The following is a 57,671-nucleotide window of genomic DNA, read 5'->3' as shown; positions in this document are numbered from 1 at the left end:
CTGCGCCGGGCTGCGGACCTTCCGCAAGGCACTGGTCCGCTATCCCTTCCTCACTCCGGTCGGGCTCATGGGCCGCCTGGAGCGCTGGCGGATGCTGGCGTCCCTGGCCCCCTACTTCAACGTGATCCGGCGCTCCATCGGCACGCTGATGCGGGACTACTCGCAGCGCTTCCGGGACCCGCTGCTGCGCGAGGCGTTCAACTTCATCCTGTACGAGAAGCATCCCAACTTCCCCGTGCTGCCGTTCTACTTCCAGCTCGCGGCGCACGCCGACGCCTCGGCCGGTGTCCCCGAGGGCGGCTCGCTGGGCCTGGCCCGCTCGGTCGAGGAGCGCTACCGGGGGCTCGGCGGCGAGGTCACGTACAACGCCAGGGTCGTGGAGATCCTGGTGGAGAACGACCGGGCGGCCGGGGTCCGGCTGAGCGACGGCACGGAGCTGCGGTCGGACATCGTGGTCTCCGCCTGCGACGGGCGCACCACGCTCCTCGACCTGCTGAAGGGCCGCTACCTCACCGACACGTACCGGGAGCTGTACACCCGGACCATCACGGAACCCGACATGGTCTTCCCCGGCTACCTCACGGTCTTCCTGGGGCTGCGCCGGCCCTTCCCGGACGGCGAGCCCTGCACCACGTACCTCCTGGAGGACGCGGTCGCGGAACGGCTCACCGGCATCCGGCATCCCAGCGTCAACGTGCAGTTCCGCAGCCGTCACTACCCGGAGCTGTCGCCGCCGGGCACCTCCGTGGTGTACGCCACGTACTTCTGCGACATCGCGCCGTGGCGGGAGCTGAGCACGGGTCCCGAGCAGTTCACCCGGATTCGCCGCGGCGAGGAGCTGCACACGCTGCCGGTCGGGCGCGGGCGCGACTACCAGCGCGCCAAGCGGCGGGTGCGGGACACGATCGTGGACTTCCTCGACGAGCGGCACCCCGGGCTGCGGGACGCCGTCGTGGTGCGGGACGTGTCCACCCCGCTCACCCAGGTCCGCTACACCGGCAACTACGACGGCACGGTGCTCGGCTGGCAGCCGTTCGTGGACAGCGGCGAGACCGTGGAGCAGGAGGTCAAGCGACACGGTCCGGGACTGCCGGGGCTCGCGGACTTCTATCTGTCCGGCGTCTGGGCCACCACCGGCGGCCTGATCCGGGCCGCGGCCTCGGGACGGCACGTCATGCATTTCGTCTGCCGCGACGACGGGCGGCCGTTCACCGCCTCCGTCGACGACAGCGCCCCTCTCCCCGTACAACTCATCGAACCCGCAGGAGCGGCCCCGTGAAGACCGAGAAGTGGATCGTCAGCGAGCACAACGACGGCGTGCCGGACGTCGACCGGATGTACGTGAAGGTGGTGGAGGAGCTCGACACCGACCTGGCCGAGGACGAGATGCTGCTGCGCACGCGGTACGTCTCCGTCGACCCGTACCTCCACGGGATCGCCCTGGACACCCCGGTGGGCGACCACATGGGCGCCGACTCGGTCATGGAGGTGCTGGCGGCCGGACCGCGGGCGATGTTCGGCGTCGGGGACCTCGTGCAGGGCTTCGGCGGCTGGCGCACCCACCTGGTGAGCAACGGCGCCGATGCGCTGTGGCAGACCGGCACGTTCCCGATGGTCTTCCCCGCGTACCGCAAGCTGGACCCGGCCCACTACGACGAGGCGCTGCCGCTGAGCACCGCGCTCGGCATCCTCGGCGGCGCCGGGATGACCGCGTGGGCCACCCTCACCACGTTCCTGGCCGTACGGCCCGGCGACACGGTCCTGATCAGCGGCGCGTCCGGCGCGATCGGCACGCTGGCCGGGCAGCTGGCGAAGCGGGCGGGTGCGCGGGTGGTGGGCACGACCGGTTCGCCGGAGAAGGCGGCGAGGCTGACGGCGCTCGGCTTCGACGCCGTCGTCGTCTTCCGGCACGGCGGGGACCCGGAGCAGCTCCGCGAGGACCTGGCGAAGGCGGCTCCTGACGGCGTCGACCGGTACTTCGACAACCTCGGCGGGGTCATCACCGACACGGTCTTCACGATGCTCACCGTGGACAGCCGGGTCGCGGTGTGCTGGCAGTGGGCGAGCCAGGTCGGCGGCGAGTGGACCGGGCCGCGGCTGCTGCCGTACATCATGTTCCCGCGCACGACGATCCGCGGGATCTTCGCGCTGGAGTGGTTCACCGAGGACAACTGGGCGGCGCTGCACGCCGAGCTGGGGCCGCTGGTGCGCGCAGGCGAGATCCGCTACCAGCAGACCGTGCACCACGGCTTCGACTCCATTCCCGCTGCCTACCGCAGCCTGTACACCGACCGCGCGGCGTCCTTCGGCAAGGTGCTGGTCGAGCTGTGAGGCGCGGACACACCCGGGCGCTCACGGAGGGCCCGAGCCCGGCCGACGCGCACGAGCCGGTCCTGCCGTATCCCGACGGCTGGTTCTCGGTGGCGTTCTCCTCGGAGGTGGTGCGGGGGGCGCTGCTGACCCGGCCGCTCCAGGGCGAGGACGTGGTGCTCTACCGGCTCCGCGACGGCGAGGTGCGGGCGGTCCGCCCGTACTGCCCGCACCTGGGGGCGCACCTCGGGCTCGGCGCGCTGAAGGGCGACGAACTCCTGTGTCCTTTCCACCGCTTCGCCTTCGGCCCGGACGGCGCCTGCACGCGGACGGGGTACGGCACGCCCCCGCCGCCGAACTCGGGCCTGACCCTGCTGCCGGTGCGCGAGGTCGACGGCGCCGTCTTCGTGTGGCGGCACCACGACGGACGGGCACCGGACTGGGAGCTCACGCCCTGGCACACGCTCGGGACGCGGGCCCCGCGGTCGGCCGCGTGGGAGATGGCGGGGCACAGCCAGGACGTGGTCGAGAACACGGTGGACATCGGACACTTCACGCCGCTGCACGGCTGGGGCGCGTCGGAGGTGGCCGAGCCGGCGGTCTTCGAGGGGCGATCCTTTCGGATCTCGGTGCGCTCCGAGGAGCGGGTCCCGCTGCTGGGCGCGAGTCCGCTGGAGGTGACGCTGGAGGGCAACGGGATCAGCCGGGTGCACGTGTGCACGGCGCTCCCTCGGTTCGGGGTGCGCACCTGTGCCGTATACACGACTACCATGATCGCGCCCGCGGCTTTCCAGCTGCGCCAGACGAGCCGCTTCGAGGTGGCCGAGCCGGCGGCCCTGCCGGCCCCGCTGGCCCGCTGGGTGAGCGGCTCGGTGCACCGCCTGCTGGCGGGTGTGATGTTCCGGGGCAACTGCGCTTTCGTGTCCCAGGACTTCCCTGTCTGGGCGACGAAGCGGTACGTGTCTCCGCCCCGGCTGGCCCGCGGCGACGGCCCGATCGGCCCGTTCCGCCACTGGGCCCGGCAGTTCTACCCGCCGGACCGGCTGCGGGCGCGGGTGCCGTCGTCGGTGGTGCGGGGAGCGGCGGGGCAAGCGGAGAGCGGGGTGACGTAGCCCGGCCGGCCACGCTCGGTATCTGCGGCGCGGTCGCCCGCAAAGCCGGCTGAGCGGCGGGGCGCGGTCAGACCGAGCAGCGCGTCGGGTCGATGACCCCGTCGGTGCCGGTCACCGTGACCGCCTCGGTGCGGTCCGCGGTAACGGCCGTGGCCGCGGTGCAGATGAGCTGCTGGCGGGCCACCTGGGAGAGCTTGGTGACCGGGATGCTCACGGTGGCCCGCACGCCTTCCTCCCTCAGCTCGACGGCCGCCCTCACATTGGCGCTGGGCAGCTCGGAGCGCAGTCCGGCGTCGCGCTCCGACCTGGTGGGCCCTTCGAAGAGCAGGTACAGCGCGGCCGACGCCCCGGTGGGCCGGTCGTCCTCCCAGAGCCCGTCGCCGCCGTCCTCCGGAGGGCTGACGGTGCGGACGACCGGTAGCAGCCGGGACGCCGACGAGGAGGACACGAAGTACAGCAGGGCGCCGCGCTGGCCGGCCGGGGCCACCTCCACGGTCGCCGGTTCGCCCGCCTCCACGACGTCCGTCGCGCGGATGCCGCACCCGGGGGCGAGCAGCAGTACGGGCAGCAGCGCGCCGAGCAGGCGCCCGCCCCTCACCGCTCCTCCAGCGGCAGGTCCACGGTGAACACCGCGCCGCCCCCGGGGCGGTTCGCCGCACGGACCGTCCCCCCGTGCAGCCGTACGTTCTCGTGCGCGATGGCGAGGCCGAGCCCGCTGCCCGCCGACCGGGTCCGCGCCGCGTCGGCCTTGTAGAACCGGTCGAAGATGTGCGGGAGCACCGCCGCGTCGATGCCCGGCCCGCTGTCCTCCACCTCCACGACGAGCCGGGCGCCTCCCCGTACCCGTACGGTGACGGGCTCCGCGCCGTGCCGCAGGGCGTTGCCGACCAGGTTGGCGACGACCACGTCGAAGCGGCGCGGGTCGAGCACCGCGCGCACACCGTCGGCGAGTTCGGTGGTGACGCGGTCCTCCCAGCGGCGGCCCTGGAGGGTCTTGCGGACGGTCTCGGCGACGTCGACCTCGTCCAGGTGCAGGTCGGCCGCGCCGGCGTCGAAGCGGGACATCTCCATCAGGTCCTCGACCAGGGTGGCCAGTTTGCCGGTCTCCGCGCTGATCAGGCGGACGGCGGCGGCGGTGTCGGGCCGCAGTTCACCGGCGTCCTCGTCCAGCACCTCGGTGACGGCGAGCATACCGGCGAGCGGGGTGCGCAGTTCGTGGGAGACGTCGGAGGCGAAGCGCCTGGCCCGCTCCTCGGCCCGGCGCAACTCCTCGACGGACTCCTGGAGCTTGGTGGACGACTCGTTGAACGTCCAGGCGAGGTCGGCGAGTTCGTCGGAGCCGCGCACCGTGATCCGGGTGTCGAGTTCACCTCTGCCGATGCCCGCCGCCGCCCGGCGCAGCTCGCGGACCGGGCGCAGGACGCTGCGGGCGGCGAGCAGCGCGGGCACCAGGGCGACGAGGAGGGCGGGCAGGGCGCCGTCGCGGGCGGCGGTGACCATGGCGGCCACATTGGCGTCCTCGGTGGACAGCGGCATCACGGCGTAGAGGAGGAGGCCGGTGGGCTGCCGGCCGTCACCCCGGTCGAAGAGGGCGGGCATGCCGACGGTGAGCCAGGGTTCGCCGTCCTTGACGACGCGCTGGAACGAGCCGTGGGTGCCGGCCCGGGTGGCCGTGCGCAGCCCGGCGGTGATCACCCCGGAGGAGGACCGGTCCGAGGAGGACGCCCGCAGCTCCCCGTACTCGGCGAACACGGTCCAGCCGCGCGCGCTGCCCGCGCGGGCCAGCGCGAGGCAGACCTGGCGCAGCTGATCGCTGTCCACGGGGAGGCTGACGGCCTGGGAGTTGATCCGGTCGCGGAACTGCGCGACGGCGGAGTCCTGCGCCTGCTGGAGGATCGCGGAGCGGGCCTCGCGGTAGGTGAGCGTGGCGGTGGTGGCGGCGCTGACGGCCGCGACGAACAGGAACGCCGCGACCAGCCGGGTGCGGAGGCCGAGCCGGGTCGCGAAGAGTTTCACGCGAGGGGTCCGAAGCGGTAGCCGAAGCCCCGGACCGTCTGGATGTAGCGAGGGCTGCCCGGGACGTCCTCGATCTTCTGGCGGAGGCGGCGGACGCAGGCGTCGACCAGCCGGGCGTCGCCGTGGTAGCTGTGCTCCCACACGTGCTCCAGGAGCTGCTGGCGGCTGAAGACCTGTTCGGGCGAGGCCGAGAGGTGGAGCAGCAGCTTCAGTTCCGAGGGGGCGAGGAGCAGCCGTTCGCCGGCCTTGGTGACGGCGAGGCCGGCGCGGTCGACGGTCAGTTCGCCGTGTGCCTCGGTGCCGCCGCGCCCGGCGGGGACGGCGAGGCGGCGGAGCACGGCCCGGATGCGGGCCTCGATGACCTCGGTACGGGCGGGTTTGACGATGTAGTCGTCGGCGCCGGCCTCCAGGCCCACGACGACGTCGAAGTCGTCACCGCGCGCGGTCAGCATGATCACGGGGAGCTGGCTGGTCTCCCGGATGCGGCGGCAGACCTGGACGCCGTTCATCCCGGGCAGCATCAGGTCGAGGAGGACCAGGTCCGGCCGGAACTCCCCTAGCGCGTCGAGCCCGGCCTCGCCCGTACCGACGGCCCGCAGTTCGTGGCCGCGCCTGCGCAGGCCCAGCTCGACCCCTTCGCGCACGGAGGGGTCGTCTTCTATGAGGAGCACGCGAGGCATGGCGTCAGTATCCCAGCGATCAGGACATGGATTCGAACGGGTGGGCGGGGCGAGGGCGGGCCGCTTCAGCCGCGCCGCAGCCGGCCCCGGGCGGCGTTCAGCGCGGCGCTCACCTCGGTGAGCCGCAGCGGCCGGGCCAGCCCCGCCACGACCAGCGCGAGGACGGCCGTCCCGGCCCCCAGCGCGGCGAAGTCCCCGAGGCCCGCGCCCTCCGTGTCGACGGCGCGTGCCGCCGCGTACGCCAGCGCACCCGCCGGCACGCACGCGGCGGCCAGCCGCACATGCGCCCACATCCCGGGCGAGCGGCCGAGCGAGGGGCGCGGCGCACCGCGCGGGGAGAGCCTGCGGTGCAGCACGTACGCGGTGACGGCGAAGCCGGTGAGCAGGGCCACGGAGTAGGCGCCCGCCATTCCGGTCACCGCCCAGCGCGCGGGCAGCGTCAGATAGGCGACGACCGAGAGTCCGGCGTTGAGGGCCGCGATGACCAGGTTCAGCAGGAACGGGGTGCGGGTGTCGCTCATCGCGTAGAACCCGCGCGAGAGCACGTACTGCCCGGAGAAGGCGATGAGCCCGGGGGCGAACGCGGCCATCATGCCCGCCATCACCGTGATGTCCGCCGGGTCCGTGCGCCCGTAGCCGAAGACCGCGCCCATCACCCAGGGCGCGAGCGCCAGCAGCAGCGCGGCGGCCGGGACCACCGCGGCGGCCGAGGTGCGCAGCGCGTACGAGAGGTCCCGGCGCACCCCGGCGAGGTCGCCGCCGGCCGCCGCCCGGCTCATGCGCGGCATCAGCGCGGTGACGAGGCTGACGGTCACGATGCCCTGCGGCACGACCCAGAGCTGGTAGGCGTAGCTGTACGCGGTGTAGCCGGCGCCGCCCGCGAGGTGCTGGTCCGCGGCGTGCTGGCCGCTCGCGGTGGAGAGGCGGGTGATCACCCAGTAGGCGGCCTGGTTGGTGAGGACGAGCAGGACCAGCCAGCCGGCGGCCCGCAGCGGCCGGGTCAGTCCGCTGCCGCGCCAGTCGAACCGGGGCCGCCAGCGGAACTTCGCGGCGCGCAGCGAGGGCACCAGGGCGAGGCTCTGCACGGCGATGCCGGCCGTGGTGCCCCAGCCGAGCCACTGCGCCTGCGCGGAGGTGAGGGTGCCGTCGGAGCTCGCCGCCGTCCAGAGGTAGAGCCCGAACACGGCGATGATCACGAGGTTGTTGAGGACCGGCGTCCACATCATCGCGCCGAACCGGTCGCGGGCGTTGAGGACCTGGCCGAGGAGCGTGAACAGGCCGTAGAAGAGGATCTGCGGCAGGCAGTACCGGGCCAGGGCGATGGTGAGTTCGGCCTGGTCGCCGTCGTAGGTGGGGGCGTACACCTGGATGATCAGCGGTGCGCCGAGGACGGCGAGCGCGGTGAGGGCGAGCAGGCCCGCCGTGCACAGGGTGAGCAGGCGGTCGGTGTACGCGGCCCCGCCATCGCTGTGCTCCTTGGCGGCCCGGACGAGTTCGGGGACGAACACCGCGTTGAGGGCGCCGCCGATGAGCAGCATGTAGAGGATGTTGGGCACGGTGTTGGCGACGGCGTACCCGTCGGCCCGCAGTCCGGTGCCGAGCGCGGCGACGACGACCGCCGAGCGTATGAACCCGGTGGCCCGCGAGACGATGGACCCGGCGGCCATCAGGGCGCCGCTGCGCAGCACGGAGCCGGAGCCGCGTGCGCCGCTCTCCTCGGGGGCCGCCGCCTCCGGGGCGGCTTCGGCGGCCGTCACCGGCGCGCCAGGTACGCCTGGAACGCCCGGTACAACGTGTTGTTGGCGGCTCCGCCCACCGATGTCTCCCACTCTCCGAGGGTCTCCACGACCTCCCCGCCGGTGCCCAGCTTCCAGCGCAGCAGCCCGAAGGGCCGGTCGCCGGGATCGAGGGTGGAGGATACCCCGCGCATGTCGTAGACATCGGCGCCGCCTTCGAGGGCGTCGCACATCATCCGCCACTGCAGGGCGTTGCTGGGGCGGACCTCGCGGCGGTGGTCGGCGGACGCGCCCGTCTGGTACCAGACCCGCCGGCCGGTGCTGATCAGGGTGTGGGCGGCCAGGATCTCACCGTCGTGCACGGCGAGGCAGAGCTTCATCCGGCCGGGCTCCTCGGCGTTGAGCGCGGCGTACTGGCGCTGGTAGTAGCCGAGCGAGCGGCCGAGCCGGAAGCCGTCGCGCTCCTCGGTGATCCTCAGCAGCCGGTGGAACTCGGGCAGTTCGGCTGCGCTCCCGGTCACGATCCGCACCCCGGCCTTGTGCGCGCGGCGGACGTTGCGGCGCCACTCCTGGTTGAGCCCGGACCACAGGTCGTCGGTGGTGCGCCCGGCGAGCGGCACCCGGAACACGTACCGGGGCTGGGCGTCCGCGTCCTCGCCGTCCCCGCCGCAGCGCCGCCAGCCGCGCGCCCGCAGCCGGTCGGCCACGGCGGCCCCGAGCGGGTCGACCTCGCTCGCCAGGACGTCGCCGACGGTGCGGCCGGGGCCGGTGGCGGCTTTGAGCCGGGCGCCGGTCCAGCGGCGGTAGGCGGGGCTGGGTCCGATGCGTACGGCGAACGCCCCGGCCGCGCGCAGGTGCGCGAGCAGGGGGCGCAGCCAGCGGTCCATTCCGGGGTCCGCCCAGTCGGCGGCCGGGCCCTCGGGAAGATAGGCGAAGTATTTCCGGGTGCCCGGGAATTGCCGGTAGAGGACGAGGGCACTGCCGTTCAGGGTGCCGTCCTCGTCGTGCCAGCCGAGCCTTTCCGAGGACCAGCCCTCTTTCACCCCGGCCCAGGACGGGTGCTGCAGAAAGCTGGCGTCGGCCCGCGTGGCCAGATGGGCTCGGTGCTCCGCCGCCGTGAGGCCGTGGATGCGCAGGTCCTGTTCCCTGCCGCGGTCTCCGGTCGCGAGCAGCGCTGACATGTCGGTGGCCCTCCCTCGTGGGCCCCGCGGTCTGCTCTGCGGGGCTGCACAGGATGCTCACAGCGGTCCGTGACGGGTCCGCGCGCCGAATGTGACCGGACGATGACCGTTGTGCCGCGCTTCCCGTCACACAGGGAATTCCTGGTTTTCCGAGGATTTACGGAACTTAGGCTCCGATGCGTTCCTCTTCACCGATGACCGGATACGACCCTGGAGGTTTTACGTTGATGCCCGCTTTCCTGACACCGGTGCGCCCGCGGCGCCCCGCACGGCTCGCGCTCATCGCCGGCTGCGCGGTGCTCGGCGTCACCCTCACGGCCTGTTCCGGGGGCGCCGCCGCTCCGGGCAAGGGCGGTGACTCCGCCCCCGAGAAGGCGGCGCCGGCCTCCATCTCGGTGAACCCGCACGGCGCCTCGGCCGTCGCGGGCCGGCCGGTGACGGTGACCCTCGCGGCCGGGAAGCTGCGCGAGGTGTCCGTCACGGCCGGCGAGGGCGGCGCGCTCACCGGCCGGATATCCGCCGATGGGCGGACCTGGACGTCCGACCGGGTGGCGGCGCCCGGCACCGCGTACCGCGTGGAGGCGCGCGACACCTCGGGCGGCAGCGACACGGCCTCGTTCACGACGAGGGCGGCGGACAAGGTGAACAAGCTGACGCTGGCGCCCGGCAAGAACACCACCGTGGGCATCGCCCAGCCGCTGTCGATCGTGTTCGACAACCCGGTCGAGGACAAGGCGGCCGTGGAGAAGGCCCTCAAGGTGTCCACCTCGAACCACACCGAGGGCTCCTGGGGCTGGCTGCGCGACTACTCGGGCCGCGACCGCGTCGACTGGCGTCCGAAGGAGTACTGGAAGTCCGGGACGCGCATCACGCTCGACGCCGAGCTGAACGGCGTCGACTCGGGCCCGGAGGGCGGCTTCTTCGTACGGGACTACGCGACGACGTTCACGGTGGGCGCGCGCCAGGTGGTGAAGGTGGACCTGGACCGGCACCGGCTGGCGCTGGAGCGGGACGGCCGCACGGTCATGGACGTGCCCGTGTCCGGCGGCACCCCGGGCGGCGACAAGCGGTCGTGGCGGGGGACGGCCGTGCTGATGGCGAAGGAGGGCACGATCAACATGCGCTCGGAGACGGTGGGCCTCGGGCACACGTACGACAAGATGGTCGACTACTCGATGCGGCTGACCTGGTCGGGCATGTACGCCCACGCCGCGCCGTGGAACGCGGCGTACTTCGGGCGGGCCAACCACAGCTCGGGATGTGTCGGGATGAGCGACGCGGACGCCGCCGCCCTCTACCGGCAGGCCCGCGTCGGTGACCCGTTCGAGATCACGGGCGCGGAGACCAAGGGCACGGTCGCGGAGGGCAACGGCTACGGGGCGTGGAACGTCTCGTGGGACGCGTGGCGGACGAGGAGCGCCCTCGGCTGACCGGTCCGCCGGCGCGCAGCTGACCTTCTTCCCGTGTGCGAGAAGTGATCACCGGCTGCTGCCGGGCGGACCTTGCTCCCGTCCTTCTACCGCCCTCCCGGCACGAGCGTGCCGGGCTGCGCCGGTCCGACGCCCACCGCCTCCGTCTTCGGATTGCGCCGTTGCCGCCTCGCCACCCAGGTGGCGAACCAGGAGAGCAGCATGCACATCCCGATGTAGATCGGTGAGATCACCATCACCACGGGGATGAAAGGCAGATCGTAGTCCAGATTGGAGGCGATGAGCTTGCCCGCGTGGAGGAATTCCTCGTACGTGATGAGGTAGCCGAGCGAGGTGTCCTTCAGGGCCACCACCAGCTGGCTGATGATGGTGGGCAGCATCGCACGGATCGCCTGCGGCGCCAGGACGAAGGTGGTGACCTGGGTCTTGCGCATGCCCAGCGCGTACGCCGCCTCGCGCTGGCCGCGCTCCACGGAGTTGATGCCGGTGCGGAACACCTCGGCGAGCACCGAGCCGTTGTAGAGCGTCAGTCCGGCGACCAGCGCGGGCAGCGGCTGCACCTTCAGCGCCACGAAGATGAAGAAGATCATCACCAGTACGGGCATGGCGCGGAAGAACTCGACGAGGACCGTCGCCACCCAGCGCACCGGGCGGTGTGCGGACAGCCGCCCGACCGCGAGGACGGCGCCGAGGACCAGGGACAGGACGGCGGCGTACGCGAACGCCTTGAGGGTGTTGGCGAGTCCGCGCAGCAGCAGTTCCTGGATGCCCTCGTACTCGAAGGGCGTCCACTTGGCCGCGGTGAACTGGTCGGTGTCGAAGAGGAGGTAGATCACCCAGCCGATCAGGGCGAGGATGAGGGCCGTCGCCACGATTCCGTAGAGGCGGTGCCGTTTACGGGTGTGCGGCCCGGGGATGTCGTACAAGGCGCTGGCGGTGGGGGCGGAACGGGCGGTCATCGGGCGACTCCCCAGCGCTTTTCCATGACGTGGAAGAGCGCGCTGATGGCGAGGGTGATGATCAGGTATCCCACGGCGATCCACACGAAGGTCCAGATGATGCTGTACCCCAGCTCGTTGAGGGTCTTGTAGGTGCCGAGGAGTTCGGTGACGCTGAACGCGCCGGCGATCGCCGAGTTCTTGGCGAGTGCGATGAGCGTGGAGCCGATCGGCGGGATCACCGAGCGGAAGGCCTGGGGCAGCACGATGGCGCCGAGGCTCTGCCCGAAGGTCATCCCGAGACTGCGGGCCGCCTCGCCCTGCCCGGTGGGCACGGTGTTGATGCCGGAGCGCAGCACCTCGCAGATGAACGCGGAGGTGTAGCAGCCGAGCGCGAGGATCGCGAACACGTTGAACGGCAGGACGAGCCCGAAGCGCGGCAGGCCGAGGAGCACGGCGAAGAAGAGCAGGGTGAGCGGGGTGTTGCGCAGGACCGTCACCCATACGGTGCCGAACACGCGGAGCGAGCCGACGGGCGCCACCCGGAAGGAAGCCATGACGAAGCCGAGGACCAGGGCCAGGATCGAGGCCCAGACGGTGAGTTCGACGGTGCCGAGGAAGCCCTTGCCGTAGAGCGAGAAGTTGTCGGTGAGTACGTCCATGGGGAGGGGCCGTCCTCTCAGTTGGCCGGGTAGCGGTCGATGGGCGGCGGCTCGGGCGCGGGCGCGCCGGAGAGGCCGAGGGTCGCCTCGAACGCCTTCTTCCAGTTGCCGTTCTTCTCGTTCTCCTCCAGCGCGTCGTTGAGTGCGGAGCGCAGCGCGTCGTCGCCGCGCGGGACCCCGATGCCGTAGGGCTCCTCGGAGAAGGGCTTGCCGACGACCTTCATCTCGTCGGGCGCCTTGGCGGCGAAGCCGAGCAGGATCGCGTCGTCCGTGGTGACGACGTCGACCTGGAACGTCAGCAGGTTGTCGACGCAGATCGAGTAGGTGTCGTACGCGACCAGCTTCGCCCTCGGGTAGTCGGCGGCGATCCGCTGGTAGGGGGTCGAGCCCGCGGCCGAGCAGACGGTCTTGCCGGCCAGGTCCTGCGGGCCGTGGATGTCGTCCTCGTCGGTGCGCACCAGGAGTCCCTGGCCCGCCATGTAGTACGGGCCGGCGAAGCCGACGAGCTTCTTGCGCATGTCGTTGATGGTGTAGGTGCCGACGTAGTAGTCGATCTGCCCGTTCTGCAGGGCGGTCTCGCGGTTGGCGGAGGCGATCGTCTTGAAGCGGATCGTCTTCGGGTCGAAGCCCAGCGAGGCGGACATCATGCGGGCGATCTCGATGTCGAAGCCGGAGTAGAGGCCGGTCGCGGGGTCCTTCTCGCCCAGGTAGGGCTGGTCCTCCTTGGCGCCGACCCGCAGGTAGCCGCGCTTCTTCGCGTTCCGCCAGGTCCGGGAGTCCGGCAGCCGGAAGTCCTTGTCGACCTGGTAGACGGGCAGTTGGTCGGCCTTGGGGCCCTTGACGGGCGGGCTGCCCTCCTTGCCGCAGGCGGCGGCGAAGAGGGCGAGCAGGAGGCCGGCCCAGAGGGCCAGCAGTTTCCTCGTACGCAACTCAGGGCCTCCCGTCAGTGCTTGAGGATCTTGGACAGGAAGTCCTTGGCCCGGTCGCTCTCCGGGGAGGTGAAGAAGTCCTCCGGGGTGCGGTCCTCGACGATGCAGCCGTCGGCCATGAAGACGACCCGGTTGGCGGCGGAGCGGGCGAAGCCCATCTCGTGGGTGACGACGACCATGGTCATGCCCTCGCGGGCGAGCTGCCGCATCACTTCGAGGACTTCGTTGATCATCTCCGGGTCGAGCGCCGAGGTCGGCTCGTCGAACAGGAGCGCCTTGGGGTCCATGGCGAGGGCGCGGGCGATGGCGACGCGCTGCTGCTGCCCGCCGGAGAGCTGGGCGGGGAACTTGTCGGCGTGCGCGCCGAGGCCCACCCGGTCCAGGAGTTCGCGGGAGCGCTGGTCCGCCTCGTCCTTCTTCCGCTTGCGCACCTTGACCTGGGCCAGGGAGACGTTGGCGAGGACGCTCTTGTGGGCGAAGAGGTTGAACGACTGGAAGACCATGCCGACTTCGGCCCTCAGCTGGGCCAGTCCCCGGCCCTCCTCGGGGAGGGGTCTGCCGTCGATGGTGATGTGGCCCGACTCGATGGTCTCCAGCCGGTTGACGGTCCGGCAGAGCGTCGACTTCCCGGAGCCGGACGGGCCGATGACCACCACCACCTCCCCGCGGCCGACGGTGAGATTGATGTCCTGCAGTACGTGCAACTTTCCGTAGTACTTGTTGACGTCTCGCAGCTCGATCAACGGATCGACGGCCATACGCTGCCCTACCCACTTGTCGCTCGGTCGAGGTCAGCGCAAACTAACCAGCCCGGCAAGGGACTTCCCGACCGACACGCACCAATGGGGCATAAGGCGTTTTATCTCTTCGCGCGTTGGCCGCGCCCCCGGGTCACCCCTCGGCTGACTCCGCGTACACCTGGGAGAGTTCGGGGCTGCCGGACATGGCCCAGTCGAGGCCCGCCTCGACCACGTCGATCTCGCGGCCCGAGGCGAGCCGCACGACGGGCTGACCGCTCGGCCAGATGTGCCAGTGCGCCCCGGCGACGTTGCGCACCAGGACCGTGCCGAGGTAGAGCCCGGCGTCGTTGCCCAGCCAGGGCAGCTCCTCCGGATCGTCGCGCCAGCGCGGCACCAGCTGGTCGAGGGCCGTCAAGGAGGCCGGGCTGTCGTCCAGTTCGATACCGCGCTCCCCCACCCGGACCCGGAGCAGCTCGCATTCGGCGAGCAGCTCGGCCACGCCCTCCGGATCGGCGTCGACGGCGCCCGCGAGCCCCGTCTTCCGCGTCCCGTCGTGACGCTTGCGCCAGTTGTCCAAGAAAGGGATGTTCATACCGCTCAGAATCGCATCCCCGCACGCCCGCGCACCACAGGGCGCGCGGCCTGTCATTCGGCTTCCCAACACCGCGTGGTCACCGTGTGTTCACGCGGCGCGGGGCACCGGCTCCGCTCAGAGGTCGAGGTCCACGACCACCGGGGCGTGGTCGGAGGCGCCCTTGCCCTTGCGCTCCTCGCGGTCCACGTAGCTGTCCCGCACGGCGCCGGTGAAGGGGGCGTTGCCGTAGACGAGGTCGATGCGCATGCCCTTGTTCTTCGGGAAGCGCAGCTCGCGGTAGTCCCAGAAGGTGTACGGACGGTCGTACTTCAGGGGGCGGGGCATGACGTCGGACAGGCCCTCGGCGCGGAGCGCGGCCAGCGCTTCGCGCTCGGCGGGCGTGACGTGCGTGGCCCCCTCGAAGAGGGCCGGGTCCCAGACGTCCTCGTCGGCCGGGGCCACGTTGAAGTCGCCGAGCACGGCGAACGGGGCCGCACCGGCGGCGTCGGCGGCCACCGCCTTGCGCAGCGCCTCCAGCCAGCGCAGCTTGTAGGCGTAGTGCTCGTGGGCGACCTCGCGGCCGTTGGGCACGTACACCGACCAGAGGCGCACCGGGCCGCAGGTCGCGCTGATCGCGCGGGGCTCCTGCACCGTCTCGTACACCGGCCCGTCCGGCAGGCCGAGGACGATGTCGGACAGGCCGACGCGGGAGAGCAGCGCCACGCCGTTCCACCGCCCGTTGGCGTTGACCGCGGACTCGTAGCCCGCCTCGCGGAGCGCGTCGGCGGGGAACTGCTCGGCGGTGCACTTGGTCTCCTGGAGGCACAGCACATCGGTGCCGCTGCTCTCCAGCCAGGCCAGCAGCCTCGGCAGGCGGGCGGTGATCGAGTTGACGTTCCAGGTGGCGATACGCATGTACGCAAACCTAACGCCTGCCACTGACAGCCGCCGGGGCGGCGGCCGTCACAGACCCGTCGAGTCGCCCGGTGTCATCCGGCCGTGGTCACAGCCGCCCAGCTCGCCGATCTGCCGGTCGTAGATCGGCCGGGCCAGGTCGGTGAGGAGCGCGTCGTGGATGTCGATCGCGCGGCGCGGCTTCACCTCGCGCACGTAGTCGATGACCTCGGAGATCTTGTTCCACGGGGCCATCACCGGCAGCAGCAGCGTGTCGACGGCCCGGCCCGGCACCGTCAGGGCGTCCCCGGGGTGGAAGACCTGGCCGTCGGCCAGGAAGCCGATGTTCGTGACGCGCGGGATGTCCGGGTGGATCACCGCGTGGAGTTCGCCGTGCACCTCGATGTCGAACCCGGCGGCCGAGAAGGTGTCGCCGTGACCGACCGTGTGCACCCGGCCCGGGAACGCCGCGCTCAGCCGCTCCGCGACGCTGCGCAGGGTCCAGACCCGGGCCGCCGGGTCGGCCTCCAGGCCGGCCCGGATGCGCCCCTCGTCGAAGTGGTCGGGGTGCTCGTGCGTCACGAGGATCGCCTCGGCCCCGATCGACGCGTCGCCCTCGGAGAAGCCGCCGGGGTCGATGACGAGCGTGCGCCCGTCCTTCTCCAGGCGGATGCAGGAGTGCGACTGCTTGGTCAGGGTCGGCGCGGCGTGCTCGGTGTGGCTGCTCATGTCTCCATCCTGCTACGCGGGCGGCGTCGTTTCCGCCCGAATCACCGACTGCGCGATCGTGAAGGCGGCGCTCGCGGCCGGAATCCCGCAGTAGACGGCCGTCTGCATCAGCACCTCGCGGATCTCGGTGGGCGTGAGTCCGTTGCGCAGGGCGGCCCTGGTGTGCGCGGCCAGGCTCTCCATGCGCCCGGAGGCGACGAGCGCGGTGAGCGTGACAGTGGAGCGGGTGCGCCGGTCCAGCCCGTCGCGGCTCCACACCTCGCCCCAGGCGTACCGGGTGACCAGCTCCTGGAAGTCCCCGGTGAAGTCGTCGTCGGCGGCCAGGACCTCGTCCACCTGGGCATCGCCCAGCACCTCGCGCCGCAGCCGCATGCCCGGCGCGTACGGGTCGGGGCGACCGCCGGCCGCGGCCTCGGGGGCCGGTCCGGCGGGGGCGATCTCCGCGACGGGCTGGACGGGGGCGGTGAGCCGGGGCACGGAGTCGGGCATCGGGATGGCCGCCTGGGTGTCCTGCCAGGCGGTGGAGAAGTGGGTGAGCAGGAGATCGGTGACCGCCCCGGGCTGCTCGACGGGCGCGAGGTGCGAGGCTCCGGGCACCAGGGCGAGCCGGGCGTCCGGGATACCCGCGACCAGGGTGCGCGCGTCGCCGGGCCCGGTCACCCGGTCCTCCGCCCCGACCACGACGAGGGTGGGGACGGGGACGCGGCTCAGCTCCGTACGGACGTCGAACGCGGCCAGGGCCTCGCAGGCGGCGATGTAGCACCCGGGGTCGGTGGTCCGCACCATCTGGACGGCCCACTCCACGATGGCGGGCTGCGCCGCGGCGAAGGCGGGCGTGAACCAGCGCTCGGGCGCGGTCCGCGCCATGGGCTCCAGGCCGTTCGTACGGACGATGACGCCGCGCTGCCGGAACTCGTCCGCGCTGCCGAACCGGGCCGAGGACGCCACCAGTGCGAGCGCGGCCACCCGGTGCGGGTGCCGCAGCGCCAGGTCCGCGCCGATCGCCCCGCCGATGGAGCACCCCGCGTACCCGAACCGCTGGACCCCGACCCCGTCGAGCGTGGCGAGCAGCCGGTCGCCCAGCTCCGTCACGGCGGTCGCGGGCCGGGCGGGGGCGCCGCCGTGACCGGGCAGGTCGTACCGGAAGACTCTCCAGTGCCGGGTGAGCTCGGGTATCTGGCGGTCCCACATGTGCCAGGTGGTGCCGAGTGAGGGGCCGATGACCAGGACCGGGGCGTCTTCCGGCCCGTCAAAGCGGTATTGCAGGGTGTTCGGCGGTGTATCACTCACGCCCCGCACCCTCTCACGTCTCCCGGACGCCCCTGAAACGCGGGGGTGAGGCCCACCGGTCTGACCAGGTCGGAGACCTCGCGGGCTGCGTATCGCTCGAGGCATCGGATGATCGCGGAGTCCTTGGCGAGCCTGTGATCCGGGCGCTGTGCACCGGACCGTCGCCGGTCTTCGCCCGTGCCCGGGCACGACCGCTGAGCACGGCGCAACCGTCCCACCGCTTCCGGCACAGCGGCGCAACCCGATCGCAGCCGGGTGGCGCCGTCCGAACCGGCACGCGACCTGCGCTGGGCACGCCGTCAGGGTGTCGGCTTCCCGCCCCTCGTGAGCGGTATCGACGGACAGGCCTGTGGCCCGCCTCGCCCGAGACGAACGCCGCGGGCCTGTATCCTTGGTTGCGAAGTCCGGCGCGTATAAGCATGTCGAAACAGCGTCCGTCTCCCGAGTCGACTCGGGAGACGGGCGCTGTTTTTTTGTTGCCGGTCTCCGTATCGAGCGACGAGGAACTGCACTGTGAGCGACAACCCCTTCCGCACCTACCTGCCCCGCACCCCGAAGGAGTCCGTGGTGTTCATGCTGGTCATCGCCGTGGTCTCGGTGAACACCATCCCGGTGGTGATCGGCGGCCTGACCTCCGGCTTCACCCTGGCCATGTGGACCGGTCTGCTGCGGGTGATGCCTGTCCTGCTGGTCGCGGTCGTGGCCGTCGTCCTGCTGACGATGAAGCCCGCCCAGCTGCTCACCTCGCGGCTCGTGCGCCCGGGCGACAGCTTCCGCGCCCATATGATCTTGCACGCGCTGTGCAGCGTGCTGCTGATCTCCCTCGGGATGACGGTGGTCGGCACGTGGATCGGCGCGCGGCAGATCTCCACCGCGCCCCTTGAGCAGTTCGCACACCTGTGGCCGCGGAACTGCACCATCGCGTTCCTCATCGAGGCGCTGCTCGCCCAGCCGGTCGCCCGGCAGGTCATGCGCCTCCACCACCAGCGCGTCGACGCCCGCGCCGCGCTCGCAGCGGCCTGACAGTCGCAGCCGGCACCCTGAACGAGGGGTTGTGCCGGCCGGGAGTCCCCGCCGGCGTCGCTCTGCCAGGAACGAAGGCGAGCGATGACGGCCGCGGCACTCCGGCCCGCGGCACGCGCCCCTCACTCCTCTCTCAGTCCTCGCCATAGTCGTGGTCGGGGTGGTCGGCCTCGCCCACGCGCCAGTAGCCGCGCGTGGTCACCTGCGAGCGCGGCCGCACCCGGTCGACGAGGAGGTACGACCGGGCCTTGCGGACCGCCGATGCCTCGCAGGCGATCCAGACGTGTGCGTCGTCCGCGAGGCGAGCCCGGTGGAGCGCGTCGACGAGGGCGGCGCCCGGCTCGCCCGCCCGGTCGTGCCAGGTCACCTCGACCCCGGCGGACGCTGGCAGGGCGATGCGGTCCTCGGGGCCCTCGGCCTCCAGGTGCACCTGACCGGTGACGCCGTCCGGCAGCGCTTCGAGCAGCGTGGCGATCGCGGGCAGGGCGCTCTCGTCGCCGCCGATCCACCAGGAGGTCGCCGTCGGATCGACGGAGAAGCGGCCGCCCGGGCCGCCGATGGCGGCACGGCTGCCGGGCGCTGCCAGCGCGGCCCGCCGCGCGGCCGGCCCGTCGCCGTGCAGAACGAACCAGACCTCGAGGGTGCCGGCCTCGGCGTCGAAGCGTCGGGGCGTGTACGTCCGCATCACCGGCCGGCCACCGGGCCATGCGAGGCGGCCGTCCGGGCCGGCCACCGGCCGCGCGACGTTGCCGTCGGCGTCGGGCAGGAAGAGCTTGATGTGCGCCGTCGGTGCGGGCTCGGCGAACCCGGTGAGGGACTCGCCGGCGAACACCACCGACACCATGCGCGGGGTCAGCGGCCTGACGTCGACGACCTCGACCTGGCGCGGCGGCCGGCGGCGCGGGCCACCAGGACGTCCCGGGCCACCAGGACGGCCTTCGCCACCAGGACGGCCTTCGCCACCAGGACGGCCTTCGCCTCGGGGAGGACGTGCTCGGCCGCCGGCGCGGCCCGAGTCCGGGGAGAGGGACAAGGGGTGCTCCTTCACTTGCCGGCGCGGCCCGGGGCGGGCGCGCCGATGAACCGCTCGGCCAGGGCTTCGGAGCCTCGGGCGAGCATGGTGACGTCGGCGCCGACGAGGACGAACGACGCGCCGTGGCCGAGATAGGCGGACGCGACGGCCGGGTCGAAGGCGTTGACGCCGACGGGCTTGCCGGCGCCGCGGACGGCCCCGAAGGCGCGCTCGACCGTGGCCACCACGTCGGGGTGGGTCTGCTTGCCGAGCAGGCCCATCGACGCGGCGAGGTCGGACGGGCCGACGAAGACACCGTCGACGCCGTCGACCGCGGCGATCGCGGCGGCGTTCTCGACGCCGGTGACCGACTCGATCTGGACGAACAGCGAGACGTGGTCGTCCCCGTCGGCCAGGTAGTCGTCGACGCGGTTCCACCGGGCCGACCGCGCGAGGGCCGATCCGACCCCGCGGTTGCCGCGCGGCGGGTAGCTGACCGCCCGCACGGCCGCCTCCGCCTGCTCCGGGGTGTCGACCATCGGCATCAGGATGTTCTGGGCGCCGAGGTCGAGGATCTGCTTGATCATGACTGGCAGCAGACCCGGTGCGCGGACGAGCGGGGCGACCGGGTAGGCGGCGACCGCCTGGAGCTGCGCGAGCACCGACTCGAGCTGGTTGGGCCCGTGTTCCATGTCGATCAGCAGCCAGTCGAGGCCGCCGCCCGCACAGATCTCGGCGACGAGCGGGCTGCCGCTGCACACCCACATGCCGATGAGGGGCCGGTCGGAGGCGGCGAGCGCCGCACGGAAGGTCACCGGAAGCTGCACGAGATGGTTCCCATCGTTCCGTAGTCGCAGAGCACCGAGTCGCCGCGCGACACCCACATCGGGCGGGTGAACGACCCGGCCAGGATCAGTTCGCCGGAGTCGAGACCGGCGCCGTGCTGATGGAGCTTGTTGGCGAGCCACGCGACGCCCGTGGCGGGGTGGTTGAGCACACCGGCGGCGACGCCGGTCTCCTCGATCGTCTCGTTGCGGTAGAGCAGCGCGGAGATCCAGCGCAGGTCGACCGCGTCGGGCGCGACGGGTCTGCCGCCGAGCACCATGCCGCCGTAGGCGGCGTTGTCGGCGATGGTGTCGACGATCGTGCGTCCTTCGAGTTCGAAGTGCGAGTTGAGGATTTCCAGCGCCGGGACGACGTACTCGGTCGCGCGCAGCACGTCGAAGACGGTGCAGTGGGGGCCCTGGAGCGGCGACTTGAGCAGGAAGGCGAGCTCGACCTCGATGCGGACGTTGGAGAAGTCGCCGAACGGCACGACCGCGCCGTTCTCCCAGACGGTGTCGTCGAACATCACGCCGTAGTCCGGCTCGGAGATGCCCGTCGCCGCCTGCATGGCCCTGGAGGTCAGACCGATCTTGCGGCCGACGAGGCGGCGGCCGGCCGCGATCCGCCGGTCGCGCCAGAGCCCTTGGACGGCGTACGAGTCCTCCACCGTCGCCTCGGGGTGGCGGGCGGTGATGCGCGGCAGCACGGCGCGCTCGGCGTGGGCCCGCTCGAGCTCGGCGGCGAGGTCGGCGCGGATCTGGTCGGAAAGCATCGTCAGGCTCCTTGACCGGCGCGGCCGACGCGGTGCGGGAAGTGGGCGCCGTCGGTCTGGTGGGTGCGGAAGGCGTCGAGGGAGCGGGTGCGGTGCCGGCGCACAGCCTGCTCGATCCGGTCGGACGTCCCGCTCCCCTCGATGAGATCGAGCAGGTCCTCGTGCTCGCACACCGACTCCTTGGGCCGGTGGGGGACGAACCCGAAGATCGAGTCGCGCAGGTGGCCCAGCCGGGACCATTCCGCGTCGACCGTCTCCAGCAGCCGGGGGTTGGGGCACCGGGAGTAGAGGGTGTGGTGGAAGTCCTGGTTGAGCGCGGTGAAGCGCCGGAAGTCGAAGTCGCCGAGCGCGGCGCGCATCGCGGTGTTGAGCTCCCGGGCACGCGCCAGGTCCTGCCCGGTGAGGTGGGGCGCCGAGAGCGCCGTCGCCGCGCTCTCCAGCACGGTGATGACCTCCATCGCGTGGATGTAGCGGTCCGGGTCGGCCATGGCGACGCTCGCGCCGACGTTGGGCTCGAAGGTCACCAGGCCCTCGGCCGTGAGGCGGCTGATGGCCTCGCGGACCGGCACCACGCTCATGCCGAGCCGCCCGGCGAGCGTCGTCAGGACCAGGCGGTGGCCCGGGCCGAACGCGCCGGACGTGATCTGTTCACGGATCCACTCGTAGGCGACCCGCGACTTGCTCGCGGCCGGGGCCGGCCGGGTCCCGGTCACGCTCCGGCCCGCGCCGCGTCCGACGCCGACGTCTCGGGCACCGCGGCTCGTTCGGCCCGGTACCGCGCGCGCCATTCGGCGTTCATCGGGAAGAGCCCCTGAACGGGGTGGCCCTCGGCGACCTTCCGGGCGATCCAGGCGTCCTCGTCCTCCTGGGCCAGGGCCGCGTCGGCGACCTCCTCCGCGAGGTCCGGCGGGATGACGATCACCCCGTCGGCGTCGCCGACGAGAATGTCGCCGGGCTGCACGGTGGCACCGCCGCACGCGATGGTGAGGTCGGCGTCCCAGGGGACGTGCTTGTGGCCGAGCACCGCGGGGTGCGGCCCCGCCGTGAAGACGGGGATGCCCACGGCGGCGACGGCGTCGGCGTCGCGCACCCCGCCGTCGGTCACGACGGCCGCGGCGCCGCGGGCATGGGCGCGGATGGCGAGGATGTCGCCGAGCGTGGCCGATCCCCTCTCGCCGCGTGCCTCGATGACGAGGACCTCGCCCTCCGCCACGGAGTCGAAGGCGCGCTTCTGCGCGTTGTAGCCGCCGCCGTGGCCGGTGAAGAGGTCTTCGCGGAAGGGGACGAAGCGGAGCGTCCGGGCGGTGCCGACGAACTTCTGTCCCGCCACGAGGGGGCGGACTCCATCGACGTACACGCCCTCGAGGCCCCGGCGGCGCAGCTGGGCCGAGAGTCCGGCGACGGGCGCCGACGCCAGCTTCGCCCGCAGCTCCGTGGTCAGGGGGGTGGCGGGTGTGGGGTTCACAGGAGGGCTCGTTTCGTTGTCGGGCACGGAATGATCGTGTACGGAATTGTGGTTGGATCTACTTCATGGCGACCAAGACCGAACAGGCATTCATGATCCTCAAGGAACGGATCATGAACGGCACCTACGGCCCTGGGCACCGTCTGGTCATCGACCAGCTGGTGCGTGAGCACGGCATCAGCTCAGTGCCGTGGCGGGAGTCGCTGCGTCGGCTCCAGGCAGAGGGCTGGGTGGAGATCGTCCCCAACGTCGGCGCGCAGGTGGCGACGTTCGACACCGACGCGTGGCAGCGGGGCCTGCAGATCGTGGCGCGCCTCGGCGGCTACGCGACGGCGCTGTCGGCGCCCCACCTCACCGAGGCCGACCTGACCGCGGCCCACACCCTGGACCGGCGGATGAAGGAGGCCCTCGCCGACTTCGACCCGGCCCGCTTCGGCCGGCTCAACCGGGAGTTCCACCAGCTGCTCGCGTGCCGCTGCCCCGACCGTCGCCTTGTCGACATGGTCGACAACGAGTGGGCCCGGCTCGAGATCGTCCGCAGGTCGGCCTTCTGGTACGCCCCCGGCCGCGCCCAGGCCGCCATCGCCGAGCACGAGGGCATCCTCCAGCTCATCGAGTCGGGCGCGTCGGCCGAGGCCATCGAGGCAGCCGCGAAGCAGCACGAGATCAATACCATCGAGGCGGTCACCACGTACGAGGCCGCCTTGCCGGACCAGCGGTTCTGAACGGAGCACGGTTCACTCGCCCCGCTCGCGCCACCGGGCGATGAGGGCCTTGGCGTAGTCGTTGCCGTTGGGGTGCCTCAGCGTCGTGTGCACGTGGAACCGGGCAGGCAGCTTGTTGTCCAGCCACACCCCGGCGTGGTCGTCGAACTCGGCGATCAGCACCGGGCTGTGCACCCGGAAGTAGAACGGCTGGGAGCCGTCCGTGGCGCCGTACCAGGAACACCACGTCTGGTCCGCGTGCGCGTCGTACTCGGCCAGCGCGAGCTCGCGCTGGCCCTCGACCAGCAGGAGCAGGCAGTCGGCGACGATCCGGCGGAGCAGGTCGCGCTGGGCGTCGTCGAGCTCGGCCGCCGGGATGCCCTCGTACGGGATCACCCGGTTGTCGCGGAACGCGCCCGCGACGTGCCGTTCGTCGGCGGGGTGCAGTCGTCCCTCCGGCATGGCCGGGTCGAGTACGGAAGCGAAGACGACGGCCCGGGCGCGCTGCGCGGCCGTGAGGGACCCTGCCAGTTCGAGGGCGAGCCGTTCCCGCTCCGCGAAGAGCGGCTCGTGACTGCCGTCGTCCGTGAGCGCGGGCTCGGCTCCGAGGAAGACCGGTGCGATGACGTGCCGGCCCCCCACGGAGACGAAGTTGAGGGCCACGTGGTGGCCGAAGAGCTGCCAGCCCCACGGCTCGCCCCCCGTGCCCGCCGACGGGTCGCCGAAGACGGAGAACCAGTAGCTGTGCCGGTTCATGACGGTGGGCAGGCCGACCAGTTCGCCGAGGTAGCCGTTGAGCTCCATCGCGCCCGAGACCCGGGCGTAACCCTCGGGGCTCAGTGATGTGCGCAGGACGTCGTGGATCGCCGACTTCTTGTCGTCGGTCAGCACCTCCATCCTCAGTCCCACGCGGTACACCACGAACTCGGGGTTGCTCCAGGCCCGCCACTGCGGTGCGTCGATGTCGTGGCGCACCGCGTCCAGCTCACCGGGGGTGAGCATCCCGAGGAAGCGGACGGCGGCCTCGGAAGGCGCGTTCCCGGTGTCCGACGGCACGGTGGGCGGCAGGGCGTAGAGCCCCTCGCGCACCGTGCCGTCGGAGGTGATACCGACGAACGGCTCCCGGTAGAGGCCGTCCCAGTAGGCGAGGAGGTCGCGCAGGAAGGGCGCCTGGTAGCGGTTCTGGGCGAACTCCTCGTAGGCCATCCCGCGGACCTCGGTGAGCTTGGGGTCGTGGAGGTCGGGCAGGAAGGTGCGGTAACTGTCGTCGCTGAGCTCGACCGACTCCTCACGGCCCGTCGTGCGGGAGGTCGTGAAGAATCCGTCGATGTCCTCGTCGGGTAGGGCGCTCATCGGTCTCACTCTGCTCGGCGTGCGGGTCAGATCGGGAGGTTGAACATCTTCTTCGCGTTGCCGTACAGCACGGCCTCGCGGTCGGAGTCGCTGATCTCCAGCTCGTTCCTGACGAACTCGACTCCCTGGCTCATCCAGGAGCGGAAGACGGGAAACGAGGAGCCGAACATGTAGTGGTCGGCGCCGTTGATCTTCAGTGCCGCCTCGACCTGGATCTTGCCCCAGGAGTGCGGGTGGGTGAGGTCGAAGAAGATGTTGTTCTCGAGGTACTGCTTGATCTTCTCGCCGCCGGACGTCGACAGGCGCTGCATCGCCTCGCCGGCCTTGGGGGCGTGCGGGGTGAGCAGATCCGTGACCCCGAACCAGTTGCCGCCGAGCATCGTGTGGATGAACTTGAGGTCGGGGAACTCCTCGAACATGCCGCTGAACAGCTCGCGGCCGACCGCGATGGCCTGGTCCATGATGCGGCCGTACTCGCGGCGGAAGTTCTGGTAGTCGATGACCGACTGCCACTCCACCGGCAGCGGCGTGTGGTGGACGATGACCGGGACCTTCTTGTCGTTCAGCACCTTGAGGTAGGGCTTGAAGGCGTCGTCGTCGAGGTAGAGCCGGCCGTAGTGGCAGGCGAGCTGGACGCCCACGGCGCCGTTGTCGAGGCAGCGCTCGAGCTCGTGGATGTTCTCCTTGCCGCCCCACGGCGGGAGGCAGGCGGTGGAGAAGAGCCGGCCGTTGGACTCGGCGACGATCTTGGCGGCGTTGTCGTTGACCGCCTTGCAGGTCTCCAGGTCCAGCCACTCCTGCCAGACAGGGACGCGCATGATGCCGTAGTCGACGCCGGCGTCGTCCATCGCCTTCAGCTTCGCCTCGGTCGAGTAGTCGCCCTCGACGTAGTTGAGGTTGGGGTAGCCCTTCGGCTTCTCCAGGACCAGTTGCTTCTTGCCGTCCTCCATGGTGATGACGCCGGCGATCTCGCCGAAGCCGCGCGGAGCGCTGTTGAGGAAGCCGTTGAGGATCTTCTCGTTGGTGAAGAGGTCCTCGGGCAGGTGGTGGATGTTGATGTCGACGACGGTCATGACACTCCTTGTGGACTGCGCTCGCGCAGCTTGGTGCGCGAGCTGTCGGTGTAGATGTTCCGGACGATGTCGTGCGGCGTGAACTCACCCGTGAGCTCACGCTCGACGGCACCGTCGCTGAAGACGAGGACGCGGTCGCACAGCAGCGCGAGCTCGTTCTCGTCGGAGCTGGCGACGAGGACGGCGCGGCCCTCACGGGCGGCCCCGCGGACCGCCTCGACGATGGTCTTGCGCGCGCCCACGTCGACGGCTTGGGTCGGCTCGTGGAGCACCAGCAGCGCCGGGTCGGTCGCGAGCCACTTGGCCAGGAGGACCTTCTGCTGATTGCCTCCGCTCATGTTCTCCAGGACGGCGTGCGGCCACGGGGGTCGCACGTCGAGGCGCTCGATCCAGTCCATGGCGAGTCGTTTCTCGGCCCCGCTGCGCAGCGGCCGCAGCTTGCCGGAGGTCTTCGCGGTGCAGGTCTGCGGGAACGAGATGTTCTCCGTCACGGTCATCCCGCCGACGAGACCGGCCGACTCACGGCCCTCCGGGACGAGGGCGATGCCGCGCTCGATCGCCGAGGCCGGCGACAGGCTGCTGAGCTCGACCTGCCCCGCGGGCAGGGTCACGGTGCCGCCTTCCGCCTTGCTGACACCGCTGATCAGGTAGGGGACGTCCTCGTGGCCCGCCCCGCTGAGTCCCGTGACGCCGACGACCTCGCCGGGCCGGATGCGCAGGGACAGCCCGCGCACGCTGCGTCCCGTGAGGCCGTCGACCACGACGGGGGCGGCGTCCGCCGGGACGTCGGCCGCCGTGCGGTGCTCCAGGCCTTCGACCTCCCGCCCGAGCATGAGGTGGGCGAGGTCCGACTTCGTCATGCCCTCGACCTCCCGGCCGGCCACGACGATCCGGCCGTCGCGGAGCACGGTGACCCGGTCGGCGGCCTCCACGACCTCCTCCAGTCGGTGCGTGATGAGCAGGGCCGAGGTGCCGGTGGCGACGATGCGGTCGAGCAGGGCGAAGAAGCGCTCGAGCGACTTGCGTCCGAGGGCGCGCGTCGACTCGTCGAAGACGACGATGCCGCGTCCGTCCTCGAGGTCCTGCACGGCACGGGCGATCGCGACGACCGCCTTCTCGTCCTCGTGCAGGTCCGCGACCTTGACGTCGAGCGGGATGTGGCGCGGGCCGAGCCGTTCGAAGACGGCCTCCGTCGCGGCGGCCTCGGCCTTCCAGTCGATCCGGCGCAGGAAGCGCGAGCCCTTGAACCGGCCGAGCCGGGTGTTCTCCAGCACGGTGGCGTCCGGCACCAGTCCGAAGTTCTGGTGCACGACCGCGACCCCCGCGGCACGCGCCTCGTCGGGCCGCACCGGGAGCCGCAGGTCGACGCCGTCGACCGTGACACGGCTGCCCGGGTCGGGGCGGTACAGGCCGGTGAGGATCTTGGCGAGGGTGGATTTGCCCGAGCCGTTCTGCCCGATGAGAGCGTGGATCTCGCCGGGACGCACGTCCATGGCGACGTCGTGCAGCACCGTGGCGCTGCCGAAGGTCATGTTGACCCCCTCGACCGCGAGCCGGGGCGCCGGCGGGAGACCGGTCGCTCCCGCCGGGGCCGGCTCGGGGTGCCCGCTCACGCGACGCCCCACAGCTTCTTGAATTCATCGGTGAAGGTGGCCGGGCCGAACCACTCGCCGGAGAGCTCGGCGTCCTCGGTCAGCTTGACGTCGCCGATGCCCTCCTTCGTGAACAAACGGGTCGGGATGGTGTACTCCGGCACCGGCCTGCCGAGGATCAGGCGCAGCGCCGCGTCGGTATCGACCCAGCCCTGGAAGGCCGCGGCCTGGGCGGTGGCGGCCGACAGCGAACCGGATTTGACGGCCTTCAGGCCGCCGAGGGAGGCGGAGCCGGTGACGACCTTGATGTCCGTGCGCGACGTCTGCTGGACGCCGCCCTGGGTCGGCTGCAGGTACTGCTCGAACTGCGCGTCGACGTAGGTGATGGTGGGGTCCTTCAGCAGCACGGCGCTGGTCGAGGAGGGGACGAGCGCGAAGTTGGAGGACGTGACCTTGTTGACCGTCAGTTTGCACTCGGGGCAGGTCTTCTCCAGCGCGGCCTTGCCGTCGGCGACGTAAGCGGCGGGCGACTGGCCGTCGGAGCTCTGGTTGACCAGGATGTGGGCCTTGCCCTTGGCGTCCGAGGCGATCCAGTCGAAGAGGCGGGTCTGCTGCTCGCTGCCGGGGACCGGCACCCAGGTGAGCGTCTTGGACTCCGGGTGGGCCGGGTCGGGCACCTGGTTGCTGATGACGACCGGGACGCCGGCCTTCTGCGCGGCGTCGAAGCCGTTGGCCGCCAGGGCGTACGGGATGGCGTCCGCGATGATGGCCGCTGCTGCGGCGTCCGTCGCCTGGTTGATGCAGCCGCCGATGTCGGTCGGTGTTCCCTTGCCGTCGCAGACCTGCAGGCGCAGCCCCACGGCCTTGGCGGCGACCGCGAGGGCCTTCTCGGTGGTGGTGAACATCGGCGCTTGTTTGGTGATCGGGATGTAGAAGAGCGTCTTTCCGGCGACGGAGTCGACGTTGTCGAGCTTCTCGGCCGGGACGGGGTAGGCGTCCAGCGGCTTCATCGCCGCGGCCAGCTTGTCGCCGACCGCGGAGGCCGAGCCGTCGGCTCCGGCGGACTCTGTGTCCTCCGTGTCACCGCCGCAGGCGGCGAGGGAACCGGCGAGGAGAGCGATGCCCGCGACTGCGGCCCAGGTGCGGGGGCGTCGACAGGTGGTGGGACGTGCGGGTCTCATGGCGAACTCCGTTGGTTGCTGAGAGTGACACGGCGGGGGCGAGCGGCTGGTCCGGGAGTGCGAGCGGGGTGATCAGCGCGAGCGGCTGGTCCGGGAGGACGAGCGGCCGGTGATCAGCGCGAGCGGCTGCGCAGTACGGTCGAGAGGGTGACGGCGACGACGAGCACGCCGCCGTAGAAGACGCTGGTGACCCATGAGGTCGCGCCCAGGAGCTGGAGACCGAGCACGCCGGTCGCCAGGAAGAAGACGGCGATGAGGGTGCCGATCGGGTTGAACCGCCCCGGTTGCAGGATCGCCGTGCCGAGGAAGGCCGCCGCGAAGATCGGCAGCAGGTAGCTCTGCGACACGTTGGGGTCGAAGCCGCCGGTGGCCGCGGCGGAGAGCACGCCGCCCAGGCCGGCGATGAGGCCCGCGGTCGTGAAGGCCGCGACCCGGAGCCGGGCCACGCGCACTCCGGCCAGCCGGCTGACCTCGCGGCTCTCACCGACGAAGCGCATGGTGCGGCCCAGCGGTGTGAAGTGCAGGACGTAGGCGAACCCGAGCATGAGCGCGAGCCCGTAGAAGAAGCTGATCGGAAGGCCGGCGACGGGCTGGAGCGCGATGTCCTTGAAATCCGAGGGGAGGCCGCTGACCGGCATCAGGTCGGAGACCCACAGCGCGATTCCGAGAAGGAAGGTCCCCATGCCGAGTGTCACCACGATGGTGTTGACGCCGACCTTGACCACGAGCCAGCCGTTCACGGCACCCACCGCGGTGGACAGGACGAGTGCGGCGAGCACCGCCGCCCACACGTTCCACCCGTGGTTGACGTGGAGGATCGTCAGCATGATGGCGGCGAGTCCGAAGTTGGAGGCGACGGACATGTCGACGAACTCGCCGACGATGATCGTGCAGAGCAGGGCGGCGGTCAGGAAGACGAGCGCCGACTGGTTCTGACTGCCGAAGATCACTTTGAGGCTGCCCGACGTCATGAACGTGTCGGGGCGGAGGGCCGAGAAAAGGACCGCGAGCGCGATCCAGACGCCGATGACGGCGAAGCGGGAGGCGAACCAGGCTACGCCGCCACTGCGCTTCACAAGGGCGGCAGGGGTGGAGGTCCGTGCGGGCGGCGACGTCACGTCGCTGGTCGGCCGGGCGGCGGCCGTGGGCGTCTTGGACATGGGATCGGGCGCTCCCTGGCTGGTGCGTGCGGGTGGGGTGCCGGACTGTTCCGAATCGTGTGCGAAACCATATACAGAATCACCTGCAACGCAAGACCCGCTGCATCATAAATCGTGGTTGAAATCGTACACGATCTCCTCTACGGTTCCTGATCAATCGTGTGGCGCACGCCATGTCCCACACAGAAAGGCAGGGAACCGTGACGCAGGCAGCCGGCCGCGACGTCGAGTACCAGCACGAAGGCACCCGCATGCGCGGTCTGGTCGTGCCGCCCCGGGGCGGAGCGGCCGCCGACACCTCCGCCGCCGCGGTCCTGCTCATCCACGACGCTTTCGGCCTCGGCGAGGAGATGACCGGCCACGCGGCGCGGCTCGCCGAGGCCGGTCATCCGGTGTTCCTGGCCGACGTGTGGGGCGAGCGCGCCACACCGTCCTCGGCCGCCGAGATCGGGCCGCTGATCGGTGCCATGGCCCGGGACCGCGACCGGTGGCTGGGGCGTATCGCCGCCGCCCACGCGGCGCTCGACGCGCAGCCGGAGTTCACCGGCCGGCCCCTGGCCCTCCTCGGTTACTGCTTCGGTGGCTCCTCGGCGCTCGAGTACCTGCGCACCGGGGCGGACGTCGCCGGTGTCGCCGCGGTGCACCCCGGACTCGACCTGCTCGAGCAGGACTGGAGCACCCCGGGATCGGGCTCCGTGCTGCTGATGATCGGCGCCGACGACCCGATGGCGACGCCTGGCATGCGCGAGCAGCTCGAGAAACACCTCAGCGGCGCCGGCCTCGACCACCAGTTCCACCTCTGCAGCGGCACCACCCACGCCTTCACCAGCGCGAAGGCCGTCGCCTCCCCCGATCCCGAGGTGTTCGCCCACAACCCGCGCAGCGCCGCACGCGCCTGGGCGGCCACCACCGGCTTCCTCGCCGAGCTCTCCGCTCCGGCCTCCTGACCGCCCACCCATCGCCTCAGACGACGAGGACAACGACATGACCACCACCGATCTCGACATCGCGATCATCGGCGCCGGACCGGCCGGCCTGCTCACCGCACTCCGCATGCACCAGAAGGGCTTCCGCCCGGTCGTCTACGAGGTCGTGCCCGAGCTCAAGCCGCTCGGCGTCGGCGTCGACATCAAGACGGTCGGCACGGCCGAGATCGACGACCTCGGTCTGCTGGAGGAGTTCCGCGCGATCTCCGTAGACGCGGAGGACTCGATCTTCTACAACCACTTCGGCCAGGAGATCTACGCCGAGAAGTGCGGCGTGCACATGGGCTACCTGCACGAGCAGCGCTTCGTGCACCGCGGCACCCTGCAGATGCTGTTCTACAGGGCCGCGCTCGACCGGCTCGGCGCGGACGCGATCCGCCTCGGCACCGGCGTCACCGGCTACGCGCAGGACGACACCGGCGTGACGCTGGACCTCCGGTACGACGACGGCCGCACGGAGCAGGTGCGCCATGCCGCGGTCATCGCCTGCGACGGCATCAAGTCCGCCATCCGCAAGCAGATGTTCCCCGGCCTGTCCGAGCCGCACTTCTCCGGCATCACGATGTGGCGCGGCACCACGGTGATGGAACCCTTCCGCAACGGTCACACGATCCTGCACATCGGCGACCCCAACATCGCCTCGATGATCGTCTATCCCATCGCCGACGATTTCGAGGGCACCGGCAGGACCCTGGTCAACTGGGTCGCCGAGACCAACGGCGAGGAGACCATCGAGGACTGGAACCAGGTCGGCGACATCAGCGAGGTCATCCCGCTCTTCGACACCGTCGACCTGCCCTTCCTCGACGTCCGGAAGATGTTGCGCGAGGCCCGCGAGGTCTACCTCTTCCCGCTGATCCGCCATGACCCGCTGGACAACTGGGTCGACGGCCGGGTCGTCCTGCTCGGCGACGCCGCCCACGCGATGTACCCGCGCGGCGGCAACGGCATCACCCAGGCCATGCTCGACGCCCGCGTCATCGTGGACAGGCTCGCCGAGACCCCGGACGATCCGCACGCGGCCTTCGTCGCGTACGACGCGGCCCGCCGCGAGAACGTCAACCGGATCGTGATGAACATGCGCGGCGAGGGCTACGAGGTCATCCGCCGCATGGTCGCCGAGCGCACCGGGGGCGCTCCCCTGACGGACATCGAGGAGGTTCTCCCGCTCGCGGAGGCCGACCGGATCTTCAGCAAGTACCACGCGCTTGTCGGTTCGCCCCGCCCCGGCTTCGAGGCCGGCGAGGCGACGGGCTACCGCACCGACGACCTCGACGAGTACGGAGCCAAGGCATGACCGTCGCCCCCGTCGTTCCCGCCGACGAGGCCACGCGCGCGGCGATCCTCGAAGCGGAGGAACGCCGTCAGCGGGCGCTGCTGGAGCTCGACCTCGACACGCTGCGTGACCTGTACGACGACTCCCTGGTGCACACCCACGCGCCCGGCCTCACCCACACCAAGGCCCAGCTCCTGGAGCACGTCGCCACCCGCGCGCCCTACAAGGGCGCCACCCGGGGCGAACTGACCATCCGGCTGATCGGCGACGTCGCGATCATGACGGGCCGTCTCATCAACCGCCTCGGCAGTCCGGACGGCTCCGAGCGCACGGTCGCCGGCCAGGTGATCCAGGTGCTGCGGCGCTGCGAGGACGGCGCCTGGCGCTTCGTCAGTTTCCAGATGACACCGGACGGCGAGCACGTCTGGACCCCCACCGCCGAGGAGAAGGCCGGCCTCGACAGGATCGCCCAGGAGGAGCAGCAGTGAAGATCGCACGCTTCCACACCGCGGAGGGGCCGACGCGGCTGGGTCGCGTCGACGATGACCGGGTCGCCGACGTGTCCGATGTCGTCGGGGGCACGTCGCTGCGGTCGATCCTGCCTCTGCTGCCCTCGCTGAAGCACGAGCTCCTCGCGGCGGCCGGCCCGTCGTACCCGCTGGCCGACGTGGTCCTCGAGGCACCGATCGACAACCCGCAGAAGTTCCTCGGCATCGGCATGAACTACAAGGAGCACGCCGAGGAGGCGCGCGCCGCGGGCATCCCGGTCCCGGAGAACCAGATGTGGTTCAACAAGCAGGTCTCCTGCATCGTCGGCCCCTACGACGGCATCGTGAAGCCCGCCATCTCCGACGCCCTCGACTACGAGGTCGAGCTCGGCGTGGTGATAGGGCAGCGCTGCAAGCACGTGTCCGTCGAGGACGCCCGCTCGGTCATCGCCGGGTACCTCGTCGCCAACGACGTGTCGGTCCGCGACTGGCTGCAGAAGCGGTCGCCGACGTTCACACTCGGCAAGTCCTTCGACACCCACGGCCCGATCGGCCCGTGGCTGACCACCGACGACGAGATCGCCGACCCGCACGACCTGCGGATGGTTCTCAGCGTCAACGGCGAGATCCGCCAGGACTGGCGGACGGACGACATGATCTACAACATCTACGAGCAGATCGCCTATCTGACGCAGGTGTTCACACTCATGCCCGGTGACATCCTCGCCACCGGCACGCCAGCGGGCATCGGGGCTCCGCAGGGCAACTTCCTCACGGCCGGCGATGTCGTCCGCGCGGAGATCGAGGGCCTCGGTCACATCGAGAACCGCGTCATCGCGGGGGGTTGAGCGGCCGTGGGCACACGCACCAGCATCGACCTGCCGGGGTTCAGCCACAGCAACCCGATCCCGGCCGCCAGCCGCATCGGCCCGTTCGTCGCGACCGGTGCCATCACCGGCCGCGCCCCGGAGACGGGCGAGATGCCCGCCGACGCCGATCAGCAGTTCGCACACGTCTTCGCCCACGTCCGCACCCTGATGGCCGAACTCGGCGGCACGACGGACGACATCCTCAAGATGACGTTCCACCTCGTCGATCCCAACGACCGCGAGGCACTCAACCGCGAGTGGCTGGCGATGTTCCCCGACCCCGCCAACCGCCCCGCCCGGCAGGCGATCGCGGCCCGGCTCGACCGCGGCGCCGTCGTCCACTGCGACCTGCTCGCAGTGCTCAGCGACTGAGGAAGTGAACCATGACACACCTGCCCGACCCCCGCGGCTCCTCGCCCGGCCCCATGAGCTACGAGGCACCCGTCACCATCAAACGGATGCTCTTCGCCACCTGGGCACTGCTCGACTCGCTCCGCCCCGAGCTCAGGGCCGCGGCGACCGTGCCCGACATGAACGATCCGGGCCGTGTCGACTGGGACTTCATCCCCAAACCCGACCGGGCGGGCATCCCGTTGCACGCCCTCGACCGGCACCAGAAGGTCATCGCGCACACCCTGCTCAAGGCCGGCCTCGGCATGCGCGGCTACAGCCAGGCGCTCTCCGTGATGGCCACGGAGAACATGCTGCGCGAGATCGAGGTGCTCGAACGCGGCTTCGGCGTCCTCGCCGGAAACTTCCGCGACCCCGAGGGCTACTGGTTCAGCTTCTGGGGGCGGCCCGGCTTCGAGGACACCTGGGGCTGGCGGGTCATCGGCCACCACCTCTCCCTCAACTACACGATCGTCGCGCAGCGCTACCTCACCGTCACACCGCTGGCGATGGGTGCCCAGCCCGTCGGCGCCGGTGTGCTGGACGCGCTCGGGGAGAACGAGCGCCGGGCTCTGGCCGTCCTGCATTCGCTGTCCCCCGACGCACAGGACCAGGCCGTCATCCTCGATGTCGCGCCCGCCGACTTCGTCACCCGTCAGGTGCCCCGGGTCGGTGCCGAGGAGTGGCCCGACTGGGTCGACCTCGGGATCGTCGGCTACGAGACGACCGACGAGGACCGCGAGCGCCTGCGCTTCGTGAAGGCCGACCCGTCGGGCATCAGCGGCGCCGACCTGACCGGCGAGCAGCTCGACGCCGTACGCGGCCTTCTCCTCTACTACGTGGAGACCGGCCCCGACGAGCTGGCCCGGCAGTACCGTGAGCAGGTGCTCGCGGCCGACCCGCACGACATCCGGTTCGCCTGGGCGGGCGGGCGCGAGGCGAACACCGCCCACTACTACCGGATCTCCACGCGCGACCTGCTCGTCGAGGCCGACAACGCGGTCGCCGCGGGCCAGCACGCCCACTCGGTCTGGCGCGACCTCAACAACGACCTCGGACACGACCTGCTGCTCGACCACTACGCGCAGCACGGCCCGGACGGACGGCACCTGCGGCGCCGGCTGGTGTCGAACCGGCCGACCGAGGAGGCCCCGCTCGAGACGGGAGGGTGGTATGTCCCGGAGGTCTACGTGAAGCACTGACCGGCCCGTGCCGCACGCCGATCGCCGGGCCACCCGACATGGGCAGCTCGGCGATCAGGCACGAGCGGGCACGGCACTCACGAGGGAAACCCGGATGAGAAATGCCGTGCACAAAGAACGGAGCACGCTATGAGCGGCCGGGGTTCGGCCCAGTAACAGAGTGCCGCGCCCACCGTTGCGGACAATCAAAATGACTCGCCCGCGAGATTTCACGGGCGATTCATTCCGGCTGCGCCGATATTCGCCTGAACGGATTCCCGGCCGCATTCACAGTCGCCGTAACGGCCGGGCTGGAAGAGATCGGCGGCATTTCGGCAAGGCTCCGGGCCACGAGCCGGAAATGGACCGATTACGCGGTGGATTTCCCCGCCCGCCTCCGCCAGGAAAGTGCCCGGCAGGAGGGCCCCCTCGAACGCCCTAGACGGAGGCGTCGATCTCCGCCCCGCCCGCCTCAAGGGCGTGGAGGCGTCCGTGGAGAGCCGCCAGCGCCTCCGTGGCCTGCTCGATCGCCGCCCGGTGCTCCGGGGCGAGTCCGTCCAGAGCCTCGCGGATCGGCGCAGCCCAGCTCTCAGCGATGGCCTCGTGCTCCGCACGGCCGACTGCGGTGGGCAGGACCAGCGTGACGCGACGGTCCTCGGGGCTGGACTCCTTGACCACGAAGCCGCGGCCGACCAGGACCCGGATCGCCGCGCTCACGTTGGGCTGACGCAGTCCCAGCGCCTGGGCCAGCTCACCCACGGTGGAACCCGGCACGTCGATGACCTGCTTGAGCAGGGCCAGTTCGGTGGTCGGGACCGGGCCGACGCCCGCGCGCTCGGGTGACCGTCGGTGGACGGTCCACCCGAGCTCGCGCAGCACGTCGGCCAGCTCACGCCGGCGGGAGGGAAGGCTCATTCCTCTTATCGTAGTGGGCCCGCCCCGCGTGTGAGCACGGCTCAGAGCGGCTGGGCCATGACCTCCAGGACGTGGTCGGTGGCGGCGATGTTGTCGAAGCCCGGCTTGCGGCCCATCTCCCACTCCGCGATGTCGAGCGAGGTGTCGACGATGAGCTTGCAGCGCTCGAACCGGCGGTCCGTGTACTCCCTGAAGGCCACAGCGAGGTCGTCGTGCTCGGCGAGGCAGTCGGCCAGCACGACGCCGTCCTCAATCGCCTGGGCGGCGCCCTGGCCGAGGTGCGGCGTGATCGCGTGGACGGAGTCACCCAGCAGGACGATGCGGCCCTTGTGCCAGGGGGCCTCCACGATCAGGGACTCCTCCGGCCGCAGCACGATCTCGCACCCGTCGTCGATGAACTCGTCGCGGATACGGCCCATGAAGCCGTCGAACGGCGCGAGGTAATCACGCAGCTTCTGAGCGGTGTCATCGCCCGACTCGGGCGTCGGCTGCGCCTCCATGTGGGCGTTGTAGAAGAGGTAGGCCAGGTCCTCGCCTATCGGGACGAGGCCGGCCATGCCCTCGGGGCCGGCCTGCAGGATGATGCTGTCGATCTCGGGCAGCAGCGGGATGTTGACCCGGTAGGCCGACTGGCCGATGTAGTAGGGCCTGACCTCGCCCTCGACCACATAGCCACGGGTCTTGGAGTAGACGCCGTCGGCGCCGACGACGATGTCGAAGCGGCCGGTGGTCCCGTCGGTGAAGCTGATGTCGACACCGTCGCCGTCGTCATCGAGCTGCGCGAAGGTCGTCGAGTAGCGGATGGTCACGCCCGCCTCGACGGCATGCGAGGTCAGGATCTCGTGCAGCTTCGGGCGGGTGAGGCCGTTCATCGGGGGCAGGTCGAGACCGGGGACGGGCGTACCCGGCATCTCCTTGATGAAGGTGCCGTCGGTCGCGTACAGGCCGCCCCAGCGCTTGGCCGGGTAGCCGGCCGCGATGCAGTCCTGGGCGACACCGATCATGTCGAGCGCACGCAGAGCGTTCATCGGCTGAATGATGCCGACGCCGTAAACGGACGAGTGAACGTCGGAATTGAGCTCGACAACCGTCGCGTCGTACCCCTTTTTCTGGACGGCGATGGCGGTCGAAAGACCGCCAATGCCCCCACCGACGATCAAGATCGAACCTCGACTCATAGCCATTTCCCTTCGGCTCCGCGGTACAGCCCGCGATCGGGTGCGCTGTGGTACGCAAAGGGAAAGATACGAAGGCATATATATGTCAGTCAATGGTTCTGACACATGGATTTAATTTGTCCTCGGGGCTGGATTTTTCGCGCCCTCACACCTCGACGGGCGACGGCGGCCTTGGTCTCCCAGCGCTGTCAGTCGAGGCGCCCGGCCGGAAGGTGGTCACGGCACGGCCCCGCAGCGGCCCGGTATCCGTCCCCTGGGCTGCCGGGGCCTGCCGCGGTGACCGGGTCGGTGAGGCGCAGCAGCAGGGCGGCGGCGATGTAGCGCATCCTGCCGACGTTGCTGCGCGGGTCGTAGCCCAGGGTTTGGGACAGTGCTTCGTGGCGGGCCTGCACGGTCGAGTGGTGCATCCCCAGCTCGGCCGCCGCGGAGCGGACGCTGTCGGCCTCCACCAGGGTGCGGAGCACGTCCGCGGAGCGCTGGTCGAGGCGGGCGAGGGCGTGCACGTCCTCGTGCGGGTGCTCCGGGTCGTAGGTCTGGGCGAGCAGGAGCATCGCCCCCAGGTCCGCCGAGTCGACGGCCGGCGTGGAGGCGTCCGTCAGCCGCAGCGCGACGAGCGCCGCCTCCCAGGATTCGGGGGCCCGGTCGGCTCGTACCCGGGTTCCGAAACCGACCGGTTCCGGCGGGCTGCTGATGGTGCCCGAGAGGTCGAGGGTGGCTCTCAGGAGTCCGTACCGGGTCGGCACGATCGCGGAGGGGGCCCCGCTGATCTCGGGGGCGTCGGCCGTGGTGGCCAGGACACGCACCGGCGTCGCCGGGTCGATCCGCCGCTTGGCCAGGAGAGCGGTGCGTTCGGCGACGGAGCGGGCCTGGTCGACGATGGCGTCGAGACCGCGCTCGGGGCTGCGGCGCGCGTCGAGGAGCTCCACCCCCAGCGCGAGCCGCTCCACGATCATCTCGTCGTCGGGCTCCGGCTCCCCGTTCCGCTCCAGCCACACCGTCCAGTCGCCGTGGGACCTGCGGGAGCTGTGCCGCCGGTGGCCGGCCTCGTCGGTGACCGGGTGCCCGTCCGGGTCGCGCCGGGTCACGCGCCCCCGGATCTCCGCGCCTGCGACGGTGCCGGAGAGGACCGCAGCACCGCGCAGGAGCCCGTCGAGCCCGGCGCCCCGCGTGATGAGGACGTCGAAGTACGACACGATGCGCAGCGTTTGGCCCGCCTGCGGGTCGAGTGAGTTCAGTCGTCCGACCAGCTGGTGCATCTGTACTCCTTCGCACCTCTCCCTCAGCTTACCGAGGGCCGGGGGCGGCGCCTCAGGACCCGAGGGTGCGGGCGACCCAGGCGTTGCGCGCGGCCGTCATGACGTGCGCGAGAGCGGTGTGGGGTGCGGTCAGGTCGAACCCGTGGAAGCCACCGGGCCAGATGTGGAGTTCGGCCTGTACGCCAGCGTGCCACAGGGCTGTCGCGTAGGCGACGTCCTCGTCCCGGAACACCTCGGCCGAGCCGCAGTCGATGAACGCGGGCGGCAGCCCCGTGAGGTCTGTGGCACGGGCGGGGGCGGCGTAGACCGACACGTCCTCGGTTCCGCGCCGCTCGCCGAGGAGCGCGGTCCAGCCCATGCGGTTGCTGCCGCGGTCCCACACACCGACGGCGTCGAACTGGGCCGCGGAGACCGTGTGGTCCCTGTCGTCGAGCATCGGGTAGATGAGGACCTGGCCCATGAGGCGCGGTCCCCGCCGGTCGCGGGCCAGCAGCGTGACGCCGGCGGCGAGTCCTCCCCCGGCGCTCTGTCCGGCGATGATCAGCCTGTCCGGGTCCATCCCCAGGTCCCGGGCGTGCTCGGCGGTCCACAGCAGTCCGGCATAACAGTCCTCGACCGGGTAGGGGTCGGGGTGTTCGGGCGCCAGCCGGTAGTCGACCGTGACCAGTACGGCATCGTGCTCGACGACCCACGGGAGGACCTGGCTCAGGCCGGAGAACCGGTTGCCGGAGACCATGCCGCCGCCGTGCGTGTGGTAGATGCCCGGGCCGAGTCCCTGGTGATCCTCGCGGGCGATCACCGAGACGGTGATCTCGTCACCCCGGTACCCGGGGATCGCGACGTCGCGCCGGGTCAGACCGTCGGCCTCCAGCACCTCGTCGGTGACCTCGGCCGGCGACGACCGGCGCATGTCCGGAATCATCTCCGCGGTCAGGGTCGGCGGGATCTGGTCGGCCAGGACCGCGAGGACGGCCTCGAGCTCCGGGTCGAACGGCGGTCGCGGAAAGGTGGCGGACATCAGGGCTCCATGATCTGTACTGCTCGACTGGGCTGCTTGACTGCACTGCTTGACTGCGCTGCTTGACTGATTGCTCCGTATCGCCTGGACTCGGCTCGAGCCCATCGTCCTGCGCGAGGCGCCCCACGAGGAACCGCCGAACGCTGCGGTCCGGGGCCGTGTCCCCCGCCGTTCGCGCACCGCCCGCCGGCATGCCACGGTGCGGTACGGACGACCCCGCGGGCCGTCCGTACCGCACCGTTTCGGGGAAGGTCAGCCGACCTTCAGGAGGGCCTTCCCGCCGACGCCGCCGCGCAGCGAGTGGAGGGCGTCGATGATGCCCTCCAACGGCATCTCCTGCACCCAGCCGGTGGTGTCGTACACCCCGTCGGCCATGGCCGCGATGACCGCGTCGAACTCCTCGGGCCGGTATCCGACCGCTCCGACGATCTCCGTCTCACCCATCATGAGCTGCGTGGGCTGAAAGTCCATCGGGTGCTCGTGCAGCGCCACGACCACCAGACGGCCGCCGGGGGCCAGAGCCGCCAGCGCGGAGGTGATCGCCGGACCCGCTCCGGCGGCGTCCACCGCGACGTCCACTCCGTCGCCGCCGGTGAGTGCGGCGACGGCAGCCGCGACGTCCTCGTTCACGGGATCGACGACCCGGGCGCCCAGTGCGGCCATGACGGCACGGCGGTCCGCGCTCGGCTCGGACACCAGCACCTTCTCCACCCCGCGGGCCTTGAGCGCGAACCAGGTGCCGATCCCGACCGGACCGGCCCCGGCGACGAGCGCGGTGCCGCCTGCCTGGACGCCGCTGCGCGACACGGCGTGCCAGCCGACCGCCATCGGTTCGACGAGCGCCCCCATCCGCAGGTCCACGCCGTCCGGCAGCACGTGCACCTTCGACGCGTCGACGAGGGTGAACTCCGACAGGCCACCGCCCTCGACATTCGCCCCGAGCGAGCCCATCAGACGGCAGGAGAAGGGCAGTTCCTTCCGGCAGGCCCCGCAGTCGCCGCAGGAGACCGCCAGAGGGTAGACGGCACCGAGGTCGCCGACCTTCACATCCGTCACACCCTCGCCGACCTCGACGACGGTGCCGGAGAACTCGTGGCCGAGAATCTGCGGCAGCGTGGCACCGGTGAGAGGATGCGGCTGGTCCACGGCGAAGGGCAGCGACTCCGGATAGAAGTAGAAGTGGAGATCGGAACCGCAGATGCCGGCGAAGGCGTTGCGGAGCTTCACCTGCCCGGGTCCGGGACTGGGCTCCGGCACCTCCTCGATGCGAAGGTCTTCCTTGCCGTGGAACCGTGCGGCCTTCATTCTCCAACTCCTCCTCAAAGACGACCGGGACCACCGGTCGCCGTCGCTGCGGGCGCGAACCGCCGTATCGGGCACTGCGCGGCGCCAACGCCGTGTTCCCGGTGGCTGAACACCGGGCGGACGAGAAGCCGGTCGGGCACGAGGGAGCCAACCGCTCCGAGGCGGGGCCTGTGGGCGGGTGACGTCCGGCCACCGGAACTTCTTCGTTGCGTGCCGCGCTGCTGCGGCGCCCACATCAGTGTCAGATGCCTCTGCTTTCGCAGGTCACCGCCATACGCGGCGAATTCCGAGGAAACGTCCCGCCGTACGCGCGCCGTCCCGGGGGCGGCGGGCGCATGGCGGGACGGCCGCGGGAGGGGCCGCACTCCGCGGGTGCGGCGCCGGAGTCGTCGGCCGGGTTCGCGTTCACCAGCGGTACGGTCCGCTGCCGGACCCGGCACGTCATGGGTGCTCATCCCCTCCTGGCCCCCGACGTGGCGCAGGACCGCCGTCAGGGACGTCTCACAAAATCGCGCACGGCCGGGGGGAGCCGGCCGGCCGGCCCGGGACTGCCGCTCGACCGCCGCTGCGACTGCCGTCCGGCGCACGGCCCGGCCCCTAGCGTTCCGCACACGGGAACGGCCGCATCCGAGCGGCCGGACCATGTCCGCAGCCAAGGGAGTCCCCATGAAGAAGAACTCGTCCCGGACGGCGGCGGCCACCGCTGCCGCCGTGGCCCTCGTCACCGCCGGTGTCCTGGTGGCGGGATCGCCCACCGCCACCGCCGCCCCCGTCGAGCGCGTCACCTCGCTGGAGCAGCTGAAGGCGAGCATCCAGCAGGCCGTCGAGCAGGAGTCCGGCGCGGCGCTGGGCATCGACCCGACCGGCTACAGCAACCCGAACAGCGCGGCCTCCCGCGCCGCCTGCTGACGCGAAGGGGCCGAGGACCGTGGACAAGGACAATTCCCCGACGAGCTGGTGTCCCAGCGGTGACGCGCACGCGCCCGAGGCGGTCGTCCTGGGTGTGCGGTCCGGGCAGGAGGGCCGGGTCGCCTATCTGGCCGACCCGGTGCCCGCCTCCCAGGTGCTGGGCGATGTGCCCGAAGGCATCGACCCCCGGCGCATCCTGCGGTTCGCCTCGCACTGCGTCAGCGGCTGCGCGAACCGCCGGGGCGACGAGTGCGCCCTCGTGGAGCGAGTGGTCGCCGCCGCGCCGAAGGTGGTCGAGGCGGCCGTGCCGCGCTGCCATCTGCGGCCTAAGTGCCAGTGGTGGTCGCAGAGCGGCGTGGAGGCGTGCCAACGCTGCCCGGCGGTCTCGACCCGCCACCACGCCGACGACGAACTGGCCGGGCTGATCGCGGACCCCACCACCACCCGCGAGCAGCTGGACGCCTGGATCGCCGCCAGGGCCGGCTGAGTTTTCGTACGATCGCCGCCGGGGCCGGCGGAGTCTCCGCACACCGGCCGGCCACGGCCGTCCCCAAGCCCTCCGCGCCGACCCGGTACAGTGCCCGGCGGCGTTCCGGCCGTGCGAGGAGGGGAAACGTGACCGATACCAGCGAGGCCCGGGCCGCGGACGGCGAGGCGGCGGCGGGACCGCCGGGACGGGTGCGGCGCCTGATGCGTTACGTCCCGTTGGTCGCCCCGGTCCTGCTGTGGGCCGTGCCGTGCTGGGTGCTGCTGTACGCCGGGCAGCACTGGCCGCTTCCCGTCACCGTGGGCGGCACCTGTCTCTTCGTGCTCGGCCTCGTCACCATGCCGGTCGCGATGGTGCGCGGACACGGCAGGCGGCAGCGGGACCGGGCGGCGATCGTCGGGGACAGCCTGCTCGGGTCCATCTGGGTGCTGTTCACCTGGTCCGTGCTGCTGGGCGTCCTGCTGCGGCTCGCCCTGGTCCTGGCCGGGGCCGGCGACGGGCAGGACCGGGCCAGGATCGTCACCTGGTCGGTGCTGGGGGCCGCCGCGGCCCTGCTCGGCTGGGGTTACGCCGAGGCGCGCCGGGTGCCGAGGGTGCGCCGGGTCGAGGTACGGCTGCCGCGCCTGGGGCCGGGTCTGGACGGCACACGGGTCGTCCTCGTCACCGACACGCACTACGGGCCGCTGGACCGGGTCCGCTGGTCGGAGCGGGTGTGCGCGGAGGTCAACGCGCTGGAGGCGGACCTGGTCTGCCACACCGGTGACATCGCGGACGGCACCGCCGACCGCCGCCGCGCCCAGGCCGCGCCGCTCGGCACGGTGCGCGCCGCCCACGCCCGCGTCTACGTCACCGGGAACCACGAGTACTACAGCGAGGCGCAGGGCTGGGTGGACCTGATGGACGAGCTGGGCTGGCAGCCGCTGCGCAACCGCCATGTGCTGCTCGAACGCGGCGGGGACACCCTCGTGGTCGCCGGTGTGGACGACGTCACCGCCGAGTCCTCCGGGCTGGCCGGCCACCGCGCGCACCTCGCCGGGGCGCTGGACGGCGCCGATCCGGAGCTGCCCGTGCTGCTCCTGGCGCACCAGCCGAAGTTCATCGACCGGGCCGCCGAGGGCGGCGTGGACCTCCAGTTGTCGGGCCACACCCACGGCGGCCAGATCTGGCCCTTCCACTACCTGGTCCGCCTCGACCAGCCGGCCGTAGCCGGGCTGAGCCGCCACGGCGACCGCACACAGCTCTACACCAGCCGGGGCACCGGATTCTGGGGCCCGCCGTTCCGTGTCTTCGCGCCCAGCGAGATCACCCTGCTGGTGCTGCGCTCACCGGAGGCGCCGGCCCGGCCCGCCGCGACCTGACCCGCGACCGGCCGCCGGTAGCCGGTTGCCCGGCCGACGGATACCGGCAGCCGGTCGCCGGATGCCGCGATCTCGGCCGATCCAGCGGCCCGCACACGGAGAGCGTCGCCGGAACGACCGCCGCCGGAACGACCGCCGTCGCCGGCTCGACGGGTGCCGCCCGGACCCGGCCCGCCCCGAGCTGTGCCGGCAGCGCATCCGGCCGTCGCCGCCCGGTGCGGCCTCACCGGCGCGGCCGTGGTCAGCCGGGCCTTCCGCGCCACTGCCGCGCCGGCGCGCCGCGCTCGGCGGGCGGCGCCGGTCAGGGCAACGCGTGGTAGTAGCGGACGCAGGACTCCACCATGCCGTCCTCGGCGATGCCGAAGAAGTCCACGAAGCGCACGCACGTGTCCCCGGTGCCCTGGCCGAAGCGGCGGCCCTCGGCCACCACCTTGCGGGCGTGGGCGACGACGTGGTCGATCTCGTGGCGGGCCGGGGCCCCGAGGTGGTCGCGGTGGGCGTGCACGAACGCGGCCCGGCCGTGGGCCGTGGGGGCGCCGGGCAGGTCCAGGGCGACGTGGCCGTGCAGCAGGGAGGCGCACGCGTCCAGGTCGCCCGCGTCGAGGTATTCGTAGACGAGACGGACGTGGTCGGTCCCCGCGGCGGTGACCAGGTCGCCCCCGGTGTACGGGGCGCTGCCCGTCCAGGCGTCGGTGTGCATGGGGACGCCTCCTTTCTCCTTGGCCGGCACTCTTCCGGGCCGCACCAACCCCCGCCTATCGCCCGGCTATTCGCTGACCCGTCACGCTGGGCATGCAGGATGGACAGATGCGTGAGGATTGTGAAAACTTTGGGGACGTTGATCCCGGAGTCAACGCGCTTACGAGCTGGGGGTCTCGGTGGCCGAGGGTACGACGCACACGGTCCAGGATGCCCCGGGCGCGGCGAGACCTCCCTTCCAGTTGCTGGGTCCGCTCCAGGTGCGCGGCAAGGACGGTCCGCTGCGGGTGCCGCCCGGGCGGCAGGAGGTCATCCTCGCGGCGTTGCTGCTCGAAGCGAACCGGGTCGTCAGCACGCCCTACCTGGTGGACCTCATCTGGGAGGACAACCCGCCGGAGACCGCCCGCACCCAGGTGCAGATCTGCGTGTCCCGGCTGCGGAAGCTCCTGGCCGGGGCGGACAGCACGGTGTCGATATCGACGCGCCCGCCGGGATACGTCCTGCACGTGGACACCGGGGACGTGGACTCACTGCTCTTCACCGGCCTGGTCGCGATGGCCCGGCGGCACCGCGACGAGGGCGAGTCGGAGAAGGCGGTGGCGCTCCTGAAGTCCGCGGTGGCGCTGTGGCAGGGGGACTCCCTGACCGGCCTGGACAGCGGCCCGCTCGCCAACAAGGCGCGCCGGCTCCACGAGGAGCGGCTGAGCGCCGTCGAGCTGCGGATGCAGTTGGAGCTGGAGCTGGGCCGGCACGACCGGCTGGTCGGTGAGCTGCAACTGCTCACGCACGAGAACCCGTTGCGGGAACGACTGCGGGGCCAGCTGATGTGCGCCCTGTACTGGTCCGGCCGGCAGGCGGAGGCGCTGGAGGCGTTCCGGGACGGGCGCCGGATCCTCGACCAGGAACTGGGGCTCGAACCGGGCCGGGAGCTGCGCCGGCTGGAGGCGGCCATCCTGGCCGGCGAACTGCCCGCGCCGGTACGGGCGCAGACGCCCCGGTCAAGCGGCGACGGGGCCGTTACGGGCGCGGGCGCCGCCGAGACCGCCGCACCCCGGCAGCCGTCCGAGGGCACCGGACGCGCCGTGCCGCGCGCCGATGGCGGCAGCGCGGGCGCCGCCCGTACCGGCACGGGCCGCACCGAGACCGGCATCCCCACCGGTGCCCCGGACGCGCGCCCGGCACCCGGGGCCGGCCAGGACTCCCCCGCCGCCCCGGTCGAACCGCAGCCGCACGACGCCCGGCCGCAGCAGCTGCCAGCCGCGACCTCGGACTTCGTGGCCGACGAGACGCAGCTCGCCGCGCTGGAGAAGGCGCTGGCCGGCGGCCGGGAGCGCAAGGCGGTCGGGCTGGCCGTGATCACCGGGAAGCCGGGCACCGGCAAGTCGACGCTCGCGGTGAATCTCGCGCACCGGCTCGCGGAGACGGGGTTCCCGGACGGCCAGTTGTACTGCGATCTGCGCGGCACCGGCACTCCGGCCACCACCACGGAGGTGCTGGGCCGCTTCCTGCGGGCCCTGGGCATCCCGGGCCAGCTGATCCCGGACTCGCTGGACGAGCGGGCGGAGATGTACCGCACCCGCCTGGCCTCCCGCCGTCTCCTGGTGGTCCTGGACGACGCCGCGTCGGAGAGCCAGGTGCAGCCGCTGCTGCCGGGGAGCCGGGACTGCGCGGTCCTGGTCACCAGCCGGGCCCGGCTGACGGCCCTGCCGGGCGCGCATCGCGTGGAGCTGGACGTCCTGGACGATGACCGGGCGCTGAAACTGCTGTCCCGGATCATCGGGGAGGAGCGGGTCGAGGGCGAAGCCGCGTCGGCCGAGGCCCTGGTGCGTACGGTGGGGCGGCTGCCGTTGGCGTTGCGGATCGTGGCCGCCCGGCTGGCCGCCCGCCCGCACTGGACGCTCGCGTCGATGGTGCACCGGCTGGCCAACGAACGCCACCGGCTGGACGAGTTGGCGCACGGCGAGATGACGATGCGCGCCAGCCTGTCGCTGACGTACAACGGTCTGGTGCCCGACGACCGGAGGCTGCTGCGGCTGCTGTCCATGGCGCGTACTCCGACGCTGCCGGACTGGCTGGCGGGCGCGCTGCTGGAGGACGACCGTCCCGTGCCGTCGGACCTGCTGGAACCGCTGGTCGACATGCAGATGCTGGATGTGGTGGGGGTGGAGCGGACCGGCGGCTACCGGTATCAGTTCCACGAGATCATCCGCGTCTACGCGCGCGAGCAGCTGGCCGCGCAGGACGCGCCGGAGCTGCGCCGGGACGCGCTCGTGCGGATGGCGGGCGGCTGGATGTATCTGGCGCAGGAGGCGCATCGCAAGGTGTACGGCGGTGACTTCACCGTCCTGCACGGTGACGCCCCGCGCTGGGCGCCGCCCCCGTCGTGCGTGGGTGAGCTGCTCGCGGACCCGCTGGCCTGGTTCGACGCGGAGCAGGCGGCCCTGTGCGGGATGGTGGAGCACGCCGCCGACGAGGGCCTGCACGACGTCAGCTGGAATCTGGCGACGACCCTGGTGACGCTGTTCGAGGTGCGGGGCCACTACGACCTGTGGGAGCAGACCCACGTACGGGCGCTGGCCGCCGTGCGCAAGGCCGGAAATCTGCGGGGCACCGCCGCCGTCCGGGCCTCGCTGGGTTCGCTGTACATGAGCCGCAACGAGTTCGACATGGCGCGCCAGGCGCTGAGTTCGGCGCTCGACGTCTTCCAGGCGCTGGACGAACCGCAGGGCGAGGCGCTGTGCCGCCGCGACATGGCGCTCATCGCGCGGACGAACGGGGACGACGACACCGCTCTCGCGCTCTACGAGCGGTCCCTGGCGGACTTCGACCGGGCCGGTGACGTGGTGGGGCGGGCGATCGTGCTGACGCAGAGCGCCCACATCCGGATGCGCCGGGGCGAGACGGACGCGGCGCAGGCGCAGTTGGACGAGGCTCTGGAGATATACGACGGGGTGGGCTACCTGGGCGGCCGGGCGCGGACCCTGCGCCGGGTGGGCCAGCTGCGGCTGGAGCGGGGTGAGCTGGATCTCGCGGTGCTGACGTTCACGGAGGTCCTGGAGCTGTGCCGGGATTCCGGTGATGTGATCGGCGAGGGGCATCTGCTGCGGGACCTCGGTCAGGCGTTCGTGCTGATGGGGCGGCCCGACCGGGCGCGGTACTTCTTCGACCGGGCCGTCGCGGCCCGGGAGCAGATCATGGATTTCGGCGGTGGCGCTCTGGCCCGCCTCGATCTGGCGCGGCTGCTGAGCGAGGAGGAGCCGGGGCGTTCCCGGGAACTGCTGGCCCCCGCGGTGGAGGTCTTCGCGAGCCGGGGCATGAAGCGGGAACTGGCCGAGACCCGTCGGCTGTTGGGCGCCGGCTGAGTCCTGTGGGCGGCTGATCGTCACCGTCCTGGCCCTCGCGGGCCGTGGGCGGGGCGCGGAGGGCGCCCGGCGGGGTCAGTCCCAGGGGTTGTTGTCGGTGGAGCCGGTGGAGCCCGGGGTGGGGGTGCTGCTGGTGCCGGTCGGCTGGGTGCCGGTGCCGGAGGTGTCGTCGGCCCAGCCCACCTGGACGCCGATGCCGGTGACGATCACGACCGCGGCGGTGGCGATGGCGGCGCGGAGGGCGTTGCGGGCGGTGGTGTTCTTGTTCATCGGACTGTCCCTTCGTCGGTGTTCCGTTTCCTTGTGGGCACCAAGTTAGGAACGGGCGGATTCACGGCACCGCCCCCGCCCCTATCCCCCCGCTATCACGGTCCGGCATCCCTTATCGCCTGCCCGCGCGGCAGTCCGGTCGGCTATCCCGGAGGGGCGGGCCGGCCCCGTGGCGGCGTTGGGCGCGCGATGCCTCCCGGATAGGGCGCGCGCGGAGGATCCCGGGCAGCAGCAAGGCACGACAGCCGTCCCTCCGGCGCCCCGGCCCGCAGCCGCTTCCGGGGCGCTCATTCCCCGACGAGCAGGAGTCCTTCCATGACGCTCAGCCCTCCCCCGCAGGACACCCCGGTCACCACCGCCGCGCTCGGTTCCCTGATACGCGGCCACCGGCTCCGTATCGGCCTGACCCAGCGGGAGCTGGCGGATCTGTCCACCATCAGCGTGCGGGCCATCCGGGACCTGGAGAAGGGGAAGGCCCAACGGCCCAGGACGGATACGGTGCGGCTCATCGCCGACGCACTCAGACTCGGCCCCCGGGCCCGTGCCGCGCTGGAGGCCGCGGCCCGGCGCGGGCCCCGGGCGGACGGTGATGTCCGGCGCCTGTCCGTGGAGCGGGCCGCACCGCCCGTGCCGCTGTATCCGCTCGTCGGGCGCGACGCGGAGACCGGTGTCCTCGTGGAGGAGCTCCGGTCCGGCGCCGAACGGCTGGTGACCGTCGTCGGGCTGAGCGGTGTGGGCAAGACCCGGCTCGCCCTGGAAGCGGCCGCGCGGCTGCACGAGGCCGGGCTGCCGGTGCTGTGGCACGACGGTGACGGCGCCGCGCCCGACTGCCTGCGCGCTGACGACGACCCGTTGCCCCGGCTCGCCGACGAGTGCGCCCGGTTCCTGCGGGGCGGCGGTGTGCCCGGGGATGTGCTGCCCGAACTGGCGGACGCGCTGGCCGGCCTCGACGACGACGGGGGCCCTTCGGTACGCGGCGCCGTCGTGCTCGTCCTCGACGGCGTCGACACCGCCGACCTGGACTTCGGCCGCCTGAGCAGGCTTCTGCGCATGTTCCCGGGCCTGCGGCTGCTGATCACCGGTGACCGGCCCTGGAACGTGCCCGGTGAACGCCTGTTCCTGCTCTCCCCGCTGGAGGCGCCGGACCCTGCGGCCGGACACACGGACGCGCCGGCCGTACGCTTCTTCCTCAGCCAGCTCCGCCGCGTCCGGCCGGACATCGTGCCCGATGAGCGGGCGCTCGCGGATGTGGCCTGGATCTGCCACCGCCTCGACGGCCACCCCGCGGCGCTCGGTGCCGCCGCTTCCTGGCTCACCGTGTGCGACCTGTCCACCCTGCGGAACATCGTGGACTCCGACCCGGCCCCGCTCCTCGACCACCTGGCCGGCGGCCCGGACGGCTCCCGCCTCCAGGTTCGGGTGCGTCGCGCGCTCGCCTCGCTGCCCGCCCCGTACCGGTCGCTCATCGGGGAGTTGGGCGAGGTGGGCGACGGGGAGTTCCTTTTCCAGGACGTCGTGCGGCTCACCGGCCGCCCGCTGCCGGAGTGCGGCCGGCTGATCCGCGAACTGCTGGTGGGCGGCGTGATCCGGACCAGTGCGGACGGGGGGCGCTCGGCGTTCCGCGTGCTGTGCGTGGTGCGGGCTGCGGCGGGGACGACGGCTGCGGTGTGACGACGGTCGCGTGTGGCGGGCGCGTGTGGCGGCACGGGCGGGTACCGCGCGCGGCGCGGGTGCTGCGGGGAGTCGGTGGCCGGATCGGCCTCCGCACCGGCGGGGGGCCGCGCGGGCGCGGGTACCGCGCAGGCGCGAGTGCCACGCAGGCGCGAGTGCCACGCAGGCGCGAGTGCCACGCAGGCGCGAGTGCCGCGCGGAGTCAGGGACCGGATCGGCCTCCGCACCGGCGAGTGCCGCGCAGGCGCGCGTGCCGCGCGGAGTCAAGGACCGGATCGGCCTCCGCACCGGCGGGTGCCCGCGCGGGCGCGGGTGCCGCCCCGGGCGCCGGTGCTGGGCGGTGCGCGGTCTCCCGCCTGCCGTTCGACTGCCGCCGCACCGGCGAACTGCTGGCCCTACCGCCGGAACAACTGCCGCTCGCCGCCCGGCCCCGGCGGTTGTATGGCACTGCCCCGCCCCTCCCGCCGCTTCCCCCAGGAGACCTCATGCCGTCCGACGCCACCGTCGCACCCGCTCCGGCCGCCTCCCGGTTGCCGCTCTCGGAGGCCCAGCGCGACATCTGGACGGCACACGCCCTGGACCCCACCGGTCTGAAGTACAACGTCGCCGAGTGCCGGGACATCCTGGGCCCGGTCGACCCGGCGCTGATGGCCGCCGCCTGGCGCCGCCTCGTGGTGGAGGCGGACGTCATGCGCACCCGCTGCTTCGAGGACGACGGGGAGCAGGTGTGGCAGCTGATCGACGCAGGCCCGGGCGACCGGGCGCTCGCGTACACCGATGTGAGCGGCGAGGCCGACCCGGAGCGCACGGCCTGGGGCCTGGTGGACGCGGCGGTCGGGGCGCCCTTCGATCTGACCCGCGAGTCGCCGGTCCGGTGCGCGCTGATCAAGATCGCCGAGGACCGCTTCTTCTACGTCTACGCCTTCCACCACCTGCTCGTGGACGGCGCGAGCGTGTCGATGCTGCTGCACCGGCTGGTCGAGCTGTACCAGCGGGCGGTCGCCGGTGAGCCGTGGGGCGACTCCCCGTTCGGGCGGCTGGCCGATCTGCACGCGGAGGACGCCGCCTTCCGGTGCTCCGACGCGGCCGACGCCGAACGGGCCGCGTGGCTCGCGCACTTGAGCGGTGCTCCGGAGGCGGCGCCCAGTCTCGTCCGGGGCACGGGCCGGGCGGCCTCGTCCCGTGGTGCGCTGCCCTTCGCCCGGCGCACGGTCCTGGTGCCGGCGACGGAGGCGGACCGGTTGCGCACCGTCGCACGGGCCGAGCGGGTCTCCTGGCCCGTCCTGGTGGTCGCGCTGTTCACGGTGTACCTGCACCGGGTCACCGCGCAGGACGAGCTGATGCTCGCGCTGCCGGTGGCGGGCCGCACCACGAAGACCGCGCGCAGCACCCCGGGCATGGCGTCCAACGTCGTGCCGCTGCGGCTCCGGGTGGGCGCCGGCGAGACCCTGGGCAGCCTGGTCCGGGCGGTGTCCGCCGAGGTCAAGCACGGGCTGCGGCACCAGCTGACCCGGTATGAGGCTCTGCGCCGGGACGCCGGTGTGCTCACCGGGGGGCGCCGGCTGACGGGCCCGGTGCTCAACATCATGGGCTTCAACGCGGACCTCACGGTGTGCGGCCACCCCACGGTGAACCACAACGTGAGCAACGGCCCGGTGGACGACCTCAGCGTCGCCGTGTACGACCTGGGCGCGGCGGACGGTCTCCGGATCGACTTCGACACGCCGGTGGAGGGCTTCGACCCCGAGGCCGTCGCGGCGCACCAGGACCGCTTCGTCGCCTTCCTGACCGCTGCCACGAAGACGGACGCGGGGGCCGTGGAACCGGGCGCTCGGCGCGTCGCGGAGTTGGACGTACTGGCGGCGGATGAGCGGAAAGTGCTGCTCGGGGCGTGGGCCGGGGAGGTGGCCGACCGGGACGACGTGTCACTCGTGCAGCGCTTCGAGGAGCAGGCGGCACGGGTCCCGGACGCGGTCGCGCTGATCGACGGTGAGCACACCTTCACCTACGCGGAGCTGAACGCCACGGCCAACCGCTGGGCCCGCCACCTGCGGGAGCGGGGCCTCGGCCGGGGCGACCTCGCCGGCATCCTCCTGGAACGCAACGCCACCTTCGCCGCCGCGCTCATCGCCGTACTCAAGACCGGCGCCGGACATGTGCTGCTCGACCCGGACTTCCCGGACGAGCGACTGCGGTCGGCGGCGGACGAGGCCGCGATCAGCCACCTGGTCACACGCGCGGGGCTCGCGGCCCGCCTGCGGGGCGAGTGGGTGACGTGTGTGGAGGGCCCGGAGGATGTGGCCCACCACGACACGGGCAATCTGGGTGTGCCGGTCCGGGGCGACGATCTCGCGTGCGTCATGTTTACGTCGGGTTCCACGGGCCGGCCGAAGGGCATCGTCTCCTCGCACCGCAATCTCGTGTCGACGCTCGTCGGGCAGAGCTACCTCCCCACGGGCCCGGACGAGGTGTACCTCCAGTCCTCCCCAATCTCCTGGGACGCCTTCAGCCTCGAATTCTGGGGCCCGCTGCTGCACGGCGCACGAGTCGTCCTGCAACCCGGCCAGAAGCCGGAACCCTCACTCATCGCGGAGTTGGCCCCCAAGCACCGCGTAACGACGCTGCTCCTGTCGGCCAGCCTGTTCAACTACCTCACCGACGAACACCCCGAAACCTTCGCCTCGGTCACGACCGCGTACACGGTGGGCGAAGCGGCGTCCCCGGCGCACGTGCACAAGCTGCAGACCATCCGGCCCGGCATCGAGGTGGTCAACGGGTACGGGCCGGCCGAGGCGATGATCTACGCCACCACGCACACCGTCGAGCCCTCCAACGAGCCCCACGCTGTCATCCCCATCGGCACCCCGCTGGTGAACAAGCCGCTCTACGTCCTCGACACCGCGCTGCGGCTCTGCCCGCCCGGTGCCACCGGCGAGCTCTACATATCCGGCGACGGCCTCGCCCACGGCTACCTCAACCGCCCCGACCTCACCGCCACCACCTTCGTCCCCAACCCCTACGGCCCCGCCGGCACCCGCCTCTACCGCACCGGCGACCTCGCCCACTTCGACCACGAAGGACACCTCCACTACGAAGGCCGCGCCGACCACCAGATCAAAATCCGCGGCTTCCGCATCGAACCCGCCGAAGTCGAAGCCGCACTCCTCACCCACCCACAAGTCACCCAAGCCCTCGTCACCAAACACCACGACCAGCTCTCCGCCTACCTCGTCACCAGCGCCGACCCCGCGGACATCCGACACCACCTGACCAGCCGACTCCCGGAACACCTCGTCCCCGCCCACCTCACCCCACTCGACCGCTTCCCACTCACACCGAACGGCAAGATCGACAAACGCGCACTGCCCGAACCGGTCACGGTGTCGTCGGGTGGTCGCGCCCCACGCACCCTGCTGGAAGAGACGCTGGCGGGCCTCCTCACCAGTACGCTCGACGCGCCCGACACGCTGACGATCGATGACGACTTCTTCCACCACGGCGGGCACTCGATCCTCGCCGCCCGCCTCACCAACCGGATCGCGCAGGTTCTCGGCGTCCGGCTGACGATCCGGGACGTCTTCGAGAACCCGACCGCGGCGCGGCTCGCGGAGAAGGTCGGCGCGACGAAGGGCCTTCCGGCACTGCCTCCGCCGTCCGCCGGTGAGGGGCCGAGCGAGGGACTGGCCCCCATGTCGTTCGCTCAGCGCCGGCTGTGGCTGCTGGCGGACCTGGACGGCGGGAGCACCGCGTACAACGTGCCGATGGCCGTACGTCTGGAAGGTCCCCTCGACGCCGACGCCCTGGAAGCCGCGCTCAACGACGTCATCGAGCGCCACGCGCCCCTGCGCACCCAGTACGAAACGGTGGACGGCGAGCCGCTGCAGCGCATTCTCCCGGCCGCCGCGGCGCGGGTGCGCTTGGAGCACCGCGAGGTGACCGCCGGGGAGCTGGACCGCGCGGTGGCCGAGGCGGGTCGCCATGTCTTCGACCTCCGCAGCGGACTGCCCGTCTCCGTCACCCTGTTCCGGCTGGACGACACGACGCACCACCTGGTCCTCGTGCTGCACCACATCGCCACGGACGGCCGGTCGTGCGAGGTGTACGTGACGGACCTGGCGCGTGCGTACGAGGCACGAGTCGCCGGGGCCGAGGGACGCGCGCTTGAGCCGTTGCCGGTGCGGTACGCGGACTACGCGGTGTGGCAGCAGCGGGTGCTGGGGGCCGCCGACGACGCGGACAGCGTGCTCTCCCGCGAACTCGACTTCTGGCAGGGAGCTTTGAAGGAGCTCCCGGAGGAGCACGGTCTCCCCCTGGACCGGCCGCGCCCCGCCCGGGCCTCGCACCGGGGCAGTGAGGTGGCCGTCGATCTCGGTGACGACGTGTTCGCCCGTGTCGGGGAGCTGGCCCGGGCCGAGGGGTGCACCCCCTTCATGGTCGTGCACGCCGCGCTCGCCGCAGCCCTCACCCGCCTCGGCGCCGGCACCGACCTCGCCATCGGCTCACCCGTCGCCGGCCGCACCGACGAAGCACTCCGCGACCTCGTCGGATTCTTCGTCAACACCCTCGTCCTGCGCACCGACACCTCCGGCAACCCCACCTTCCGCGACCTCCTGCAACGCGTCCGCACCACCGACCTCGACGCCTTCGCCCACCAGGACGCCCCCTTCGACCTCGTCCTCGACACCCTCAACCCCACCCGCACACTCGCCCGCCACCCCCTCTTCCAGATCTGCCTCACCCTGGAAACCAGCACACCGGTGCTCGCTCTGGCCGGGTTGCGACCGGAAGCCGTACAGACGTTCGCCAACGGCTCGGCCAAGTTCGACCTGGAGTTCCTGCTGCGCACGGACGACGGCCAGGGGCTGCGCGGCATGGTCGTCTTCGCGGAGGACCTGTTCGACCGGTCCACCGTCGAGCGCATGGTGACCGTGCTCGGAGCGGTGCTGCGCCAGGCACTGGACGACCCGGAGGCGCGCCTCGGCGACGTCGAGGTGTTGTCGGCGGGTGAGCGGGAGGTGCTGCTCGGGGCGTGGGCCGGGGAGGTGGCCGACCGGGAGGACGTGTCACTCGTGCAGCGCTTCGAGGAGCAGGCGGCACGGGTCCCGGACGCGGTCGCGCTGATCGACGGTGACCAGCGGATCACGTACGCGGAGCTGAACGGGACCGCCAACCGCTGGGCCCGCCACCTGCGGGAGCGCGGGCTCGGCCGGGGCGACCTCGCCGGCATCCTCCTGGAACGCAACGCCACCTTCGCCGCCGCGCTCATCGCCGTACTCAAGACCGGCGCCGGACATGTACTGCTCGACCCGGACTTCCCCGACGAGCGACTGCGCTCCGCCGCGACCGAGGCCGCCATCAGCCACCTCGTCACGAACACCGCACTCGCCGACCGCCTCCCCGGAACCTGGACCACCTGCACCGAGGGCCCGGAGGATGTGGCCCACCACGACGCGACCGACCTGGGCGTCCCGATCCAGGGTGATGACCTCGCCTGCGTGATGTTCACCTCCGGCTCCACCGGCCGGCCGAAGGGCATCGTCTCCTCGCACCGCAATCTCGTGTCGACGCTCGTCGGGCAGAGCTACCTCCCCACGGGCCCGGACGAGGTGTACCTCCAGTCCTCCCCCATCTCCTGGGACGCCTTCAGCCTCGAATTCTGGGGCCCGCTGCTGCACGGCGCACGAGTCGTCCTGCAACCCGGCCAGAAGCCGGAACCCTCGCTCATCGCGGAGTTGGCCCCCAAGCACCGCGTAACGACGCTGCTGCTGTCGGCCAGCCTCTTCAACTACCTCACCGACGAGCACCCGGAAACCTTCGCCTCGGTCACCACGGCCTACACCGTCGGGGAGGCTGCCTCGCCCGTCCACGTACACAAGCTGCACAGCGCCAGGCCGGGCATCGAGGTGGTCAACGGGTACGGGCCGGCCGAGGCAATGATCTACGCCACGACGCACACCATCGAGCCCGCCGACGCACCGCACACCGTGATTCCCATCGGCACCCCGCTGGTGAACAAGCCGCTCTACGTCCTCGACACCGCGCTGCGGCTCTGCCCACCCGGTGCCACCGGCGAGCTGTACATATCCGGCGACGGCCTCGCCCACGGCTACCTCAACCGCCCCGACCTCACCGCCACCACCTTCGTCCCCAACCTCTACGGCCCCGCCGGCACCCGCCTCTACCGCACCGGCGACCTCGCCCACTTCGACCACGAAGGACACCTCCACTACGAAGGCCGCGCCGACCACCAAATCAAAATCCGCGGCTTCCGCATCGAACCCGCCGAAGTCGAAGCCGCACTCCTCACCCACCCACAAGTCACCCAAGCCCTCGTCACCAAACACCACGACCAGCTCTCCGCCTACCTCGTCACCAGCGCCGACCCCGCGGACATCCGACACCACCTGACCGGCCGACTCCCGGAACACCTCGTCCCCGCCCACCTCACCCCACTCGACCGCTTCCCACTCACACCGAACGGCAAGATCGACAAACGCGCACTGCCCGAACCGGTCACGGCGGCGAGCACCGAGCGTGTGCCGCAGACGCAGCTGGAAGAGGTGACGGCCGCCCTGTTCAACCGGGTGCTGCGGACCTCGGAGCCGGTGGGGGTGGACGACAGCTTCTTCGCCCATGGCGGGCACTCGCTGCTGGCGGCCCGCCTCACCAACCACCTCGCCGATGTGCTGGGCGTCCGGCTGACCATCCGGGACGTGTTCCAGCACCCCACTCCCGCACGCCTCGCGCTGCACATCGCCTCGCTGAAGGGGCGGCCCGCGTTGCCGCCCCCGGTCGCCGGAGAAGCGGGCGACGGTCCGGACAGTCCGGTCTCGTTCGCCCAGCGCCGGCTGTGGCTGCTCGCCGAGCTGGACGGCGGGAGCACCGCGTACAACGTGCCGATGGCCGTACGTCTGGAAGGCCCCCTGGACGCCGACGCCCTGGAAGCCGCGCTGAACGATGTCGTGGAGCGCCATGCGCCGCTGCGCACCGTGTTCACGACGGGCGGCGGCGAGCCCCGGCAGCGCGTCCAGCCGGCCGCCGGGGCCCGGGTCGTCATCGAGCGCCGGCCGTCGACGCCGGCATCGCTGGACGGGGACCTGGACGCGGCCACCCGGCACCGGTTCGACCTCAGGACCGGGAACCCGCTGCGGGCCACCCTCTTCGACCTCGGAGACGGGCACTCCGTCCTGTTCCTGCTCTTCCACCACATCGCGACGGACGGCCGCTCAGCCGGTGTCTTCTTCGATGACCTGTCCCGGGCTTACGAGGCCCGGTGTGCCGGCTCGACCGGCAGCGTCCTGGAACCGCTGCCGGTGCGGTACGCGGACTACGCGGTCTGGCAGCAGCGGGTGCTGGGCTCGGCCGAGGACACGGACAGTGTGCTCTCCCGCGAACTCGACTTCTGGCGGGACACGTTGGACGCGCTGCCGGAGGAGCACGGGCTGGCCCTCGACCGCCCGCGTCCGGCGGTGGCCTCGCACCGGGGCGGTCAGGTCGAAGTCGCCCTGGATGACGGCCTGTTCGAGCGTGTCGGGGAGCTGGCCCGGGCCGAGGGGTGCACCCCCTTCATGGTCGTGCACGCCGCGCTCGCCGCAGCCCTCACCCGCCTCGGCGCCGGCACCGACCTCGCCATCGGCTCACCCGTCGCCGGCCGCACCGACGAAGCACTCCGCGACCTCGTCGGATTCTTCGTCAACACCCTTGTCCTGCGCACCGACACCTCCGGCAACCCCACCTTCCGCGACCTCCTGCAACGCGTCCGCACCACCGACCTCGACGCCTTCGCCCACCAGGACGCCCCCTTCGACCTCGTCCTCGACACCCTCAACCCCACCCGCACACTCGCCCGCCACCCCCTCTTCCAGATCTGCCTCACCCTGGAGGCAGGGGAGGCCCCGGTGCTGGGGCTCGGTGGTGGCCGGACGGCCGAGGTGCGGGGGCTGACCAATGGTTCGGCCAAGTTCGACCTGGAGTTCCTGCTCCGGTCGGACGACGGCCGGAGCCTGCACGGGGCGGTGGTCTTCGCGGAGGACGTGTTCGACCGGTCCACCGTGGAGCGCATGGTGACCGTGCTCGGAACGGTGCTGCGCCAGGTGCTGGACGACCCGGAGGCGCGCCTCGGCGACGTCGAGGTGCTGTCGGCAGCCGAGCGGGGGCTGATCCTCGGGCCGTGGGCGGGGTCCACCGCCGAGATCGGCGACGCCTCGCTGGTCGCGCGGTTCGAGGAGCAGGCCGCCCGCTCCCCGGAGGCCGTCGCACTCATCGACGGCGACCAGCGGATCACGTACGCGGAGCTGAATGCCACGGCCAACCGCTGGGCGCGCGAGCTGCGTGGGCGCGGCCTCGGCCGGGGCGACCTCGCCGGCATCCTCCTGGAACGCAACGCCACCTTCGCCGCCGCGCTCATCGCCGTACTCAAGACCGGCGCCGGTTACACCCTGCTCGACCCCGATTTCCCGGACGAGCGACTGCGCTCCGCGGCGCACGATGCGGGGATCAGCCTGCTCGTCACGGACGACGGCCTCGGGCAGCGCGTGCAGGGCCCCTGGGGTGCGGTCTCGTGCGGCGGCGGGGCCCCGGCCGATGGGCAGGACGGCAACCTGGGTGTGCCGGTCACGGGTGACGACGTGGCGTGCGTGATGTTCACCTCCGGCTCCACCGGCCGGCCCAAG

48 protein-coding genes (1 of these 48 running past the window's edge) are annotated in these 57,671 nt (G+C 71.8%); 18 read left to right on the top strand and 30 right to left on the bottom strand.

The genetic code is table 11. From position 1 onward, the window contains the following. The 3 genes in view from FKN01_RS24805 to FKN01_RS24795 are tightly spaced (each overlapping or abutting the next) and all read left to right on the top strand, a layout consistent with a single transcriptional unit that may run on beyond the window. Positions 1 to 1,279: the 3' portion of an NAD(P)/FAD-dependent oxidoreductase gene (locus tag FKN01_RS24805; protein ID WP_143624285.1), read on the top strand. 365 nt of this gene lie to the left of the window's left edge; only the last 1,279 of its 1,644 coding nucleotides appear in the window; its start codon lies off the left edge, out of view; it ends in the stop codon at positions 1,277 to 1,279. Beyond that, positions 1,276 to 2,331 carry an NADP-dependent oxidoreductase gene (locus FKN01_RS24800; RefSeq protein WP_143624256.1) on the top strand — a complete coding sequence of 352 codons (1,056 nt, stop codon included), beginning with the start codon at positions 1,276 to 1,278 and terminating at the stop codon, positions 2,329 to 2,331. Before FKN01_RS24805 ends, FKN01_RS24800 begins: the two co-directional genes overlap by 4 nt. Then, a complete protein-coding gene (locus FKN01_RS24795) occupies positions 2,328 to 3,422 on the top strand; it encodes a Rieske 2Fe-2S domain-containing protein (RefSeq protein WP_143624254.1) in 1,095 nt (364 codons plus the stop codon). The genes FKN01_RS24800 and FKN01_RS24795 overlap by 4 nt, the downstream gene beginning before the upstream one ends. Before the next feature lie 67 nt (positions 3,423 to 3,489). On the opposite strand, the gene FKN01_RS24790 is transcribed toward FKN01_RS24795, so the two are convergent. The 5 genes from FKN01_RS24790 to FKN01_RS24770 all read right to left on the bottom strand — a co-directional run bounded on the left by FKN01_RS24790 (position 3,490) and on the right by FKN01_RS24770 (position 9,035). Next, complete coding sequence (locus FKN01_RS24790) at positions 3,490 to 4,020, bottom strand: hypothetical protein (RefSeq protein ID WP_143624252.1); 531 nt, start codon at positions 4,018 to 4,020, stop codon at positions 3,490 to 3,492. Further along, positions 4,017 to 5,438 (bottom strand): HAMP domain-containing sensor histidine kinase, encoded by a 1,422-nt coding sequence (locus FKN01_RS24785; RefSeq protein ID WP_143624250.1) that lies wholly within the window; start codon positions 5,436 to 5,438, stop codon positions 4,017 to 4,019. The genes FKN01_RS24790 and FKN01_RS24785 overlap by 4 nt, the downstream gene beginning before the upstream one ends. Beyond that, a complete protein-coding gene (locus tag FKN01_RS24780) occupies positions 5,435 to 6,118 on the bottom strand; it encodes a response regulator transcription factor (protein ID WP_143624248.1) in 684 nt (227 codons plus the stop codon). The genes FKN01_RS24785 and FKN01_RS24780 overlap by 4 nt, the downstream gene beginning before the upstream one ends. A 65-nt stretch (positions 6,119 to 6,183) precedes the next feature. Continuing rightward, on the bottom strand, positions 6,184 to 7,875 hold the full coding sequence (murJ, locus tag FKN01_RS24775; RefSeq protein WP_143624245.1) for a murein biosynthesis integral membrane protein MurJ: 1,692 nt from the start codon (positions 7,873 to 7,875) through the stop codon (positions 6,184 to 6,186). Continuing rightward, on the bottom strand, positions 7,872 to 9,035 hold the full coding sequence (locus tag FKN01_RS24770) for a peptidoglycan bridge formation glycyltransferase FemA/FemB family protein (protein WP_143624243.1): 1,164 nt from the start codon (positions 9,033 to 9,035) through the stop codon (positions 7,872 to 7,874). Before FKN01_RS24770 ends, murJ begins: the two co-directional genes overlap by 4 nt. Before the next feature lie 227 nt (positions 9,036 to 9,262). Here FKN01_RS24770 and FKN01_RS24765 point away from each other — a divergent pair, with 227 nt between their 5' ends. Then, positions 9,263 to 10,465 carry an Ig-like domain-containing protein gene (locus FKN01_RS24765; protein WP_185992971.1) on the top strand — a complete coding sequence of 401 codons (1,203 nt, stop codon included), beginning with the start codon at positions 9,263 to 9,265 and terminating at the stop codon, positions 10,463 to 10,465. A gap of 86 nt (positions 10,466 to 10,551) precedes the next feature. Here the strand turns inward: FKN01_RS24765 and FKN01_RS24760 are convergent, their stop codons facing one another. The 8 genes from FKN01_RS24760 to FKN01_RS24725 all read right to left on the bottom strand — a co-directional run bounded on the left by FKN01_RS24760 (position 10,552) and on the right by FKN01_RS24725 (position 17,221). Next, on the bottom strand, positions 10,552 to 11,424 hold the full coding sequence (locus tag FKN01_RS24760; RefSeq protein ID WP_143624239.1) for an amino acid ABC transporter permease: 873 nt from the start codon (positions 11,422 to 11,424) through the stop codon (positions 10,552 to 10,554). Further along, positions 11,421 to 12,065, bottom strand: a complete 645-nt coding sequence (locus FKN01_RS24755; RefSeq protein ID WP_143624237.1) for an amino acid ABC transporter permease — start codon at positions 12,063 to 12,065, stop codon at positions 11,421 to 11,423. Before FKN01_RS24755 ends, FKN01_RS24760 begins: the two co-directional genes overlap by 4 nt. A 17-nt stretch (positions 12,066 to 12,082) precedes the next feature. Continuing rightward, a complete protein-coding gene (locus FKN01_RS24750) occupies positions 12,083 to 12,994 on the bottom strand; it encodes a glutamate ABC transporter substrate-binding protein (protein WP_143624236.1) in 912 nt (303 codons plus the stop codon). 14 nt (positions 12,995 to 13,008) lie between these two features. Further along, positions 13,009 to 13,752, bottom strand: coding sequence for an amino acid ABC transporter ATP-binding protein (locus FKN01_RS24745; RefSeq protein ID WP_143624234.1), 744 nt, complete (start codon positions 13,750 to 13,752; stop codon positions 13,009 to 13,011). 133 nt (positions 13,753 to 13,885) lie between these two features. Further along, complete coding sequence (locus tag FKN01_RS24740; RefSeq protein WP_143624233.1) at positions 13,886 to 14,326, bottom strand: DUF6278 family protein; 441 nt, start codon at positions 14,324 to 14,326, stop codon at positions 13,886 to 13,888. A 117-nt stretch (positions 14,327 to 14,443) separates the two neighbouring features. Beyond that, on the bottom strand, positions 14,444 to 15,223 hold the full coding sequence (locus FKN01_RS24735) for an exodeoxyribonuclease III (RefSeq protein ID WP_143624231.1): 780 nt from the start codon (positions 15,221 to 15,223) through the stop codon (positions 14,444 to 14,446). Between the two features lie 48 nt (positions 15,224 to 15,271). After that, on the bottom strand, positions 15,272 to 15,931 hold the full coding sequence (locus FKN01_RS24730; protein WP_143624229.1) for an MBL fold metallo-hydrolase: 660 nt from the start codon (positions 15,929 to 15,931) through the stop codon (positions 15,272 to 15,274). A gap of 12 nt (positions 15,932 to 15,943) precedes the next feature. Further along, the gene (locus FKN01_RS24725) at positions 15,944 to 17,221 is read right to left on the bottom strand and encodes an alpha/beta fold hydrolase (protein ID WP_143624227.1); all 1,278 of its coding nucleotides are present in this window, start codon (positions 17,219 to 17,221) and stop codon (positions 15,944 to 15,946) included. 513 nt (positions 17,222 to 17,734) lie between these two features. On the opposite strand from FKN01_RS24725, the gene FKN01_RS24715 reads away from it, so the two are divergent. After that, positions 17,735 to 18,244 carry a hypothetical protein gene (locus FKN01_RS24715; protein WP_221939378.1) on the top strand — a complete coding sequence of 170 codons (510 nt, stop codon included), beginning with the start codon at positions 17,735 to 17,737 and terminating at the stop codon, positions 18,242 to 18,244. Positions 18,245 to 18,377: 133 nt separating this feature from the next. Here FKN01_RS24715 and FKN01_RS24710 read toward each other — a convergent pair whose 3' ends face one another. The 5 genes from FKN01_RS24710 to FKN01_RS24690 form a co-directional block, all read right to left on the bottom strand. Beyond that, entirely contained in the window at positions 18,378 to 19,088 is a 711-nt protein-coding gene (locus FKN01_RS24710; RefSeq protein ID WP_221939377.1) for a siderophore-interacting protein, read from the bottom strand. Between the two features lie 200 nt (positions 19,089 to 19,288). Beyond that, positions 19,289 to 20,083: an HpcH/HpaI aldolase/citrate lyase family protein gene (locus FKN01_RS24705; RefSeq protein WP_143624223.1), complete on the bottom strand. Its 795-nt coding sequence runs from the start codon at positions 20,081 to 20,083 to the stop codon at positions 19,289 to 19,291. After that, positions 20,068 to 20,853: a 2-oxo-hepta-3-ene-1,7-dioate hydratase gene (locus tag FKN01_RS24700; protein ID WP_143624221.1), complete on the bottom strand. Its 786-nt coding sequence runs from the start codon at positions 20,851 to 20,853 to the stop codon at positions 20,068 to 20,070. The genes FKN01_RS24705 and FKN01_RS24700 overlap by 16 nt, the downstream gene beginning before the upstream one ends. Positions 20,854 to 20,855: 2 nt before the next feature. Continuing rightward, entirely contained in the window at positions 20,856 to 21,566 is a 711-nt protein-coding gene (locus FKN01_RS24695) for a GntR family transcriptional regulator (protein WP_260697008.1), read from the bottom strand. Next, complete coding sequence (locus FKN01_RS24690; RefSeq protein ID WP_260697007.1) at positions 21,563 to 22,318, bottom strand: dimethylmenaquinone methyltransferase; 756 nt, start codon at positions 22,316 to 22,318, stop codon at positions 21,563 to 21,565. The genes FKN01_RS24695 and FKN01_RS24690 overlap by 4 nt, the downstream gene beginning before the upstream one ends. A 65-nt stretch (positions 22,319 to 22,383) precedes the next feature. Between FKN01_RS24690 and FKN01_RS24685 the strand changes: the two genes are divergently transcribed. Then, positions 22,384 to 23,043 carry a GntR family transcriptional regulator gene (locus tag FKN01_RS24685; RefSeq protein WP_143624215.1) on the top strand — a complete coding sequence of 220 codons (660 nt, stop codon included), beginning with the start codon at positions 22,384 to 22,386 and terminating at the stop codon, positions 23,041 to 23,043. A 12-nt stretch (positions 23,044 to 23,055) separates the two neighbouring features. Here the strand turns inward: FKN01_RS24685 and FKN01_RS24680 are convergent, their stop codons facing one another. The 5 genes from FKN01_RS24680 to FKN01_RS24660 all read right to left on the bottom strand — a co-directional run bounded on the left by FKN01_RS24680 (position 23,056) and on the right by FKN01_RS24660 (position 29,381). Further along, positions 23,056 to 24,375, bottom strand: coding sequence for a DUF3500 domain-containing protein (locus FKN01_RS24680; protein ID WP_143624213.1), 1,320 nt, complete (start codon positions 24,373 to 24,375; stop codon positions 23,056 to 23,058). 26 nt (positions 24,376 to 24,401) lie between these two features. Further along, positions 24,402 to 25,448, bottom strand: coding sequence for an amidohydrolase family protein (locus FKN01_RS24675; RefSeq protein ID WP_143624211.1), 1,047 nt, complete (start codon positions 25,446 to 25,448; stop codon positions 24,402 to 24,404). Next, positions 25,445 to 26,980: a sugar ABC transporter ATP-binding protein gene (locus FKN01_RS24670; RefSeq protein ID WP_143624209.1), complete on the bottom strand. Its 1,536-nt coding sequence runs from the start codon at positions 26,978 to 26,980 to the stop codon at positions 25,445 to 25,447. Before FKN01_RS24670 ends, FKN01_RS24675 begins: the two co-directional genes overlap by 4 nt. Positions 26,981 to 27,057: 77 nt before the next feature. Next, complete coding sequence (locus tag FKN01_RS24665) at positions 27,058 to 28,221, bottom strand: substrate-binding domain-containing protein (protein WP_143624207.1); 1,164 nt, start codon at positions 28,219 to 28,221, stop codon at positions 27,058 to 27,060. A gap of 113 nt (positions 28,222 to 28,334) precedes the next feature. Further along, positions 28,335 to 29,381, bottom strand: coding sequence for an ABC transporter permease (locus FKN01_RS24660; protein ID WP_260697006.1), 1,047 nt, complete (start codon positions 29,379 to 29,381; stop codon positions 28,335 to 28,337). Positions 29,382 to 29,581: 200 nt separating this feature from the next. Between FKN01_RS24660 and FKN01_RS24655 the strand changes: the two genes are divergently transcribed. The 6 genes from FKN01_RS24655 to FKN01_RS24630 are packed head-to-tail and all read left to right on the top strand — an operon-like array spanning position 29,582 to position 34,592. Beyond that, positions 29,582 to 30,328, top strand: coding sequence for a dienelactone hydrolase family protein (locus tag FKN01_RS24655; RefSeq protein ID WP_185992970.1), 747 nt, complete (start codon positions 29,582 to 29,584; stop codon positions 30,326 to 30,328). A gap of 37 nt (positions 30,329 to 30,365) precedes the next feature. After that, on the top strand, positions 30,366 to 31,664 hold the full coding sequence (locus FKN01_RS24650; RefSeq protein WP_143624203.1) for an FAD-dependent monooxygenase: 1,299 nt from the start codon (positions 30,366 to 30,368) through the stop codon (positions 31,662 to 31,664). Further along, complete coding sequence (locus tag FKN01_RS24645) at positions 31,661 to 32,131, top strand: DUF4440 domain-containing protein (protein ID WP_143624201.1); 471 nt, start codon at positions 31,661 to 31,663, stop codon at positions 32,129 to 32,131. The genes FKN01_RS24650 and FKN01_RS24645 overlap by 4 nt, the downstream gene beginning before the upstream one ends. Then, entirely contained in the window at positions 32,128 to 32,979 is an 852-nt protein-coding gene (locus FKN01_RS24640) for a fumarylacetoacetate hydrolase family protein (protein WP_143624199.1), read from the top strand. Before FKN01_RS24645 ends, FKN01_RS24640 begins: the two co-directional genes overlap by 4 nt. A 6-nt stretch (positions 32,980 to 32,985) precedes the next feature. Next, complete coding sequence (locus tag FKN01_RS24635) at positions 32,986 to 33,372, top strand: RidA family protein (protein ID WP_143624197.1); 387 nt, start codon at positions 32,986 to 32,988, stop codon at positions 33,370 to 33,372. Positions 33,373 to 33,383: 11 nt separating this feature from the next. After that, a complete protein-coding gene (locus FKN01_RS24630) occupies positions 33,384 to 34,592 on the top strand; it encodes a DUF3500 domain-containing protein (RefSeq protein ID WP_143624195.1) in 1,209 nt (402 codons plus the stop codon). Between the two features lie 417 nt (positions 34,593 to 35,009). Here the strand turns inward: FKN01_RS24630 and FKN01_RS24625 are convergent, their stop codons facing one another. The 5 genes from FKN01_RS24625 to FKN01_RS24605 form a co-directional block, all read right to left on the bottom strand. Next, a complete protein-coding gene (locus FKN01_RS24625) occupies positions 35,010 to 35,486 on the bottom strand; it encodes a MarR family winged helix-turn-helix transcriptional regulator (protein ID WP_260697005.1) in 477 nt (158 codons plus the stop codon). A gap of 41 nt (positions 35,487 to 35,527) precedes the next feature. Further along, positions 35,528 to 36,664, bottom strand: coding sequence for an FAD-dependent monooxygenase (locus FKN01_RS24620; RefSeq protein WP_260697004.1), 1,137 nt, complete (start codon positions 36,662 to 36,664; stop codon positions 35,528 to 35,530). A 188-nt stretch (positions 36,665 to 36,852) separates the two neighbouring features. Next, complete coding sequence (locus FKN01_RS24615; RefSeq protein WP_143624191.1) at positions 36,853 to 37,920, bottom strand: hypothetical protein; 1,068 nt, start codon at positions 37,918 to 37,920, stop codon at positions 36,853 to 36,855. A gap of 52 nt (positions 37,921 to 37,972) precedes the next feature. Further along, positions 37,973 to 38,938, bottom strand: a complete 966-nt coding sequence (locus tag FKN01_RS24610) for an alpha/beta hydrolase (RefSeq protein WP_143624189.1) — start codon at positions 38,936 to 38,938, stop codon at positions 37,973 to 37,975. Between the two features lie 252 nt (positions 38,939 to 39,190). Further along, the gene (locus FKN01_RS24605; RefSeq protein ID WP_143624187.1) at positions 39,191 to 40,243 is read right to left on the bottom strand and encodes a 2,3-butanediol dehydrogenase; all 1,053 of its coding nucleotides are present in this window, start codon (positions 40,241 to 40,243) and stop codon (positions 39,191 to 39,193) included. A 666-nt stretch (positions 40,244 to 40,909) separates the two neighbouring features. On the opposite strand from FKN01_RS24605, the gene FKN01_RS24600 reads away from it, so the two are divergent. From FKN01_RS24600 to FKN01_RS24590, 3 genes are all read left to right on the top strand, one after another. Continuing rightward, positions 40,910 to 41,152: a hypothetical protein gene (locus tag FKN01_RS24600; protein ID WP_143624185.1), complete on the top strand. Its 243-nt coding sequence runs from the start codon at positions 40,910 to 40,912 to the stop codon at positions 41,150 to 41,152. Positions 41,153 to 41,171: 19 nt separating this feature from the next. Next, positions 41,172 to 41,639, top strand: coding sequence for a hypothetical protein (locus FKN01_RS24595; protein ID WP_143624183.1), 468 nt, complete (start codon positions 41,172 to 41,174; stop codon positions 41,637 to 41,639). A 128-nt stretch (positions 41,640 to 41,767) separates the two neighbouring features. Further along, on the top strand, positions 41,768 to 42,997 hold the full coding sequence (locus FKN01_RS24590) for a metallophosphoesterase (RefSeq protein ID WP_143624181.1): 1,230 nt from the start codon (positions 41,768 to 41,770) through the stop codon (positions 42,995 to 42,997). Between the two features lie 301 nt (positions 42,998 to 43,298). Here FKN01_RS24590 and FKN01_RS24585 read toward each other — a convergent pair whose 3' ends face one another. Beyond that, the gene (locus tag FKN01_RS24585) at positions 43,299 to 43,697 is read right to left on the bottom strand and encodes a nuclear transport factor 2 family protein (protein ID WP_143624179.1); all 399 of its coding nucleotides are present in this window, start codon (positions 43,695 to 43,697) and stop codon (positions 43,299 to 43,301) included. A gap of 241 nt (positions 43,698 to 43,938) precedes the next feature. Between FKN01_RS24585 and FKN01_RS24580 the strand changes: the two genes are divergently transcribed. Beyond that, positions 43,939 to 47,058: an AfsR/SARP family transcriptional regulator gene (locus FKN01_RS24580; RefSeq protein WP_143624278.1), complete on the top strand. Its 3,120-nt coding sequence runs from the start codon at positions 43,939 to 43,941 to the stop codon at positions 47,056 to 47,058. 75 nt (positions 47,059 to 47,133) lie between these two features. Here FKN01_RS24580 and FKN01_RS24575 read toward each other — a convergent pair whose 3' ends face one another. Then, positions 47,134 to 47,328, bottom strand: coding sequence for a hypothetical protein (locus FKN01_RS24575; protein ID WP_143624177.1), 195 nt, complete (start codon positions 47,326 to 47,328; stop codon positions 47,134 to 47,136). 315 nt (positions 47,329 to 47,643) lie between these two features. On the opposite strand from FKN01_RS24575, the gene FKN01_RS24570 reads away from it, so the two are divergent. Together FKN01_RS24570 and FKN01_RS24565 are read left to right on the top strand one after the other, a co-directional pair. Next, positions 47,644 to 48,999, top strand: a complete 1,356-nt coding sequence (locus FKN01_RS24570; protein ID WP_143624175.1) for a helix-turn-helix domain-containing protein — start codon at positions 47,644 to 47,646, stop codon at positions 48,997 to 48,999. Positions 49,000 to 49,484: 485 nt separating this feature from the next. Then, a partial coding sequence (locus tag FKN01_RS24565; protein ID WP_143624173.1) for a non-ribosomal peptide synthetase occupies positions 49,485 to 57,671 on the top strand: 8,187 nt, incomplete at its 3' end.

Source organism: Streptomyces sp. 130 (assembly GCF_007096885.1).
In the GTDB taxonomy this organism is placed as follows: domain Bacteria; phylum Actinomycetota; class Actinomycetes; order Streptomycetales; family Streptomycetaceae; genus Streptomyces.
Note: the sequence above shows the minus strand (reverse complement) of the source record. Positions and strands in the feature narration are given on the sequence as shown.

What these genes read in the sequence shown, in the direction of transcription:
- FKN01_RS24600 (WP_143624185.1), top strand. Translation starts at nt 40,910, where the DNA reads ATGAAGAAGAACTCGTCCCGGACGGCGGCGGCCACCGCTGCCGCCGTG.
- FKN01_RS24575 (WP_143624177.1), bottom strand. Translation starts at nt 47,328, where the DNA reads ATGAACAAGAACACCACCGCCCGCAACGCCCTCCGCGCCGCCATCGCC.
- FKN01_RS24700 (WP_143624221.1), bottom strand. Translation starts at nt 20,853, where the DNA reads ATGCTTTCCGACCAGATCCGCGCCGACCTCGCCGCCGAGCTCGAGCGG.
- FKN01_RS24685 (WP_143624215.1), top strand. Translation starts at nt 22,384, where the DNA reads ATGGCGACCAAGACCGAACAGGCATTCATGATCCTCAAGGAACGGATC.
- FKN01_RS24670 (WP_143624209.1), bottom strand. Translation starts at nt 26,980, where the DNA reads ATGACCTTCGGCAGCGCCACGGTGCTGCACGACGTCGCCATGGACGTG.
- FKN01_RS24755 (WP_143624237.1), bottom strand. Translation starts at nt 12,065, where the DNA reads ATGGACGTACTCACCGACAACTTCTCGCTCTACGGCAAGGGCTTCCTC.
- FKN01_RS24770 (WP_143624243.1), bottom strand. Translation starts at nt 9,035, where the DNA reads ATGTCAGCGCTGCTCGCGACCGGAGACCGCGGCAGGGAACAGGACCTG.
- FKN01_RS24630 (WP_143624195.1), top strand. Translation starts at nt 33,384, where the DNA reads ATGACACACCTGCCCGACCCCCGCGGCTCCTCGCCCGGCCCCATGAGC.
- FKN01_RS24625 (WP_260697005.1), bottom strand. Translation starts at nt 35,486, where the DNA reads ATGAGCCTTCCCTCCCGCCGGCGTGAGCTGGCCGACGTGCTGCGCGAG.
- FKN01_RS24735 (WP_143624231.1), bottom strand. Translation starts at nt 15,223, where the DNA reads ATGCGTATCGCCACCTGGAACGTCAACTCGATCACCGCCCGCCTGCCG.
- FKN01_RS24605 (WP_143624187.1), bottom strand. Translation starts at nt 40,243, where the DNA reads ATGAAGGCCGCACGGTTCCACGGCAAGGAAGACCTTCGCATCGAGGAG.
- FKN01_RS24665 (WP_143624207.1), bottom strand. Translation starts at nt 28,221, where the DNA reads ATGAGACCCGCACGTCCCACCACCTGTCGACGCCCCCGCACCTGGGCC.
- FKN01_RS24610 (WP_143624189.1), bottom strand. Translation starts at nt 38,938, where the DNA reads ATGTCCGCCACCTTTCCGCGACCGCCGTTCGACCCGGAGCTCGAGGCC.
- FKN01_RS24645 (WP_143624201.1), top strand. Translation starts at nt 31,661, where the DNA reads ATGACCGTCGCCCCCGTCGTTCCCGCCGACGAGGCCACGCGCGCGGCG.
- FKN01_RS24760 (WP_143624239.1), bottom strand. Translation starts at nt 11,424, where the DNA reads ATGACCGCCCGTTCCGCCCCCACCGCCAGCGCCTTGTACGACATCCCC.
- FKN01_RS24745 (WP_143624234.1), bottom strand. Translation starts at nt 13,752, where the DNA reads ATGGCCGTCGATCCGTTGATCGAGCTGCGAGACGTCAACAAGTACTAC.
- FKN01_RS24620 (WP_260697004.1), bottom strand. Translation starts at nt 36,664, where the DNA reads ATGAGTCGAGGTTCGATCTTGATCGTCGGTGGGGGCATTGGCGGTCTT.
- FKN01_RS24570 (WP_143624175.1), top strand. Translation starts at nt 47,644, where the DNA reads ATGACGCTCAGCCCTCCCCCGCAGGACACCCCGGTCACCACCGCCGCG.
- FKN01_RS24780 (WP_143624248.1), bottom strand. Translation starts at nt 6,118, where the DNA reads ATGCCTCGCGTGCTCCTCATAGAAGACGACCCCTCCGTGCGCGAAGGG.
- FKN01_RS24740 (WP_143624233.1), bottom strand. Translation starts at nt 14,326, where the DNA reads ATGAACATCCCTTTCTTGGACAACTGGCGCAAGCGTCACGACGGGACG.
- FKN01_RS24650 (WP_143624203.1), top strand. Translation starts at nt 30,366, where the DNA reads ATGACCACCACCGATCTCGACATCGCGATCATCGGCGCCGGACCGGCC.
- FKN01_RS24730 (WP_143624229.1), bottom strand. Translation starts at nt 15,931, where the DNA reads ATGAGCAGCCACACCGAGCACGCCGCGCCGACCCTGACCAAGCAGTCG.
- FKN01_RS24765 (WP_185992971.1), top strand. Translation starts at nt 9,263, where the DNA reads ATGCCCGCTTTCCTGACACCGGTGCGCCCGCGGCGCCCCGCACGGCTC.
- FKN01_RS24680 (WP_143624213.1), bottom strand. Translation starts at nt 24,375, where the DNA reads ATGAGCGCCCTACCCGACGAGGACATCGACGGATTCTTCACGACCTCC.
- FKN01_RS24615 (WP_143624191.1), bottom strand. Translation starts at nt 37,920, where the DNA reads ATGCACCAGCTGGTCGGACGACTGAACTCACTCGACCCGCAGGCGGGC.
- FKN01_RS24585 (WP_143624179.1), bottom strand. Translation starts at nt 43,697, where the DNA reads ATGCACACCGACGCCTGGACGGGCAGCGCCCCGTACACCGGGGGCGAC.
- FKN01_RS24675 (WP_143624211.1), bottom strand. Translation starts at nt 25,448, where the DNA reads ATGACCGTCGTCGACATCAACATCCACCACCTGCCCGAGGACCTCTTC.
- FKN01_RS24660 (WP_260697006.1), bottom strand. Translation starts at nt 29,381, where the DNA reads ATGTCCAAGACGCCCACGGCCGCCGCCCGGCCGACCAGCGACGTGACG.
- FKN01_RS24710 (WP_221939377.1), bottom strand. Translation starts at nt 19,088, where the DNA reads ATGGTGTCGGTGGTGTTCGCCGGCGAGTCCCTCACCGGGTTCGCCGAG.